Source organism: Lutimaribacter degradans (assembly GCF_023703375.1).
GTDB classification, from domain to species: Bacteria; Pseudomonadota; Alphaproteobacteria; order Rhodobacterales; family Rhodobacteraceae; genus Lutimaribacter; species Lutimaribacter degradans.
This window is the reverse complement of sequence record NZ_JAMQGO010000001.1, coordinates 168,639-224,865: the sequence shown is the minus strand read 5'-3', so window position 1 is coordinate 224,865 and position 56,227 is coordinate 168,639. Positions and strand designations below refer to the sequence as shown.

At 64.8% G+C, this 56,227-nt stretch carries 55 protein-coding genes and 1 tRNA gene (2 of these 56 only partly in view); 17 read left to right on the top strand and 39 right to left on the bottom strand.

Annotated features, from left to right (window positions below; translation table 11 throughout):
* The 5 genes from M8744_RS01120 to M8744_RS01100 form a co-directional block, all read right to left on the bottom strand.
* Positions 1-58 carry the start of an inner membrane-spanning protein YciB gene (locus tag M8744_RS01120; RefSeq protein ID WP_251408101.1) on the bottom strand. It extends 551 nt beyond the left edge of the window, so 58 of the gene's 609 nt are visible here — the first part of the coding sequence; the start codon lies at positions 56-58; the stop codon falls past the left edge of the window.
* 15 nt (positions 59-73) lie between these two features.
* On the bottom strand, positions 74-976 hold the full coding sequence (locus tag M8744_RS01115; protein WP_251408098.1) for an EamA family transporter: 903 nt from the start codon (positions 974-976) through the stop codon (positions 74-76).
* Entirely contained in the window at positions 973-1,404 is a 432-nt protein-coding gene (locus M8744_RS01110; protein WP_251408095.1) for a hypothetical protein, read from the bottom strand. Before M8744_RS01110 ends, M8744_RS01115 begins: the two co-directional genes overlap by 4 nt.
* 165 nt (positions 1,405-1,569) lie before the next feature.
* The gene (ftsY, locus tag M8744_RS01105) at positions 1,570-2,979 is read right to left on the bottom strand and encodes a signal recognition particle-docking protein FtsY (protein ID WP_251408092.1); all 1,410 of its coding nucleotides are present in this window, start codon (positions 2,977-2,979) and stop codon (positions 1,570-1,572) included.
* 59 nt (positions 2,980-3,038) lie between these two features.
* On the bottom strand, positions 3,039-3,647 hold the full coding sequence (locus M8744_RS01100; RefSeq protein WP_251408089.1) for a lysoplasmalogenase family protein: 609 nt from the start codon (positions 3,645-3,647) through the stop codon (positions 3,039-3,041).
* Between the two features lie 131 nt (positions 3,648-3,778).
* Here M8744_RS01100 and M8744_RS01095 point away from each other — a divergent pair, with 131 nt between their 5' ends.
* The 5 genes from M8744_RS01095 to M8744_RS01075 all read left to right on the top strand — a co-directional run bounded on the left by M8744_RS01095 (position 3,779) and on the right by M8744_RS01075 (position 7,242).
* Complete coding sequence (locus M8744_RS01095) at positions 3,779-4,171, top strand: hypothetical protein (RefSeq protein WP_251408086.1); 393 nt, start codon at positions 3,779-3,781, stop codon at positions 4,169-4,171.
* A gap of 199 nt (positions 4,172-4,370) precedes the next feature.
* A complete protein-coding gene (locus tag M8744_RS01090; protein WP_251408083.1) occupies positions 4,371-5,399 on the top strand; it encodes an alkane 1-monooxygenase in 1,029 nt (342 codons plus the stop codon).
* 19 nt (positions 5,400-5,418) lie between these two features.
* The gene (locus tag M8744_RS01085; RefSeq protein WP_251408080.1) at positions 5,419-5,892 is read left to right on the top strand and encodes a thioesterase family protein; all 474 of its coding nucleotides are present in this window, start codon (positions 5,419-5,421) and stop codon (positions 5,890-5,892) included.
* Between the two features lie 246 nt (positions 5,893-6,138).
* On the top strand, positions 6,139-6,528 hold the full coding sequence (locus tag M8744_RS01080) for a DUF4177 domain-containing protein (RefSeq protein WP_251408077.1): 390 nt from the start codon (positions 6,139-6,141) through the stop codon (positions 6,526-6,528).
* 84 nt (positions 6,529-6,612) lie between these two features.
* Positions 6,613-7,242 (top strand): DnaJ domain-containing protein, encoded by a 630-nt coding sequence (locus M8744_RS01075; RefSeq protein ID WP_251408074.1) that lies wholly within the window; start codon positions 6,613-6,615, stop codon positions 7,240-7,242.
* Between the two features lie 186 nt (positions 7,243-7,428).
* On the opposite strand, the gene msrB is transcribed toward M8744_RS01075, so the two are convergent.
* The 4 genes from msrB to M8744_RS01055 all read right to left on the bottom strand — a co-directional run bounded on the left by msrB (position 7,429) and on the right by M8744_RS01055 (position 9,960).
* Entirely contained in the window at positions 7,429-7,890 is a 462-nt protein-coding gene (gene msrB / locus M8744_RS01070) for a peptide-methionine (R)-S-oxide reductase MsrB (protein WP_251408071.1), read from the bottom strand.
* A 153-nt stretch (positions 7,891-8,043) separates the two neighbouring features.
* Entirely contained in the window at positions 8,044-8,613 is a 570-nt protein-coding gene (locus tag M8744_RS01065; protein ID WP_251408069.1) for a fasciclin domain-containing protein, read from the bottom strand.
* A 109-nt stretch (positions 8,614-8,722) separates the two neighbouring features.
* Positions 8,723-9,415: an anti-sigma factor gene (locus tag M8744_RS01060; RefSeq protein WP_251408066.1), complete on the bottom strand. Its 693-nt coding sequence runs from the start codon at positions 9,413-9,415 to the stop codon at positions 8,723-8,725.
* Positions 9,412-9,960, bottom strand: coding sequence for a sigma-70 family RNA polymerase sigma factor (locus M8744_RS01055; RefSeq protein WP_251408064.1), 549 nt, complete (start codon positions 9,958-9,960; stop codon positions 9,412-9,414). The genes M8744_RS01060 and M8744_RS01055 overlap by 4 nt, the downstream gene beginning before the upstream one ends.
* 150 nt (positions 9,961-10,110) lie before the next feature.
* Here M8744_RS01055 and cobS point away from each other — a divergent pair, with 150 nt between their 5' ends.
* From cobS to M8744_RS01035, 4 genes are all read left to right on the top strand, one after another.
* Entirely contained in the window at positions 10,111-11,097 is a 987-nt protein-coding gene (gene cobS / locus M8744_RS01050; protein WP_251408061.1) for a cobaltochelatase subunit CobS, read from the top strand.
* A gap of 123 nt (positions 11,098-11,220) precedes the next feature.
* A complete protein-coding gene (gene cobT / locus M8744_RS01045; RefSeq protein WP_251408058.1) occupies positions 11,221-13,095 on the top strand; it encodes a cobaltochelatase subunit CobT in 1,875 nt (624 codons plus the stop codon).
* A 150-nt stretch (positions 13,096-13,245) separates the two neighbouring features.
* Positions 13,246-15,045, top strand: coding sequence for an aminopeptidase P family protein (locus M8744_RS01040; RefSeq protein WP_251408055.1), 1,800 nt, complete (start codon positions 13,246-13,248; stop codon positions 15,043-15,045).
* A gap of 73 nt (positions 15,046-15,118) precedes the next feature.
* Positions 15,119-15,463 (top strand): DUF427 domain-containing protein, encoded by a 345-nt coding sequence (locus M8744_RS01035; protein ID WP_251408052.1) that lies wholly within the window; start codon positions 15,119-15,121, stop codon positions 15,461-15,463.
* Between the two features lie 7 nt (positions 15,464-15,470).
* Here M8744_RS01035 and folP read toward each other — a convergent pair whose 3' ends face one another.
* The 7 genes from folP to M8744_RS01000 form a co-directional block, all read right to left on the bottom strand.
* Complete coding sequence (gene folP / locus M8744_RS01030; protein ID WP_251408050.1) at positions 15,471-16,487, bottom strand: dihydropteroate synthase; 1,017 nt, start codon at positions 16,485-16,487, stop codon at positions 15,471-15,473.
* Positions 16,488-16,525: 38 nt separating this feature from the next.
* Positions 16,526-17,446, bottom strand: coding sequence for a dihydroneopterin aldolase (locus M8744_RS01025; protein ID WP_251408047.1), 921 nt, complete (start codon positions 17,444-17,446; stop codon positions 16,526-16,528).
* A gap of 109 nt (positions 17,447-17,555) precedes the next feature.
* On the bottom strand, positions 17,556-18,173 hold the full coding sequence (locus tag M8744_RS01020; protein WP_251408044.1) for a cell wall hydrolase: 618 nt from the start codon (positions 18,171-18,173) through the stop codon (positions 17,556-17,558).
* A gap of 146 nt (positions 18,174-18,319) precedes the next feature.
* Complete coding sequence (locus tag M8744_RS01015; RefSeq protein WP_251408041.1) at positions 18,320-20,860, bottom strand: putative PEP-binding protein; 2,541 nt, start codon at positions 20,858-20,860, stop codon at positions 18,320-18,322.
* Positions 20,861-21,043: 183 nt separating this feature from the next.
* The gene (gene glyS / locus M8744_RS01010) at positions 21,044-23,332 is read right to left on the bottom strand and encodes a glycine--tRNA ligase subunit beta (protein ID WP_251408038.1); all 2,289 of its coding nucleotides are present in this window, start codon (positions 23,330-23,332) and stop codon (positions 21,044-21,046) included.
* A 1-nt stretch (position 23,333) separates the two neighbouring features.
* The gene (locus M8744_RS01005; RefSeq protein WP_251408035.1) at positions 23,334-23,858 is read right to left on the bottom strand and encodes a DUF6446 family protein; all 525 of its coding nucleotides are present in this window, start codon (positions 23,856-23,858) and stop codon (positions 23,334-23,336) included.
* Positions 23,858-24,787, bottom strand: a complete 930-nt coding sequence (locus M8744_RS01000) for a glycine--tRNA ligase subunit alpha (RefSeq protein WP_251408032.1) — start codon at positions 24,785-24,787, stop codon at positions 23,858-23,860. Before M8744_RS01000 ends, M8744_RS01005 begins: the two co-directional genes overlap by 1 nt.
* A 165-nt stretch (positions 24,788-24,952) precedes the next feature.
* On the opposite strand from M8744_RS01000, the gene M8744_RS00995 reads away from it, so the two are divergent.
* Positions 24,953-26,701, top strand: coding sequence for a serine protease (locus M8744_RS00995; RefSeq protein WP_251408028.1), 1,749 nt, complete (start codon positions 24,953-24,955; stop codon positions 26,699-26,701).
* Positions 26,702-26,770: 69 nt separating this feature from the next.
* Here the strand turns inward: M8744_RS00995 and M8744_RS00990 are convergent, their stop codons facing one another.
* Positions 26,771-27,439, bottom strand: coding sequence for an FkbM family methyltransferase (locus M8744_RS00990; protein WP_251408025.1), 669 nt, complete (start codon positions 27,437-27,439; stop codon positions 26,771-26,773).
* A 254-nt stretch (positions 27,440-27,693) separates the two neighbouring features.
* Positions 27,694-27,779 (bottom strand) — tRNA-Leu (locus M8744_RS00985).
* 163 nt (positions 27,780-27,942) lie between these two features.
* On the opposite strand from M8744_RS00985, the gene M8744_RS00980 reads away from it, so the two are divergent.
* Both M8744_RS00980 and M8744_RS00975 read left to right on the top strand, forming a co-directional pair.
* The gene (locus M8744_RS00980; RefSeq protein WP_251408023.1) at positions 27,943-28,689 is read left to right on the top strand and encodes a rhomboid family intramembrane serine protease; all 747 of its coding nucleotides are present in this window, start codon (positions 27,943-27,945) and stop codon (positions 28,687-28,689) included.
* Positions 28,686-29,042 (top strand): GFA family protein, encoded by a 357-nt coding sequence (locus tag M8744_RS00975; RefSeq protein ID WP_251408019.1) that lies wholly within the window; start codon positions 28,686-28,688, stop codon positions 29,040-29,042. The genes M8744_RS00980 and M8744_RS00975 overlap by 4 nt, the downstream gene beginning before the upstream one ends.
* 3 nt (positions 29,043-29,045) lie before the next feature.
* Here the strand turns inward: M8744_RS00975 and M8744_RS00970 are convergent, their stop codons facing one another.
* Both M8744_RS00970 and M8744_RS00965 read right to left on the bottom strand, forming a co-directional pair.
* Positions 29,046-29,834, bottom strand: a complete 789-nt coding sequence (locus M8744_RS00970) for an inositol monophosphatase family protein (protein ID WP_251408016.1) — start codon at positions 29,832-29,834, stop codon at positions 29,046-29,048.
* Positions 29,835-29,917: 83 nt separating this feature from the next.
* A complete protein-coding gene (locus M8744_RS00965; RefSeq protein WP_251408013.1) occupies positions 29,918-30,823 on the bottom strand; it encodes a LysR family transcriptional regulator in 906 nt (301 codons plus the stop codon).
* A 92-nt stretch (positions 30,824-30,915) separates the two neighbouring features.
* On the opposite strand from M8744_RS00965, the gene metF reads away from it, so the two are divergent.
* Complete coding sequence (gene metF / locus M8744_RS00960) at positions 30,916-31,785, top strand: methylenetetrahydrofolate reductase [NAD(P)H] (protein ID WP_251408010.1); 870 nt, start codon at positions 30,916-30,918, stop codon at positions 31,783-31,785.
* Between the two features lie 54 nt (positions 31,786-31,839).
* Complete coding sequence (locus M8744_RS00955; RefSeq protein WP_251408007.1) at positions 31,840-32,328, top strand: PaaI family thioesterase; 489 nt, start codon at positions 31,840-31,842, stop codon at positions 32,326-32,328.
* Between the two features lie 51 nt (positions 32,329-32,379).
* On the opposite strand, the gene M8744_RS00950 is transcribed toward M8744_RS00955, so the two are convergent.
* Positions 32,380-33,450 carry a T6SS phospholipase effector Tle1-like catalytic domain-containing protein gene (locus M8744_RS00950; RefSeq protein ID WP_251408004.1) on the bottom strand — a complete coding sequence of 357 codons (1,071 nt, stop codon included), beginning with the start codon at positions 33,448-33,450 and terminating at the stop codon, positions 32,380-32,382.
* Positions 33,428-35,725: a xanthine dehydrogenase family protein molybdopterin-binding subunit gene (locus M8744_RS00945; RefSeq protein WP_251408000.1), complete on the bottom strand. Its 2,298-nt coding sequence runs from the start codon at positions 35,723-35,725 to the stop codon at positions 33,428-33,430. The genes M8744_RS00950 and M8744_RS00945 overlap by 23 nt, the downstream gene beginning before the upstream one ends.
* Before the next feature lie 150 nt (positions 35,726-35,875).
* Here M8744_RS00945 and M8744_RS00940 point away from each other — a divergent pair, with 150 nt between their 5' ends.
* Complete coding sequence (locus M8744_RS00940; RefSeq protein ID WP_251407997.1) at positions 35,876-36,118, top strand: DUF6455 family protein; 243 nt, start codon at positions 35,876-35,878, stop codon at positions 36,116-36,118.
* Here the strand turns inward: M8744_RS00940 and M8744_RS00935 are convergent.
* Positions 36,115-37,233, bottom strand: a complete 1,119-nt coding sequence (locus tag M8744_RS00935) for a type III PLP-dependent enzyme (RefSeq protein WP_251407994.1) — start codon at positions 37,231-37,233, stop codon at positions 36,115-36,117. The genes M8744_RS00940 and M8744_RS00935 overlap by 4 nt on opposite strands.
* 106 nt (positions 37,234-37,339) lie before the next feature.
* On the opposite strand from M8744_RS00935, the gene M8744_RS00930 reads away from it, so the two are divergent.
* Complete coding sequence (locus tag M8744_RS00930; RefSeq protein ID WP_251407991.1) at positions 37,340-37,777, top strand: Lrp/AsnC family transcriptional regulator; 438 nt, start codon at positions 37,340-37,342, stop codon at positions 37,775-37,777.
* 198 nt (positions 37,778-37,975) lie between these two features.
* Here M8744_RS00930 and recN read toward each other — a convergent pair whose 3' ends face one another.
* The 15 genes from recN to M8744_RS00855 form a co-directional block, all read right to left on the bottom strand.
* The gene (gene recN / locus M8744_RS00925) at positions 37,976-39,628 is read right to left on the bottom strand and encodes a DNA repair protein RecN (RefSeq protein WP_251407988.1); all 1,653 of its coding nucleotides are present in this window, start codon (positions 39,626-39,628) and stop codon (positions 37,976-37,978) included.
* A gap of 36 nt (positions 39,629-39,664) precedes the next feature.
* A complete protein-coding gene (locus M8744_RS00920) occupies positions 39,665-40,513 on the bottom strand; it encodes an outer membrane protein assembly factor BamD (protein WP_251407986.1) in 849 nt (282 codons plus the stop codon).
* 126 nt (positions 40,514-40,639) lie between these two features.
* On the bottom strand, positions 40,640-41,560 hold the full coding sequence (gene lpxC / locus M8744_RS00915; protein WP_251407983.1) for a UDP-3-O-acyl-N-acetylglucosamine deacetylase: 921 nt from the start codon (positions 41,558-41,560) through the stop codon (positions 40,640-40,642).
* A 217-nt stretch (positions 41,561-41,777) separates the two neighbouring features.
* On the bottom strand, positions 41,778-43,400 hold the full coding sequence (gene ftsZ / locus M8744_RS00910) for a cell division protein FtsZ (RefSeq protein WP_251407980.1): 1,623 nt from the start codon (positions 43,398-43,400) through the stop codon (positions 41,778-41,780).
* Between the two features lie 351 nt (positions 43,401-43,751).
* Positions 43,752-45,083, bottom strand: a complete 1,332-nt coding sequence (gene ftsA, locus M8744_RS00905; RefSeq protein WP_251407977.1) for a cell division protein FtsA — start codon at positions 45,081-45,083, stop codon at positions 43,752-43,754.
* A 6-nt stretch (positions 45,084-45,089) separates the two neighbouring features.
* The gene (locus M8744_RS00900; RefSeq protein WP_251407972.1) at positions 45,090-45,983 is read right to left on the bottom strand and encodes a cell division protein FtsQ/DivIB; all 894 of its coding nucleotides are present in this window, start codon (positions 45,981-45,983) and stop codon (positions 45,090-45,092) included.
* Entirely contained in the window at positions 45,971-46,849 is an 879-nt protein-coding gene (locus M8744_RS00895; RefSeq protein ID WP_434481343.1) for a D-alanine--D-alanine ligase, read from the bottom strand. The genes M8744_RS00900 and M8744_RS00895 overlap by 13 nt, the downstream gene beginning before the upstream one ends.
* Before the next feature lie 92 nt (positions 46,850-46,941).
* Positions 46,942-47,877: a UDP-N-acetylmuramate dehydrogenase gene (gene murB / locus M8744_RS00890; RefSeq protein ID WP_251407967.1), complete on the bottom strand. Its 936-nt coding sequence runs from the start codon at positions 47,875-47,877 to the stop codon at positions 46,942-46,944.
* Between the two features lie 164 nt (positions 47,878-48,041).
* The gene (locus M8744_RS00885; protein ID WP_251407964.1) at positions 48,042-48,296 is read right to left on the bottom strand and encodes a DUF2484 family protein; all 255 of its coding nucleotides are present in this window, start codon (positions 48,294-48,296) and stop codon (positions 48,042-48,044) included.
* Complete coding sequence (locus M8744_RS00880; RefSeq protein WP_251407961.1) at positions 48,293-48,547, bottom strand: DUF2484 family protein; 255 nt, start codon at positions 48,545-48,547, stop codon at positions 48,293-48,295. Before M8744_RS00880 ends, M8744_RS00885 begins: the two co-directional genes overlap by 4 nt.
* The gene (locus M8744_RS00875) at positions 48,544-49,734 is read right to left on the bottom strand and encodes an APC family permease (RefSeq protein WP_251407958.1); all 1,191 of its coding nucleotides are present in this window, start codon (positions 49,732-49,734) and stop codon (positions 48,544-48,546) included. The genes M8744_RS00880 and M8744_RS00875 overlap by 4 nt, the downstream gene beginning before the upstream one ends.
* Positions 49,735-49,744: 10 nt before the next feature.
* On the bottom strand, positions 49,745-49,972 hold the full coding sequence (locus M8744_RS00870; protein ID WP_251407955.1) for a hypothetical protein: 228 nt from the start codon (positions 49,970-49,972) through the stop codon (positions 49,745-49,747).
* Between the two features lie 4 nt (positions 49,973-49,976).
* Positions 49,977-51,389 carry a UDP-N-acetylmuramate--L-alanine ligase gene (gene murC / locus M8744_RS00865; RefSeq protein WP_251407952.1) on the bottom strand — a complete coding sequence of 471 codons (1,413 nt, stop codon included), beginning with the start codon at positions 51,387-51,389 and terminating at the stop codon, positions 49,977-49,979.
* 109 nt (positions 51,390-51,498) lie between these two features.
* Positions 51,499-52,635 (bottom strand): UDP-N-acetylglucosamine--N-acetylmuramyl-(pentapeptide) pyrophosphoryl-undecaprenol N-acetylglucosamine transferase, encoded by a 1,137-nt coding sequence (locus tag M8744_RS00860; RefSeq protein ID WP_251407949.1) that lies wholly within the window; start codon positions 52,633-52,635, stop codon positions 51,499-51,501.
* Between the two features lie 103 nt (positions 52,636-52,738).
* The gene (locus tag M8744_RS00855) at positions 52,739-53,908 is read right to left on the bottom strand and encodes a peptidoglycan glycosyltransferase FtsW (RefSeq protein ID WP_251407946.1); all 1,170 of its coding nucleotides are present in this window, start codon (positions 53,906-53,908) and stop codon (positions 52,739-52,741) included.
* 198 nt (positions 53,909-54,106) lie between these two features.
* Here M8744_RS00855 and M8744_RS00850 point away from each other — a divergent pair, with 198 nt between their 5' ends.
* Positions 54,107-55,279, top strand: coding sequence for a BaiN/RdsA family NAD(P)/FAD-dependent oxidoreductase (locus M8744_RS00850; protein WP_251407943.1), 1,173 nt, complete (start codon positions 54,107-54,109; stop codon positions 55,277-55,279).
* A 56-nt stretch (positions 55,280-55,335) separates the two neighbouring features.
* On the opposite strand, the gene murD is transcribed toward M8744_RS00850, so the two are convergent.
* Positions 55,336-56,227, bottom strand: the 3' portion of a protein-coding gene (murD, locus tag M8744_RS00845) for a UDP-N-acetylmuramoyl-L-alanine--D-glutamate ligase (RefSeq protein ID WP_251409983.1). The gene runs 509 nt beyond the window's last position; the window shows 892 of its 1,401 coding nt (coding positions 510-1,401); the start codon falls outside the window, past its right edge; the stop codon is at positions 55,336-55,338.

Genomic DNA, 56,227 nt, shown 5'->3' with positions numbered 1-56,227 from the left:
GTATCGGCCCCAGTTCCAGCGCCGATTTGAGCATCGGGTTGATTTCACGCGCAGCCATCTGGCCCCCTTTTGGTCATCCGCCCAGTTCTACTATCACGGCACCCGCCGCAATCAACGTCATCAGCGCAATCCTGCGCGGACCGACGGTTTCCTTCAATACCAGCCAACCGATAAGCGCGGCAAACACCGTCGATGTTTCGCGCAGCACCGCCGCCTCGCCCACCTTGTCCAGCCGCGTGGCCATCATCACCGACCCGAACGACCCGAAGGCGATCAGCGCGCCCGCCACGCCACGCAGGGCCAGCGGCGCCAGGACGGGCCGCACCGCCATTGACCGCAACCGCGTCGCCGCCAGCACCGGCATCACCCAGCCATCTATGAAGAAAAACCAGAATATGAAGGTAAAAGGGTTGGCCGTGGCGCGAATACCATAGGCATCATAGGTGGTGTAAAGCGCCACGAACAGCCCGGTCAGCACCGCCAATACCAGTGCCGGCACCAGCGTGTCGCGCGCATCCACCAGGTAGCGCAGGTTATAGATGGCCAGCCCGTAGATCCCGGCCAGCAGCACGCCCACACCGGCCCATTGCATGGGTGTGAACCGTTCGCCGAACAGGAAATAGGCCCCGATCACTGTGAAAAGCGGCCCGGTGCCGCGCACGACGGGGTAGACCACCGTAAAGGCACCCCGCGAATAGGCCATCGCTTGCAATAGCTTGTAGGCGGTGTGGATAAGGAAGACGCCCACGAAGATGGGCCACATATGTGGCTCGGGCCAGGGCACCACAAACAGCGCAACGGGCGCGGCGATCAAGCCATACGACAGGTCGGTCGCACCGCGGGTGATCCAAGGATCGTGCCGCCCCTTTTGCAAAGCCCCGAACGCGGCATGAAGAAAGGCCGCTGTCAGCGCCAGGATCATGGCCAGCCGATGCCCGGCCTCGGTGCCCTCGATCCCGGCCAGCCACTCGGTCATGCACGCGGCCGTCGTTGACCCAGCGCCGCCATGTGACGCCCCTCGCCCGCCGCGGCGCGCGTGATGTCGATCAGCCGCCCGTCATGGCCACGCACCACCTCTCCGCCTTCGGCGTCGGCGGCGTATTCGGCAATCAGCTCCTGTTCCAGCGTTTCGATGAAGAACGGCTGGCGGAAATCGGGCGAGAATGCCAGGTCGATCACCCGCGGCAGATCGTCGGTATGCGCATCCCAGATAACCCGCCCGAAACCCACGGCGCGGGCGCCCTCAAGCATGACGCATTCGCCCAGCAGATGGCGTTCCTCGGGCCAGCCTTCATCCAGAAGCGGCTCCAGCCGGTCAGCCTCGAGCAAGGCCCAGATGCCTTCGGGCTCGACCGTGATTTCGGTCGTGCGGCGGATTTCCAGAATCGCGGTCGCTGCGGGCAAGGCGGGCCTCCTTTGTGGGGTTCGGTGTGCGCGACTCAGGGTCACGCGAACAGGGGCCAGACAAACACCCGTTGACAGGGCAAGGTCAAGATGGCGTGGGATATTGCGCTGAAGCATGAAAACCGAACCGGCTTTCATCGCGATTTCTTTTTCAAGAAATCGGGCTCAGCGCTCCAGCCCTGTCAGCGCCGCGGCGAACTCCTCGGGGTCGAAAGGGGCCAGGTCGTCGATCTGTTCGCCCACGCCGATGGCGTGGATGGGCAGGCCGAACTTGTCGGCCAGCGCCACCAGCACACCGCCCTTTGCCGTGCCGTCAAGCTTGGTCATCACCAACCCCGAGACATCCGCCAATTCGCGGAAGGTCTGCACCTGGCTCAGCGCGTTCTGGCCGGTCGTGGCATCCAGCACCAAAAGCGTGTTGTGCGGCGCCTCCGGGTCTTTCTTGCGGATGACGCGCACGATCTTGGCCAGTTCCTCCATCAGATCCTTGCGGTTCTGCAAGCGCCCGGCCGTGTCGATCAGCAAAAGGTCGGCGCCCTCGGCCTCGGCCTTTGTCATGGCGTCGAAGGCCAGGCTGGCCGGGTCCGAGCCTTCGGGCGCGGTCAGCACCGGCACACCGGCGCGCTCACCCCAAATCTGAAGCTGTTCGACCGCCGCGGCGCGAAACGTGTCGCCCGCCGCGATCACGACCTGTTTTCCCGCCGCCTTGAACTGGCTGGCCAGCTTGCCGATCGTCGTCGTCTTGCCCGATCCGTTGACCCCCACGACCAACACCACCTGCGGCTTCCTGGGATAAAGCGGCATCGGGCGCGCCACGGGTTCAAGCACGCGGGCGATTTCCTGTGACAGGATTTCCTTGATCTCCTGCGTAGACAGGCGCTTGCCAAAACGCCCCTCGGCCATGTTGGCGGTGACGCGCAGGGCGGTATCCACCCCCATGTCCGAGGCTATAAGCAGCTCTTCGAGCTGTTCCAGCATTTCGTCATCCAGCGCACGCCGCATCACCTCGCGCGGTTGCACGCCGCCGCCCCGGCCCAGAAGGCGGCCAAGAATGCCCGGGCGGGCCGGTGCCGCGCCCGCGTCGGGCAACGTGGCGGGTATGGCGGCCTGCACCCTCTCCTGTACGGCCTCGCCCGGCCTGTCCGAGGGCGGCGGCACCTCTTGCGGGGGCGAGGCCGGCGGGGTTTCAGGCGCGGGCATCGGCGCCTCGGTCGGGGTTGGCTGCGGCGCAACGGGGTCGGGCGCCGGGATCTCGGGGTAGTCCGGCTGCGGCGCTGGGTCAGGTTGTGGCGCCTCTTGCGGGGCCTCACCGGGTTGATCCTGCGGCGGCTCGGGAATTTCCGGGGGCAGGTCGGGCGCGGGCGTCTCGGGCGGTGGCGCGGGGGGCGTTTCCGGCGCGGGGTCGGGCTGAGGTTCCGGGTCGGGCTGCGGCGCGGGCTCCGGCTCGGCGTCGGGCGCGTGGCCCTGCGCTTCGCGCTCGACCGTGCCGCCGTCCGAAACGATGGCATCCAGACCCTCCTCAAGTTTCTTCGAGGATTTGAAAAGACGGTTCTTGAGTTTCCCGAATAGCGACATCTGCGGCAATCCTGTCAGTTTGCCCAGACCTAGACCGTCGGTCGGTCGTTTGAAAGCCCTCAGGGTGCAAAAGCTATCGCCAGCAGCGCCTGTGCCGCAACATACATCCCCCATATCGCGAAAGGCGCCACCCGCGACGGTGCGCCGCCCAGCAGTCCGAACAGCCGCAGCGACAGGACAAGGTCGGAGGCAACAAAGGCCAACGCCCCCGCGATCAACAAGACCTGCCCGGTCAGCGCCGCGACGATTCCCATCGCCACGATCACCCCAACGTAGCCTCGCACCGGCCAACGCAACGCCCCGGTGTATGGCACCAGCCACCACTCGGTGGACACCAGCAGAATCAGCAGCGCCAGCGGGATCGCCAGGGTGGGTTCCAACGGACCCTGGCCCACCATCGCCCCAATATAAAGCAGGTGCCCCAGGGCAAAAGCGCCGATACCCGCCAACAGCGGTCCCTGCCCGGGCCGCGACAGCAGAAAGTCGCCCAGAACGCAGGCAGCCAGGCCCGCCACGAAAATCGTTGGCCATCCCATCACCGCAAGGGCCAGCGCGGGCAGCCCCAGACTGCCGGTCTTGACCAGCGTCTTGGGCCAACTGTCGCCATCCCAACAAAACCGTAGCAGAAAGACCGCCGCCAAAATCCCCCCGGCAAGGATCAAGCCCATTTTCGCCCTCCGTTCCCTGCCCGGAGCGTGACGCCCGGCGCCGCGGGCCGCAAGCGCGACATGACGGCAACAGACCGCGCACACGCGCCCGTGACTGGCGCGGGGGGCGCATTTGCGGCACTCTGCCCGTCATGAGACATCTGCTATTCGCCCTTTTGCTCTGGCCCGCGGTCGCGCAGGCGCAATCGGCCCTGTCGGCACAGGAGTTCGACGCCCTGACACAGGGCAAGACCTTTACCTACGCCGAGAATGGCGAAGCTTACGGTGCCGAGGAATACCTGCCCGACCGCCGCGTGCGCTGGTCGTTTCTCGATGGCAAGTGCAAGGAAGGTCGCTGGTGGGAGGAGAACGGCCAGATCTGTTTCATCTACGAGGACAACCCCATGCCGCAATGCTGGACATTCTTCGACGGCGCGCGCGGCCTGACCGCGCGGTTCGAGAACGATCCGGCCGCCACCGAGCTTTATGCCGTCGATCGCAGCGACGAACCGTTGATGTGCCTCGGCCCCGAGATCGGCGTCTGAGGGCGCCTGATTTATAGGCCGCGTGACGCCGCACGTTATTTCGGGGCCGACCTGACGAGCTGGTGCTATGCCCGACTGGCCTGCGGCCGGTTCCCCCGCGGTCTGCCTTGCAAGGCGACGCGAACACGCGGGGCCGGCAGCTATGGTGCGCCAGCGGGGCCTGCGTTAAGTATGCGACAGGTTTTGAACTTGGACGCATATGATCTTTTTCGACATAGCCACATTGTTGCCTGTCGTGCTGCTTTTCGCGGGCGCCATCCTGGGTGGTGGCTGGGTATGGGGCGCGGTTTTGTGGATAACCGTGCTGACCTGGGCGCTCGACCACCTGGTTCGGCGCGCGGCGGTGGTGCGGGGGGTGACCTCGGAATTTCCCACCGGCACCGGGCTGGCCGTCGGGCTGGGCGTTTTGCATTTCCCCTTGATGGCGGTGGCGGTGTGGGCGGTTGGCGGCGCCTCGGGGCACGATCTGCTGCATCGGCTGGGCTTGCTGGTGGCGTTCGGCCTGTTCTTTGGCCAGGTTGGCCACCCCAACGCGCATGAGTTGATCCACAAATCCACGCGCTGGCAGCAATGGCTTGGGCGCGCGATCTATGTCGTGCTGCTGATGGGGCATCACGCCTCGTCGCATCTGCGGGTGCATCACATCCATGTTGGCACCGCGCGCGATCCGGCCTCGGCGCCCGCCGGGCTGGGGTTCTGGCGTTACGCGATGCGGGCCTGGCCAGGGTCGTTCCTGGCGGGGCTTCACGCGGAAAACGCGCTGCGCGCCCGCGCAGCGACACCACCGCCCGCCTGGTCAAATCCCTACGCAGGGTACCTTGGCGGGGCGGCCCTGTGCCTGGGAGCCGCGGTCTGGATCGGCGGATTGACAGGCATGCTGGCCTATCTGGGTATCGCGGCCTATGCGCAATTGCAGATCCTGTTGTCGGATTACCTGCAGCACTACGGCCTGCGCCGCCGCGTCGACGCAAACGGCCGCCCCGAACCAGTAGGGCCCCGACACAGCTGGAACGGGCCACAGTTCTGGTCATCGGCCATGATGCTGAACGCGCCGCGCCATTCGCACCACCACACGCACCCCGGCGTGGCCTTTCCCGCGCTTGATCTTACCGACCAGATGCCCACCCTGCCGCGCGCCGTGCCGGTAATGGCGGTTGTGGCCCTTGTCCCCCCGCTGTGGAAGCGCATGATGGCGCGACACGTGGCCCGCTGGGCAAACGACAAATGAACAAGGAAGAGGACTCCAGATGCTGTTGAAATCGTCACTGATGACCGTGGTGCCCGAATGGATCGACTATAACGGCCACCTGAACATGGCCTATTACAACGTGCTGTTCGACCGCTGCGCCGACGAGGTCTATCCGATGATGGGGTTTGGCCCCGATTACGCCGAAACCCGCAAGCTGACGACTTACACGGCCGAATTCCATGTCTGCTACGTGCAGGAATTGCACGAAGGGCACAGGGTCTATTCGACGTTCCAGATGATCGATTACGACGAAAAGCGGTTTCATTCCTACCAGGAGCTTTACCACGAAGATGGCTGGCTGGCCGCCACCGCAGAGGCGCTGACCCTGCATGTCGACATGACCGGCCCGCGCGTGGCCGCAATGCCGCCGGACGTGATGGAAAAGGTGAAGGCGCTGTACGACCAGCACAGCACCCTGCCCCGCCCCGATCGCGTGGGCCGTTCGATCGGTATCCGGCGCAAGGCGGGGTGACGCGGACCGCTTCAGACACTGGCCCCGTGATATGGCAAAGGCCAAGGCAGCCCCCCGGTCACAGGGGGCTGCCGCAAGGGGCCGTGCCGCATTCGCGCCCCGCAAAACCGGCGCACAGCGCGGCTTGCCGCGCACCCGACCCGTTCACATAAAACTGAACATGCTGCCCGGCTGAATGCCGATCCGCCCTTTCCCTTGAGCGCGCGGCTTGATAATGTCTCGCGGTCACGCGAACAGGGTATGCCGATGCAGCATGAATACAAGGTCATCCCGGCTCCGAAAAAGGGCATCAAGGCCCCAGGGGTCAAGGGCGTGGAAGCGCGATTCTCGCACGCGATACAACAGGTCATGAATGACCACGCCGCCGAAGGCTGGGAATTCCTGCGCTCCGAAACCCTGCCCAGCGAAGAGCGGCAGGGCCTGACATCAAGCCACACGGTGTTCCGCTCGGTCCTGGTGTTCCGCCGGCCCCGCGCGGGCGATGTCAGCGATTTCAGCCCCGAAGTGCTGGAAGATCACTCGGACATGGGCGAGATGGCGGACCCCGCCGAGTTTGACGGCCAGAACGACACGGATTGGACCGACCCTGAAGAGGTCGCAGCCGAACCGGATGAAACCGAGACGCCCCGCGCCTGAGCGCACAGATTTTCGCCCGTGCCCCTTCCATCCTGCGGGGGACGGTATAGAGTTTAGCACCCTTGAGTCGGATGAGGTAAAGCCATGGTCAAATCAGACCCGTTCGGGTTCGACATGTCGGTCAAATCGGCCAAGAAAAAGAACCCGCGCGGTCGGCGGGGCATGTCAGGCGAATTCGAGACCTCGCAACGCGAGTGCGAGCACCCCGGCTGCCACGAGGCGGGAAAGTTCCGTGCGCCCAAGGCACCCGACGTGCTGGACGATTATTACTGGTTCTGCAGGGACCATGTGCGGGAGTACAATCTCAAGTGGAACTTCTTCGAAGGCACCACCGAGGCCGAGATGAATGCCCAGCGCTCCAAGGACAAGGTATGGGAACGTGATACAAAGCCCTTGGGCGACCCCGAGGCACGGGCGTGGGCGCGGCTTGGCATCGAAGACCCGCACCAGGTTCTGGGCCAGAACGCCACCCGCAACCCGGGCAAGGGCAACACCAACGGCCACACGCGCAAGTTGCCCCCGACCGAGCGCAAGGCCATCGAGATTCTGGAGGCAAAGGATCATTGGTCGAAGGCCGAGGTGCGCAAGGCCTACAAGGCGCTGATCAAGGTGCTGCACCCCGATATGAATGGCGGCGACCGCAGCCAGGAAGAGCAGTTGCAAGAGGTTGTCTGGGCCTGGGACCAGATCAAGGAAAGCCGTCACTTCAAGTAACAACGCGCATGGCAACGCATCCGGACGACGTCGAGACATGCGCCCGGATGCGCGGTCAGCCTGCCGGCAGCCCGCGCCATGCTGGCCCCTGCCTCGCGGCGCCCATAGAGGGGATGCAGGTGGCAGGCGCCTGATGACTCGGCGCGACAGGCAGCTTCGACCACGCAGCAGATCTTTCGTGCAAATTCAGGCGCGTTTGAAAACCAGGCTCACACCGTTCAGACAATGCCGTTTGCCGGTGGGCGGCGGGCCGTCGTTGAAGATATGGCCAAGGTGGCTGCCGCAGCGCCCGCAATGGCATTCGGTACGCGGATAGATCAGCTTGAAATCCCGCTTCGTGCCGATCGCGCCCTCTTGCGCCTGCCAGAAACTGGGCCAGCCCGTGCCGCTGTCATACTTGTGCTCGGACGAATAAAGCGCCAGGTCGCAGCCACGGCAATGGTACATGCCCGGATCATACACCTTGTCCAGCGGCGAAGAGCCCGGCGGCTCCGTCCCTTCGCGGCGCATGACATTGTATTGTTCCGGGGTCAGCATTTCCCGCCATTCGGCATCGCTGCGGATGACCTCGAACCTGTCCTGGGCCGCGCGCGCGGTGCCGGCGAAAGGCAGCAAACTGCCAAGAGCAAGGAAGTGACGGCGATTCATGGGCTGTCTCCTTTTCATATAGTCTAGCTGCGCGGCCCGCGCGGAACAAACGCGGGCCGCGCACATTCATGTGAAAGGGCGCGGCGGCCGGGCTTCAGGAAATGCCACACGGACACTGGTTGACCGCAAGTCAGCCCCGCCAGGTGCAACGCCTTACATCGCCGGCAAAAGCACCGTGTCGATCACATGGATGACCCCGTTGGACTGTTTGACATCGGCGATGGTGACGGTGGCGGTCCGCCCGCGCTCGTCTTCCAGCATGATGGTGTCGCCGGAATAGGTTGCTTGCAGGGTGCAGCCGCCGACGGTCGGCACGGGATGGCTGCCGCCATCATCATCGACCATCCCCTTGATGGCCATCGCCATCGCATCGGCCTGCACGACATGGCAGGTCAGAACCTTCTGAAGCATGGCCTTGTTCTCGGGCTCAAGCAGGGTTTCCACCGTTCCGGCCTTCAGCATGGCAAAGGCGTCATCGGTGGGCGCGAATACGGTGAATGGCCCTTCGCCAGACAACGTGTCGACAAGGCCCGCCGCCTGAACCGCCGCGACCAGCGTTTCATGGTCGGCCGAGTTCACGGCGTTTTCCACGATCGTCTTGTCGGCGAACATGGGCGCGCCGCCAACCATCGGGTTATCGGTTTCAGAATGACTGCCGGCGAGCGCGGCGGTCGTGCCCAGGCAAAGGGCGGCGATGGTCGTCATTGTGCGATTGAGAGTCATGCAAATCTCCTGGTTTCTTCGGTTGCATGCGTCGGGGCCGATCGCCCCGTTGCACCCGAAGTCACGCAGCGCCCGCGCAAGAGTTTCAGCGCGCGCGATCAAGAACCGGTCACGACTCCGTGATGACGCCGGTCGCCAGAACCGCTCCCGTCGGTTGGCCGGTGGGCGATCCGCCGGGCGGCTCATCCGACACCGCCAGCACCGCACCCGGGGCCAACGCCTCGCGCAGCGCGGCAGGAACATCCAGTCGCAGGCTGTCGGCGTCGGGCAGCACGCCCAGCGAAACCGGTGCCGCATCGCCCGCGATCATCCACAGCTCCAGCGCGCGCCCCGGCGCCGCCTGCCCGGACTGGCGCGTCACGGTCAACCTGCCGGATGCAGGCGCGTAGCTGGCGCCGATAACCAAGGCGCCATCCGGCGCCGCGATGTCGGCGCGCAGGCCGGGCAAGTCCCCGACCGGCCCGACCAGCAACAGCACCGCCGCACCCAGAACCGCACCGGCCGCCGCACCGGCCAGCCACCCCAACAGGCGCCGCAGCCCGGCGCCGCCGTGGCGTGGTGCCACCTGGCGCATCACGCGCGCCCGCAGCCGCGCCGGTGGCTCAACCGGGGCGATGGGGTCGGTCATGGCGGCGAAATGCTCGGCCCACCGGGCATAGATTGCACGCAGGGCAGGCTCGTGCACCAGCCGCTCTTCGAAATCGCGCGCCTCAGCCTCGGACAGCAAGCCCAACGCGTATTCCGCGGCCAGCGCATCATCCGCGCCACCCTGGGGCAGTATGTCGGGGCGGTCACTACTCATCGCGTCAGGCACTCTTTCAATTTCAAAAGGCTGCGCCGCAGGCGCGTCCGCATGGTGTTGAGCGGCACATCAAAACGTTCGGCAAGCTCGGCGTAGGTCTCACCTTCCAGATAGGCACGGCGCACGGCATCCGCATGGGTTTGGTCCAATTCATCGAAACAGGCGGCAAGGCGCGCGGCCTCGCCCGCGGCTATGGCGCGGGCCTCGGGGCCGGGTGCGGGGTCGGCCACGGCATCGACCGCGTCGGGTACCGCGCCGCCGCCACTGCCCCGCTGACGGCGCAACCGGTCAATCGCATGGTTGCGCGCGACGGTGATCAGCCAGGTCATCGGGCTAAACCCGTTCACACGGTACCGATGCGCATTGTGCCAGATTTTCAGATATACGTCCTGCAAGGCGTCCTCGGCTGTGTCGCGGTCATTCAATATACGCAGAAGAACGCCGAAAAGTTTCGCCGATGTCGCATCGTAAAGCGCGACAAAGGCCTGCCGGTCGCCAATCGCGATCCGTGCAAGCCATGCCTCGATTGTCGCACGATCCGTCATGCCCGCCCCTTTGGATGCACTATCCGCAGGCGGCCCGTGAAACACAAGCGGTTGCTGCATCGGTCTTGCCCTTGCGTCCCTTCGCTTTATGGTGCAGCACGAGATTTAAAGTCAGGACGGTATCGGACCGCGCGAAGAAGGATAGACGACATGGCGGATGGCAACATGGACATGAACGCGAAACCGACCGAGAATATCTCGGTGCGCGAAGTGTTCGGCATCGATACGGACATGACGGTAAAAGGTTTTGCCGAAAGCAGCGAGCGCGTGCCCGACCTTGACCCGACCTACAAGTTCGACCCCGACACCACGTTGGCGATCCTTGCCGGCTTCAGCCACAATCGTCGCGTGATGATCCAGGGGTATCACGGCACGGGCAAATCCACCCATATCGAACAGGTCGCCGCGCGGCTGAACTGGCCCTGCGTCCGGGTCAACCTTGACAGCCATATCAGCCGGATCGACCTGATCGGCAAGGACGCGATCAAGCTGCGCGATGGCAAGCAGGTGACCGAGTTCCACGAGGGCATCCTGCCCTGGGCGCTGCGTAACCCGACGGCCATCGTTTTCGACGAATACGATGCCGGCCGCGCCGACGTGATGTTCGTGATCCAGCGGGTTCTGGAGCATGACGGCAAGCTGACTTTGCTGGACCAGAACGAGATCATCACCCCCAACCCTTATTTCCGCCTCTTCGCCACGGCCAACACCGTGGGCCTGGGCGACACGACGGGCCTGTATCACGGCACCCAGCAGATCAACCAGGCGCAGATGGACCGCTGGAGCCTGGTCGCCACGCTGAACTACCTGTCGCATGACGCCGAATCCGCGATCGTGCTGGCCAAGAACCCGCATTACAACACCGAGGCCGGCCGCAAGACCGTGGCCCACATGGTCACCGTCGCGGGGCTGACCCGCACCGCGTTCATGAATGGCGACCTGTCCACGGTGATGAGCCCGCGCACGGTAATCAACTGGGCGCAGAACGCCGAGATCTTCCGCAACGTGGGCTATGCCTTCCGGCTGTCCTTCCTGAACAAATGCGACGAGCTGGAACGTCAGACCGTTGCCGAATTCTATCAGCGCTGTTTCGATGAGGAACTGCCCGAAAGCGCGGCCAGCACCGCGATGAAATGATCAGGATGCGAGGCGCGTCAGCGCCTCGCAGGTTTTGCGCGTCCCGTGGGCGCGCGATGCCTCCGGCGGGCGTTTCCCTGGCAAGATGAAGCCCGCTTGGTGCAAAGCCCAAGGTAGGACCAGATGGCCCAGAAAAGCGACAACCCCGCAGATCCGTTCAAGAAGGCGCTGGCCGAGGCCACCAAGGTCATGGCCGATGACAGCGATCTGAATGTCAGCTACTCGGTCGATCCCGCGGGCCTTTCGGGCGACCAGATGCGCCTGCCCCAGATCAGCCGCAGGATGACCCGCGACGAGGTTCTGCTGGCGCGCGGCACGGCGGATGCGCTGGCGTTGCATCGCAAGTACCACGACAGCGCCCTGCACACGAAATATCGCCCGCAGGGTGACATGGCGCGCGACCTGTACGAAGCGATGGAAACCGCGCGATGCGAGGCGATGGGCGCGCGCGACATGCCCGGCACCGCCGGCAATATCGACGCCAAGATCGGGCACGAGGCGCAGCGCCTTGGATATGACCAGGTCACACAGGCCTCGGATGCGCCCCTGGCCACGGCGGCAGGTTACCTGGTGCGGCACCTGGCCACCGGGCGCGACCTGCCGCAAGCCGCGCAAAACGTGATGGACCTTTGGCGCGGCCACATCCAGGACCAGGCCGGCGAGACGCTGGATGACCTGAACGAGATCCTCAATGACCAGACCGCCTTTGCGCGGCTGACGCGCAAGGTGATCGAGGACCTGGGATATGGTGACCAGCTGGGCGATGACCCGGACCAGCCCGATGACCAGCAAGACGAGTCCGAAGACAGCGCCGAGGAAGAGGACCAGCCCGACAGCGCCGGCGACGACGACAACCAGGACGAGGACGCCGAGGCAAGCCCCGAACAAAGCCAGGAAGAACAGCAGGACGACTCACAGGCCCAGGTCAGCATGGACGACCTCGCCGACGAGGAAATGAGCGAGGAAACCGAGCTGCCCGAGGGCGAGGCCCCGCTGGAGCCTCCGACCCCTGCCCCGGTCTCCGAGGCCGATCCGAATTACGCCGTTTTCACCACCGGGTTCGACGAAGAAACCCCGGCAGAAGAGCTGGCAGAGCCAGTCGAGCTGGAGAGGTTGCGCGCCTATCTCGATCAACAGCTAGAGCCGCTCAAGGGCGCGGTGGGCCGGCTCGCAAACAAGCTGCAACGCCGACTTCAGGCACAGCAGAACCGCTCGTGGCTTTTCGATATGGAAGAGGGGATACTGGACGCCGGGCGGCTGGCCCGCGTGGTCGCCAACCCGACCACGCCGCTCAGCTTCAAGGTGGAAAAGGATACCGAGTTCCGCGACACGGTGGTAACGCTGCTGCTCGACAATTCGGGCAGTATGCGGGGCCGCCCGATCTCCATTGCCGCCATATGCGCCGACGTGCTGGCGCGCACGTTGGAACGCTGCGACGTGAAGGTGGAAATCCTCGGCTTTACCACCCGCGCCTGGAAAGGCGGACAAAGCCGCGAGAAATGGCTTGCCGATGGCCGCCCCCAACAGCCCGGGCGCCTCAACGACCTGCGACACATCATCTACAAATCCGCCGATGCGCCCTGGCGCCGGGTCCGCCCGAATCTCGGGCTGATGATGAAAGAGGGGCTGTTGAAGGAAAATATCGATGGCGAGGCCCTGGAATGGGCACACCGTCGCATGGCCAAGCGTCCCGAGGCCCGCAAGATCCTGATGGTGATTTCCGATGGCGCGCCCGTGGATGACAGCACGCTCAGCGTGAACCCCGCCAATTACCTCGAAAAGCACCTGCGCGACGTGATCGAAATGGTCGAGCGGCGCAAGATGGTCGAACTGATCGCCATCGGCATCGGCCACGACGTGACCCGATATTACCAGCACGCGGTCACCATCACCGATGTCGACCAACTGGCCGGCGCCATGACAGAACAGTTGGCCGCGCTTTTCGACAAGGACCCGCGCGCCCGCGCCAAGTTCCTGGGCATCAAGCGCGCAATCTGATCTTCCTCTTGCCGAAAATACCCCGGGGAGCGCGAGGGGCTGGCCCCTCGCTCCCGTCCCCGGTCGCCGGGGGCGGCGCCCTGCCATCCTTGGCCCTTGCGCCCGCGGCCCTTTCCCGGCTCAATGCCCCGCAAACAGACCGGAGGCCCCATGTTCCAAAGCTTTGACACCACCGCCAGTCCCGAATACGGGCCCGCGCGCCTGGCGCAGCTGCGCCAACAGATGCAGGGCGAGGGGCTTGCCGGCTTCCTGGTGCCGCGGGCGGATGCCCACCAGGGCGAATATGTGGCCCCGCATGATGCGCGGCTGGAATGGCTGACAGGGTTTACCGGCTCGGCCGGGTTCTGCATCGCGCTAAGGGATGTGGCGGGCGTCTTCGTCGATGGCCGGTATCGCACCCAGGTGAAACACCAGGTCGATACCGGCGCCTTCACCCCGGTCGACTGGCCCGAAACCCAGCCCGCGCCCTGGCTGCGCCAGCACCTTGACGCGGGGCGCATCGGGTTCGATCCGTGGCTGCACACGCCCGGCGAAATCGCGCGTATCGAAAAGGGGCTTCAAGGGTCGGGTATATCCCTGGCCCCCTGCCCCAACCTTGTCGATCGGATCTGGCCCGATCAGCCCGAGCCGCCCACCGGCAAGATCACTCCCTACCCGCAGACGCTGGCGGGCGAGGCCCATACCGACAAGCTGGCCCGGCTTGGTGCGACGTTGCGCAACCACGGGCAAAGCGCGGCGGTGATTACCTTGCCGGATTCACTGGCATGGCTGCTGAACGTGCGCGGCAGCGACATTCCCCGCAACCCTATCCCGCATGGTTTTGCCATCCTGCATGACAGCGGCCAGGCGACGCTGTTCACCGATGCGGCCAAGGTGGATGAGGCTTTGCGCGCGCATCTGGGCGAGGCGGTGACGCTCCGCCCCGTCGCCGCTTTCGCGCCGGCCCTGCGCTCGCTCGGCGGGCCAGTGCGTGTCGATCATGACAGCGCGCCCATCTGGGTGCTGCACCAGCTTGACGAGGCCGGCGTGCCGCATGAAGCCGGCCAGGATCCATGCATCCTGCCCAAGGCCACCAAGACCCGGGCCGAGATCGCCGCCACGCGAGAGGCGCACCTGCGCGACGCCGCGGCGATGTGCGAATTCCTGTGCTGGTTCGATGCGCAGCCTCCCGGCACCATCACCGAAATCGACGTGGCCACCCAGCTGGAAGGGTTCCGCCGGGCCTCGAACGAGCTGTTGGATATCAGCTTTGACACCATCGCCGGCACCGGGCCGCATGGCGCGATCATGCACTACCGCGTCACGCATGACACCAACGCAACGCTGGAAGACGGCCAGTTGATCGTGCTGGATTCCGGCGGGCAATACCTCGATGGCACCACCGACATCACCCGCACCCTTCCGGTTGGGCATGTGGGCGAGGAGGAAAAGACCTGCTTTACCCGGGTGCTCAAGGGGTTGATCGCGATTTCGCGGCTGCGGTTCCCGCGCGGCCTGGCCGGGCGCGACCTGGATGCCATCGCGCGCTATCCGCTTTGGGTGGCCGGGCAGGATTTCAACCACGGCACCGGGCATGGCGTGGGCGTCTACATGTGCGTGCACGAAGGCCCCCAACGGCTGAGCCGTATGTCCGAGGTTGCGCTGCAACCCGGCATGATCCTGTCGAACGAGCCCGGATACTATCGCGAAGGCGCGTTCGGCATCCGGCTGGAAAACCTTATCGTCGTGCAGGAAGCCCCCGATCTGCCCGGCGCCGACCCCCGCCCGATGCATGATTTCGAAACGCTTACCTTCGTGCCGATCGACCGCCGGCTTGTCATGCCCGCGCTACTCGGCGATGATGAGCGCGACTGGCTGAACGCCTATCATGCCGAATGCCGCGACAAGATCGCGCCTCGCCTGTCCGACGAGGCGCGGCTATGGTTGCAAAAGGCCACGGCACCGATCTGAGCGGTGACACGAAACCGTCACGGGCGGTCGGCACAAGCAAGCAAAAGTAAATGACCAAAGGGGGGACAGCCGAATGGCAAGCGATATCACAATCACACGCGCCGAGGGAACCTGGGTGGTGCGCGCGGGTGGGGCCGTGCTTGGCGAATCCACCGACGCGCTGGAACTGGCCGAGGGCGACATGACCCCGGTGATCTATTTCCCGCGCGAGGACATCGCCATGGCGTTCCTCGACCGCACCGATCAAAAAACCCATTGTCCGGTAAAGGGCGATGCCAGCTATTTCTCGATCGTGACGAAAAGCACCACGCTGGAAAACGCGGCCTGGAGCTATGAAACCCCGCTGGAGGGCGTGGACCGCATCAAGGATCACCTGGCATTTCACACCAGCGAAAAGGTGACAGTCGAACAGCTCTGATCTTCGATCAGCCTGTCATGCGCCCGCGCTGCACTGCCTGCCAAAGCGCCATGGCCGAGGCGGTTTCGGCCACGTCATGCACCCGCAGGATCTGCACCCCCTGCGCCATGCCGGCCAGCGCTACGGCGACCGAGCCGGGCATGCGGTCACGTGGCTCGGGCGCGTTGCCGATCGTGCCGATGAACCGTTTGCGCGACGCACCCAGCAAGACCGGGCAGCCTAGCCCGTGAAACAGGCTGATCCCGTTCAATAGCGCCAGGTTGTGATCGGCGGTCTTCCCGAACCCGATGCCCGGGTCGACGACAATCCGCCCGCGCGGAATGCCAAGGGCGATCAGCGTTTGCACGCGTTCGTGCAGAAAATCGAAAACGTCGAGCAGCACGTTGTCGTAGCGCGGGTTCTTTTGCATCGTCGCCGGGTCGCCCTGCGCATGCATCACGCAGACGGGCAGCGCGTGTTCGGCGGCGAATGGTGCCAGCCAGGGATCGTAAGTAAACCCCGCCACGTCGTTGATCAGGTTTGCCCCTGCCTGCATTGCCGCGCGTGCCACGCCGGCCTTGCGCGTGTCGATGGAGATCGGCGTGGGCGCTTCGGCGCGCAGCGCGGTGATCACCGGGGCGACGCGCGCGATCTCTTCTGCCTCGGGCACGGTTTCTGCGCCGGGCCGGGTCGATTCACCGCCGACGTCGATAATGTCGGCCCCCGCGGCAATCATGGCACGGCCATGCGCGACCGCCGTTTGATGGTCATGAAACAGCCCACCATCGGAAAAACTGTCCGGGGTAGTGTTCAGAATACCCATGAGGCGGGGACGCTCCATCGCCATGCCCGCCACCGGCAACCGCGGCGCGCTCAGGTAAGTGCGCAACGGTTCAGGGATCTCTTCGGCAGGAACAACGCGGGCAAGGCCATCGCGGCGCAGGTGCTCGGCATGGGTAAACCACAACGGCCCGCCCACCAGCGGCAGCGCGCCGCGAGGCCAGGCAGGGCCGGATTGCACAAGGGGGCGGAAATAATCGCTCATGGCGCCCTCGTCGCGCATCGTGGCGCGCGTTGCAAGCCTCAGATCACGCGCACGTCGGTGGCCACGGCGCGCAGCGGCAAATCGGGGGCATCGGGCAGTTCCTCCCCGATCACCAGCAAGTCGGCCGCCTGCATGAAACGCGCGAACCACAAGACAAGGCCCAGCGCGTCACGCGGGCTGGCCGACGGGCCATCAACCGCGTCCAGCACGATCTTTGACGGGGCCCAGACGCTGATCTGGTCGTGGCGCATGGACCAATCCAACTCGGTGCGGGAATTCACCACCACGCAGCGGGCATCGCGCCCAGCCAGCACCCAGGCGTTCTGTTCTATGGCCAAAAGGTCGATCCGGCGCTGCGCCAAAGGATGCGCGGTTTGCGGCGCGGGCACGTCGGCGGGGCCCACGCAGATGATGGTGGGGCGGTGTTCGGCCTCAAGCTGGTCGATCCAGGTGCCCAGGTTGTCCGAGGCGATGGCCGCATTGGACAGGTAGACCACTTGCGGGTGCGGCTTGTCCTCGGCCATGCGGCGGGGCGTCATGTCCTTGCGGGCGCGCACGATTTCCACGCCCAGTGCACCGGGGCCACGGTCCAGCTTTTCGATCCTTACGAAAACCCGCAGCGCCTGCGGCTCAAGCAAGATCCGCTCGGCCACCTTTTCGGCCAAGGTTTCCAGCAGGTTCAATCGTTCATCGGCCAGTTCGTGGGCGATCGCCTCGGTCACCTTGTCATAGGACAGGATGCTGTCGACATCGTCATCCAGTATGTTGGTCGCCGGGATCACCTCGACCACCACGTTGAAACAGATGCGCTGCGTCGTGCCACGCTCGGCCTGGAAGGCACCGATTTCAACCTCTACGATGTGATCGCGCAGGGAAATCCGGTCAACGGGGCCATCCCCGGCAGTGGCTGCGGCCCGTTCCGCCGGGTGGGCAAAGGCCCATTTTATCTCGTTGCTCATGGCGTGGGCGCCCCTGGGTGGTTCCTGTCTCGCGCGCACACTAGCGACGGCAAAGGGGCGCGATGCCCCGTGCGCGGCACCGCGCCGCCCGTTTGCGTCAAGATGCCTGTCAGTTTTGCACCAGTTCGCGCGGATGGCGATAGAACAGGTGCACGCCGTAGCGGGCCGTGCGCGAAAACTTGCGTGCCCAGCGCGGGTTGACCGCGGTCGTGTGATAATGCGTGGCACCTTGCGTCAGAACGCGCGGCGCGCCGTTGACCATCAGCTTGGCCACCTTGGCCACGCGATCGAATGCCGACGGTTCGTGAATCACCTCTTCGCGCCCATCGCAGGTATAGGTGAACTGGCAGGCATATTTACGCCCCGTGCCCTGGTGCACCACCCCACATACACTGTCGGGGTAATTGGCGCTGTCGACGCGGTTCATGATTACCTCGGCCACGGCGAATTGGCCCTTCACGGTTTCACCCCGCGCCTCGAAATACAGCGCCTCGGCCAGGCACTGCCATTGCGCGTCGCCCTTGGCGCGCGGCAAGCCATCGAGCCACTGTTCGCTGTAGGTGATCCCGCCCGCGCTTGATGGCCGGCTCAGCAGGGCGTCCAGCCGATCCGCAGGCAGCTTGGCAAGGGCCCGTTTTTCCATGCGGATGATTTGCCCCAACGAGGGTTCCGCCGCCGCGCCCATTGCCATCGTCATAACAAGTACACTCAGAATTGCGCGCAACATGGTCATCTCCTGTGGAGCAGATGTCGAAATCACGCCTTTTATGACAATTTACGACATATAGTCCACCCCGGGGCGGCCAGTACTGCCTTGCACCTGGTGCATGGCTCAGGGCTGCAGCCCATGTGTTGCGTCTGGCCTGGCGGGCGCTACCCGATCTTGTCCCGAACGGCCAACTGAGCGGCGGCAAGACGCGCAACCGGCACCCGGAAGGGCGAGCACGACACGTAGTCGAACCCGGCCGCGCGGCAAAAGGCGATTGATTCGGGATTGCCGCCATGTTCACCGCAGATCGACAGCACCACGTCGCTGCGCGCCGCGCGGCCGCGCTCGGCCGCGATCTGCAACAACTCGCCCACGCCATCCTGGTCGAGCGTGTGAAACGGGTCTTCTGCAAAGACGCCCTGCTGCACGTAGGTCGACATGAACCGCCCCGCATCATCGCGCGACAGGCCATAGGTCATCTGGGTCAGGTCATTCGTGCCGAACGACAAGAAGGCGGTATGCGGTGCGATCTCGGCGGCGCGCAGCGCCGCACGCGGGGTTTCCACCATCACCCCCAGGCGATAAGTGAAATCTTGGCCAGTTTCATTGCGCACGGCGGCCGCCACGGCATCGACGCGGGTTTTCACGATTTCGACCTCGCGCTTGGCACTGACCAGCGGGATCATAATCTCGGGCACCACAGGCGCCCCTTCGCGGCTGGCGGCAATCGTGGCCTCGAATATCGCACGGGCCTGCATGTCATATATCTCGGGCACGGTAATGCCCAGTCGCACCCCGCGCATCCCCAGCATGGGGTTGTATTCGCCCAACGCCTCGACCCGGCGGGTCACGTCCGAAAGCGGCAGATCAAGCGCCTCGGCCAGTTCGCGATGCCCCGCCCGATCAGACGGCAGGAATTCGTGCAAGGGCGGGTCGAACAGGCGAATGCAGACGGGCTGGCCCTGCATGATGCGAAACAGCTCGATGAAATCGGCCCGCTGCATCGGCAGCAGGCGCTCCAGGGCGGCCGCGCGGTCGGGCGAGGTATCGGCAAAGATCATCTCGCGCATCACGGTCAGCCGGTCGGCCTCGAAGAACATGTGCTCGGTCCGGCACAGCCCGATGCCCTGCGCCTTGAAATTGCGCGCGGTCTGGGCATCGGCGGGAGTATCGGCATTGGCGCGCACGCCGATGTCGCGCACATCGTCGGCCCATGTCATCAAGGTCAACAGCGCGTCATCCTCGGCCGCCTCGATCATCGCGGGTTCTCCGGCCAGAACCTGGCCATTGGTGCCGTCCACCGTGACGATGTCGCCCTGACGCAACTCGCGCCCGTCGGGCGCTACCAGCGTCTTGCCGCGCAGTTGGAACTTGAAATCGCTCACCCCAACAACGCAAGGCAGGCCCATGCCGCGCCCGATCACCGCGGCGTGACTGGTCATGCCGCCCCGTTCTGTCAGAACCGCCACCGCCGCGTGCATGCCGCGAATATCCTCGGGGCTGGTCTCGCGCCGGACCAGCACACAGGGCTCACCGCGCGCGGCGCTGGCCTGCGCCTCGGCGGCTGAAAACATGATCCGGCCCGAGGCCGCGCCGGGGCTGGCCGCGATACCCGAGGCAAGCACATCCCGCTCGGCGGTCGGGTCGACCTGCCTGTGCAACAGCTCGTTCAGCGCGCGGGGTTCTACCCGCAACAGCGCCTCTTCACGCGTGATTATGCCATCCTCGGCCAGTTGCACCGCGATACGCACGCCGGCCCGGGCGTTGCGCGTCACGCGCACGCCATCCAGGATATGCACCACCCCGTTCTCTATGGTGAACTCGGCCTGCATTTCTTCACGCAGCCGCTCGCGCATCAACGCCGTCATCCGCTTGAGCGCGGCAAAGGCATCCGGGGCCAGGTCTTCAAGGCTGGGCCCTCGGTCGTCACGTTCAAGAAACAGCGCTTCTTCGCGCCGCTCCAGCGCATCGCGGCCCTGGCTCTGGCGCAGGTAGCGCCCGATGATGCGCGGCGCGCCGGTGGTGCTGTCGACCAGCTGGATCACCCCCGAGCCGCATTCGCCGCGCCCCAACCCCAGCGCCATTTCCTGCACCACGAGCCCCAGTCCCGCCTCGGCCGGCGCCCCCTTGGCCTGGCGCAACAGGCGCGCGGTCGTGCCTTCCCACGCCCGCGCCATCGAGCGCAGAACCTCGGCCAGTTGCACCGCAGGATCTTGCGGGAACTCTTCCTCGGTTTCATCCTCGTAGGCCGACAGAACCTGGCTCAGCCCCTCGGCCCCGTCCTCGACAACATGTTCGAATTCATCCGGGTCAAGCCGTGCCACGTGGATCGCATAAGACTGCACGAACCGCTTGTAGATCGCCGCTGCCGCGTCCTGGCCGATACGGTCCGACATCTCGACATATTGCGCATCGTTCATGCCGATATTCAGAACCGCGCCCGGCCCGCCCCAGTCGGGGTCTTCCGACGACGGGCGCACACAGACCAGCGGCGCCGGCCCGAAAGGCGCCAGCAGCTCGGCCATGTCCGGCATGTCACCCTGCGCGATACGATGCACCGCGTCGAACGACAGCGCCACCGTCTTGGGCACCGGCATTTCCAGCCGCACCAACCGCTGAAGGCATTTCGCCCGGCCACCATGCGTGGTGGTCGCCACCGGGGCGGTGGCCGTGATCAGGGTGATGTCGGATTGGTCCTGCTGCACTGCGGCATCCTTTCGGCTTGCGCGAAGAATACGCCGCCTCGGGCACAACGCAAGTGCGCATTACGCCGCCCGGCCAACGGGGCCACAAGCGCCCGGCTTCCTCTTGCCCCAAATACCCCGGGGGGAGTCCGCGCCAGCGGACGGGGGGCAGCGCCCCCCCGGCACCGGCACAGGCCCGCGCGGCTACCCTTCGATGCGGGTCAGGTCCGCCACGGCCAGGCAGATGGCGCGAATGCGTGACAGAAGGTTCAAACGGTTGCGCCGCACCACCTGGTTCTCGGCATTGACCTGCACCGCCTCGAAAAACGCGTCGATAGGCGCGCGCATATCGGCCATAGCTGCCATCGCCGTGGCGTAGTCCTCGGCTGCCATCGCGGGGCCGATTTTCGCATCGGCCGCATCGAGCGCAGCAAACAGTGCCTTCTCCTCGGGCGTTTCGGCAAATTTCACGTCCGCGCCAAAGGCGTATTCCACCCCGTCTTTTTCCTCGGCCTGGGTCAGGATATTGTTGGCCCGCTTGAAGCCCTGAAGCAGGTTGTCCCCATCGTCGGTCTTGAGGAAATCGGCCAGCGCCTCGGCGCGTTTCACCAGAAGGGTGAGGTCGTCATTGAGCTCCATGGCAAGGCAGGCGTCGATCACGTCATGGCGGATGCCCTCGTCGCGCAGATGGACCTTGAGGCGGTCGTGGAGGAAGGCGAGGACGGATTCCGTAACATGAAGAATATCCAGATTGAGTTTCTCCAAACTCCTTTCAAATATTGCTCCGTGATCGTTGTCGGATTCTCGCAATGTATTCTCACCTTGCAAGAATTTCTCGGTTAGCTCTCGGCGTACTTTCGGGTCACGGATGCCGTCGCGCAATCTGTCAAAAGCCAGCAATCGGTAAAATGGATTGCTAGTATCGTTGGCCTTGCCATCAGCAACAAATTGATGGGTTGCGTGCTCGCGGGTTTCCATTTCGAGAATTGTCTCAATTTGAAACCGTAACCCATTCCCCAACACCAACCGGATCACCCCCAGTGCCGCCCGCCTGAGCGCATAGGGGTCTTTGCTGCCGGTGGGCTTTTCATCAATGGCCCAGAACCCTGTCAGCGTGTCGATCTTGTCGGCAAGCGCCACGGCGACCGAGACCGGCGCGGAGGGCACGGCGTCGCCCGGCCCCAGCGGCTTGTAATGTTCTTCGCAAGCCTCGGGCACGCCGTCGTCATGGCCCGCCGCCTGCGCATAGTAGCGGCCCATCAGGCCCTGCAATTCGGGGAACTCGCCGACCATTTCGGATTGCAGATCGGCCTTGGCGACGCGCGCAGCCTCGGCGGCGAGGTCGGGTTTGGCGCCGACCATGGGGGCGATCTCGCGGGCCAGCGCCTCGATGCGCTTGATGCGGTCGGCCTGGCTCCCCAGCTTGTTGTGAAAAGTCACGTCCGAGAGCCCGGCGGCCATGCCCTCAAGCCCCTTTTCACGGATGGTGCGCAGGTCATTTTCCCAGAAGAACTTTGCGTCCGACAGACGCGCGGCCAGCACCTTTTGGTTGCCCGCCAGGATCGTGGCCCCGTGGTCGGCGGTTTCGCGGTTGGCAACGGTTATGAACTTCTCGATCCGGCCGGTCTTGGGGTTGCGCACCGAGAAGAACTTCTGGTGTTCCTTCATTGAGGTTTGCAACACCTCGGGCGGCAGGTCCAGGAACTCGGCGTTGATCGCGCCCATAAGCACCACGGGCCATTCCACCAGCCCGGCGACTTCGGCCAGCAGGCCACGGTCTTCGACCACCTGCAACCCCTGCGCAAAGGCAAGGTTGGTCGCTTCCTGCCAGATGTGGTCGGCCCGCTCGGTGGCATCCAGAACCACCCGGTCGCGCTTCAACCGCGCGGCGTAATCGTCGAAACCAGTAACCGCGAAACGCCCCGATCCCATGAAGCGGTGCCCCTCGGTCGTGTTGCCGGCCTTGATACCGTCGATTTCCAACGGAACGACACTGGCCTCACCCGCATCGTCGGTCAGGATGCACAAGATGGAATGCAAAGGCCGCACCCAACGCAATTGGCCAGCCCCCCAGAGCATCGCCTTTGGCCAGGGAAAGCCGCGGATCGCACTCTCCAGCACCTCGGCGACGATCTTGGCCGCGGGGCGGCCGGGCCGCGTGATCGTGGCGAAATAGACCTGCCCCTTCTTCTCGTCGCGGATTTCCAACTGGTCCTTACTCACCCCGGCCCCGCGCAAAAACCCCTCGATCGCCTTCTCGGGCGCATCGACACGCGGGCCCTTGCGCTCTTCGCGGATGGTGGGGCTTTCGGCCAACACGCCGTCAACGGCCAATGCCAGGCGGCGCGGCGTGGAAAAGGCGGCCGCGCCCGCATAGGTCAAACCGGCCTCGACCAGCCCGTCGGTGACCAGCTTTTTCAGATCATCGGCCGCACGCGCCTGCATGCGTGCCGGGATTTCCTCGGAGAAGAGTTCGATCAGAAGGTTGGGCATATCAATTGCTTTCGGGGGGTTCGGGGCAGTTTTCGGGCACGGGCTGGCCGTCGAATACGACCTCGCCGCAATGGTTGATCTGGTGCCAGACGAAACCGCGGCCATCCGGCAAAACGGCTACGATCCGGTCGATACCGTATTCGATATTCTCGGTTCCCATGAAAGCCAGCGCCCGACCATCGCGCAGCGCGGCGCCGATTTCATCCGCGTCGAAACAATCGAACCAGCCCGGCGCCTCCAAAGGCACGGCACGGTCGTAGGGCTGGTAGGTTTCGGTCAACAGGCCCGGGCTCATCTGGGTGGTGAAACAGGCGCGATAGCGGATCGGGCTGCTATCGGCGTCGATGGCCTTGAAATCCTCGTACAGGATCGGCTCGGGCCGGCCGGTGGCCATGACCGTCACCTGCACGTCATCCGTGCCCGTTACCGGAACCGGCTCGTAGAACGCATAGACCTGCAGGTAATAAATGCCGATACCGGCCGCCAATGCACAGACCACGATCAGGCCCCCAAGAAACTTGCCCATCAGCCGGCATACCCCCCGGCTTCGGTGCGCACGAAGGCGTCGGCGCACATCTTGGCCAAGCTTCGCACCCGCCCGATATAGCTTTGCCGCTCGGTGACCGAGATCACGCCGCGCGCATCCAGCAGGTTGAAGATATGGCTGGCCTTGATGCACTGGTCATAGGCCGGATGGGCCATGACGATGCGATGCCCGGTCTTGGGGTCGGTGTCGTCACAGGCCAGGATCGCGGCACATTCGGCCTCGGCCTCCTCGAAATGGCGCAACAGCACCTGCGTATCGGCCACGTCGAAGTTCCACCGCGAATATTCCTGCTCGGTCTGGCGGAACACGTCCCCGTATTTCAGCGCGATCGGCGCGTCAGGGTCATTGAAGGGCATGTCCATCACGTGATCGATGCCAAGCACGTACATCGCCAGCCGTTCGAGCCCATAGGTCAGTTCGCCCGAAACGGGGTGGCAGTCATGCCCGCCGACCTGCTGGAAATAGGTGAACTGGCTCACCTCCATGCCGTCGCACCAGACCTCCCAACCCAGGCCCCAGGCGCCCAGCGTGGGGCTTTCCCAGTCATCCTCGACAAAGCGGATGTCATGCAGGGCCATGTCGATGCCGATCGCTTCGAGGCTGCCCAGGTAAAGCTCTTGAAGGTCGGGCGGGCTGGGTTTGATCAGCACCTGGAACTGGTAATAATGCTGTAATCGGTTGGGGTTTTCGCCATAGCGCCCATCGGTAGGGCGGCGCGAGGGCTGCACATAGGCCGCAGCCCAGGGCTGCGTGCCCAGGCTGCGCAACGTGGTGGCCGGATGGAACGTGCCCGCGCCCACCTCCATGTCATAGGGTTGCAGCACGGCACAGCCCTTGGCGGCCCAGTAGGTCTGAAGCCGCAGGATGATGTCCTGGAAACTGCGCGGTTTGTCGTGTTGCTGAGCCATTCTCGCCTTCGCCTGACTGCCGGGTGAAATCGCGCGTTCTGCTTACGTGGCAGGCGCGGCGGGGTCAATTGCACGGGGTTGCATAATTTAACGTGCGCCGCGCGCCGGATTTGATAGAAAAGCCCAAAGGGCCGGACCGGCCCAACCGGAGGGACAGGGCAGAAAATGCAACGACTTTTCACGACACTTGTTTTCATCTTTGTCGCAATGCGCGCCGCCGTGGCGCAGGACGACGTGGTCTGGGTCCAGATCGAGGCACGCCCAAGCCTGGCCGAGGCGCAAGACCGCGCCCGTGCCTATGCCGCCGAACTGCCCGACGTGAACGGGTTTTCGCTGGGCGGAGGGTGGTATGGCATCGTGCTGGGCCCTTACACGCGTGGCGATGCCCAACAGGTGTTGCGCGTCTACCGTGCCGAAGGGTCGATCCCGAATGACAGTTTCATCGCGTTCAGCCGCAATCTCGGCCAGCAATTCTGGCCCATCGGGGCCAACGCCCTGAACCGGCCGGTCGCGGCCGACCCCGCAGCCCCCCGGCCCGAGGTGCAAGCAGAGACTGCCGATCCTGATCCCGCGCCACAAATCACGCCCGCCGAGGAAACCCCGCGCGAGGCCCGCGCCTCCGAGGCACTGTTGTCTCGCGCCGAACGCGAAGAGCTGCAGGTGGCGCTGAAATGGGCCGGGTTTTACACCGCCGCGATCGACGGCGCCTTTGGCCGGGGCACCCGCGCCTCGATGGCGCAATGGCAGCAAGCCAACAATTTCGAGGCGACAGGTGTTTTGACCACGCAGCAGCGCGCGGTGTTGATGCAACAATACAACGCCGTTCTTGACGGGCTGGGCCTGCGCGAGGTGCGCGATGACGAGGCCGGAATCGAAATCGCCCTGCCGACCGAGGTGGTGACATTCGAAGAATACGAATACCCCTTTGCCCATTACACCGCCTCGGGCGACCTGCCGGCGACCGTGCTGCTGATCAGCCAGAAGGGCGACCGTGACAGCCTTTACGGTCTTTACGACATCATGCAAACGCTGGAGATCGTGCCACCCGATGGCCCTCGCAACCGCGAGGGCGACAGTTTCGTGCTGATCGGCGAGGCCGCCGATTTCATAAGCCATACCGAGGCGCGCTTGGAGCGCGGCGAAATCAAGGGCTTTACCCTGGTCTGGCCCGCCGGCGACGAAGAACGCCGCACCCGCCTTCTGGGCGAGATGCAAAAAAGCCTGACCCGTTTCACCGGCACCCTGGCGCCCGACCAGATCGGCGATGAACAAAGCGTCGACCTGGTGGCGGGCCTGGAAGTCCGCAAGCCCAAGCGCGCGCGTTCGGGCTTTTTCATCGACCGGGAGGGCAGCGTGGTTACCGCAGCCGAGGCCGTGGACGGCTGCGCGCGGATCACGCTGGACGACGGGTCCGAGGCCGACATCCTGTCATCCGATCCCGATCTGGGCGTGGCCGTGCTGGCGCCACAGGGCGGGCTGGCGCCCCTGGGCGTTGCGACCTTCCAGGATGCTACGCCGCGCCTGCAATCCGAGGTCGCCGTTGCGGGCTATTCCTATGGCGGGTTGCTGGGCGCACCCACTGTCACCTTCGGAACGCTGGCCGATTTGCGCGGGCTGCAAGGTGAAGAAACTCGCCAGCGCCTGACGCTGAGCACCCTGCCCGGCGATACCGGCGGCCCTGTCGTTGATGCGGGCGGCGCTGTGCTGGGTGTGCTGCTGCCGCGCGACGATGCGGGCGGCGGGCGCGCCCTGCCCGACGATGTCAATTTTGCCGCCAATGGCCGCGCGATCCGCGGCCTGCTTGACCAATTGGGCCTGCCGGTGACGACGACTGACACGCTCGCCCCGATCGCGCCCGAGAGCCTGACCACCAAGGCAGGCCAGATGACCGTACTGGTCAACTGCTGGGACTGACGCGCAGCAAAAGCCCGCTTTCTTGCCACAAGAAAGCGGGCCGAAATCCTTCTCCAAGGATTTCGGGGCTCAGATCCAGTCGAGGTTGATCTTGGTGATCGGGTATTTCGCACCCACATCCTCGCGCAGCTTGGCAAAGCGCGGGCGCAATTCCTTGAACTTCTTCTCATGGGTTTCCACCACGGTCAGGGTGATGTTCTCGAACATGTCATCGGCGAACATCTTTTCCATGAGTTCCAGTTCGGCCCCTTCGATGTCCATCTTCAGGAACTTGATCTTGCCATGCTCTTGCAGCGTGGCCTTCACGAATTCGGGAAAGTCGATCAGCTCGACATCCACGGTGTCGCCCTCGGCGGTTGAACGGCCACCTTCCAGGATCGTCGACTTCACCGAGTTCTTGGCCGGGTCGTCGGCGAAACCCTCGGCGCGTTGCAGCTTGACGATGCCCTGCCCGGTGCCCACGGCCACGTTGTGCAGAGTGACATTGTCATAATGTCCCACCCGCGCAGATAGCTGCCCGAACGCGTAGGGGTCGGGCTCGAACGCGTGCACCGTGGCGCCCGATTGGGCCAAGGGCTCGCACACCGCCCCGACATTCGCCCCGCAATCCAGCACCACGTCGCCGGGTTCAAGCATCGACACGATGCCCTGCATCATCCCCTCGGATCGCGCATTCTTGATCTTGCGCTGCATTTTCCAGCGCGCGCGGCGCTGCTCTTTCTTCTGGTCGTCCAACATGGTCACTGGTTCCTCTGACCGGGGTCTGCTTGTCCTGCCCACGTTACCGCATCGGGCGAAAAGCCGTCTACACAAGCGCGCGGCTTTGGCGCTTTGCGGATATTTTTTTATCTCAGTGACGACGGAACACCACAGTCCTGGAACGGTATTCGGGATTGTCGATGCCATCGTTCACGTCGGCAGCCTCGCCCTTGCCCGGCAATTCCCGCGCAGGCAACGTCAACAATCGGCGGGAAGGGTTTCCCGATGCGGCCTGGTACGGGCGGCCGGACTCGAACCGGCACGGGCTTTCGCCCCAGGGATTTTAAGTCCCATGTGTCTACCATTCCACCACGCCCGCGGGGAGTCAGACCGGAGCCGAGTGTTAGCGCGGGCGCGCCTGGGCAGCAAGAGGATCGGGCGCAATCCGGGCGTTTGGCGCGCGCTGGCAGCACAGGCGGCAATAGCCTGCCGCCTTGAAGCCAAGGCTTGACCCCGACCGGATATAGGCCAATGTCGCATCCATGTTCCCGATCCGCGATCACAACCCGTCGAGCCGAACGCCCTACGTCACCTACGCGCTGATGGCGGTGAATATCGCGGTGTTTCTGCTGTATTGGCCGACAATGACCGACACCCGGACGGTCATGCAGTTTTTCGATACCTGGGCGATGCGCCCGGTCACGATCAGCGCGGGCATGGACTGGCACACTGTCGTCACATCGATGTTCCTGCATGGCGGCTGGATGCATATCATCGGCAACATGCTGTTTCTCTGGATCTTCGGCGACAACATGGAAGATGAGATGGGGCATTTTTCGTTCTTCACGTTCTACATGGCCTGCGGCATCGGCGCGGCGCTGGCCCATGTGGCGGCCGCCCCCTTTTCGCAGGTGCCAACGGTGGGCGCGTCCGGCGCCATTGCCGGTGTGATGGGCGGCTACCTTCTTTTGTTTCCCAGGGCGCGGGTCGATGTGCTGGTGATCTTCATCATCTTTTTCCGCATCTTCCCCGTTCCGGCCTGGGCCATGCTGGGGCTGTGGTTCGGCTTGCAGGTGTTTAATGGTGTGGGCGCTGACCTGAACGGTGGCGGCGTGGCCTACTGGGCCCATGCGGGCGGCTTCGTGATAGGGTTGGCGCTGACGTTGCCGCTGTTCTTGCGGCGCGGCGGATCATCTTACTGGGCACGCACGCGCGGCCTACCGCCTCACCCTGAAGCGAAATACACCCTGCAACGCAGCAACATCCCAACCGTGCGGAGACGGCGATGAAAGCCACTTGCCATTGCGGCGCGATCGAATTGCAAATTACTCCCGGCCAGCCGCTGGACCGGGCCAGCCGCTGCGATTGCAGCTTTTGCCGCCGCCGACAGGCCGCGGCGGTCATGGTGCCGCTTGAAGACTTGGAGGTGGTGAAAGGTGCGGACACGCTGACGCTGTACCAATGGGGCACGAAAACCGCGCGCCACTATTTCTGTTCGGTTTGCGGAATCTACACCCACCACCAGCGCCGGTCGGACCCGACGCAATATGGCGTCAACCTCGGCTGTATCGACGGGGTCAATCCGCGCGATCATGAACCTTTGCGCTGGACGGACGGCGTGAACCACGTCTCCGACAGATAGCGGTCAGGCGTCGCGGATCACCTTGGCGAACTGGGTGAACACCTCGCCATTGGCCACGATAAGGTTGCCGCCCAGCGGGTCTTGCCCGTCGCGCAGCCCATCGGCCAGGCCGCCCGCCTCGGTCACCAGCAAGATGCCGGCGGCAACATCCCAGATGTTCAGTTCACGCTCCCAATAGCCGTCATAGCGGCCGGCGGCCACGTAAGCCAGGTCCAGCGCGGCCGAGCCGAAGCGGCGCACGCCTGCACATTCGGGCATCAAACGCGCAAGATCCTGCAGCGTGGCGGGCAGCGTGCGCTTGGCGGCAAAGGGAATCCCCGTGGCAAAGACCGACTCGATCATCTTCTTGCGCCCCGAGACGCGCAGGCGCTTGTTGTCGTTCAGCCACGCGCCCTGCCCCTTCTCGGCATAGAACATCTCGTCCTTGGCGGCGTCATAGACGACACCGGCAACGATCTGGCCCTTGTGCTCCAGCGCGATGGAAATCGCCCAATGCGGCAGGCCATGCAGGAAATTCGTGGTGCCATCCAGCGGATCGACGATCCAGCGGCGGGTGGGGTCGGTGCCTTCGATACCGCCGCCCTCTTCGGCCAGCCAACCGTAATTGGGGCGCGCGCCCAGCAATTCCTCTTTCAGGATGGCCTCGGCCGCGATATCGGCCTTGGACACGAAATCGCCGGCGCCCTTCATCGACACCTGCAGGTTTTCCACTTCGCGGAAATCCTTGACCAGCGACCGCCCCGCCTTGCGCGCGGCCTTGATCATCACGTTCAGATTTGCGCTGCCCTGCATACCAATCGCTCCTGTCTGTCAGACCGCGCCTATACGCGCCAAGCGCGCCGATGCCAAGATGCGATTTCGGCAATTCAAGCTGTTCAGGCGGCCTGCATCCGCTGGGCCTCGGCGCCCGCAAGGCGGATGAGATCTTGCATATACGGTTTTTCAAGGTCTTCGGTGCGGGTCGCAGCGTAAAGCCGTCGGGTGATGCCCAGTGCGGTCAGCGGCCGGGTCACGTAATCGCTGGAATATTTCACCTCGCGCACCACCCAGTCGGGCAACACGGTAACCCCGCGATTGCTGGCCACCAGCAGCAGTATCACCGCCGTCAACTCGGCCTGCCGGATGGCGGCCGGCTCGACCTTGGCGGGTGTCAGTAGCTGGCTGAACACGTCCAGACGTGAGCGTTCCACCGGGTAGGTGATCAATGTCTGGCCGCGGAAATCGTCGGCCTCGACATAAGGTTTGGCCGCCAGCGGATGCTGACTGGAAGCGACGAAAACCGGATTATAGTCGAAAAGGGGTGTAAAGGTGACCCCCGGCAGATCTTCAGGGTCCGAGGATACGACCAGGTCCACTTCTTCCTTCATCAATGCGGGCAGCGCATCAAAGGCAAGCCCCGGGCGAATATCCACATCGACATCAGCCCAGCTTTTGCGAAACTCTTCCAGCACCGGGAACAGCCATTCGAAACAGGCATGACATTCGATGGCAATGTGCATCCGGCCCGCGTGGCCCTCGCGCAGCCCTGCGAATTCGGCCTGTAAAGCCGCGACTTCGGGCAGGATCTTCTCTGCCGCGCGCAACAGCCGCAACCCGGCTGCCGACAGCTTCAGCGGCTTCGAGCGGCGCACGAACAGCTCGACGCCGGCCTGCTCCTCGATCCCCTTGATCTGGTGGCTCAGCGCCGATTGGGTGATGTTCAGCTGTTCGGCCGCCTTGGCCAGCCCACCAGCCTCGTGAATGGCCTTGATCGTCCGAAGATGACGGAATTCGATATGCACCTATCAATCGCCTCATGTAGATGTTCAATATTATGAAGTTGTCTCACAATGCATCACGTGGGACAAGGCGTGAAACCAAAAGGACAGTTCCCATGCGCACGCCCGACGTATCTTTTGAATTCTTTCCGCCACAGAACCTCGAGGCGTCGTTCCGCCTGTGGGACACGATCAACGTGCTCGCCCCGCTTGAGCCGCGGTTCGTTTCGGTCACCTATGGTGCGGGCGGCACCACGCGCGACCTGACGCGCGACGCCGTGGCGACCCTGCACAAGACCAGCGGGCTGACCGTGGCCGCGCACCTGACCTGCGTCAATGCCAGCCGTGAGGAAACGCTTGAAATTGCCAACGGGTTCGCCGAGGCGGGCGTGCGCGAAATCGTCGCCCTGCGTGGCGATCCGCCCAAGGGCAGCGACGGGTTTCAACCGCATCCCGATGGTTTCGCGAACTCGATCGAACTGATCGAGGCATTGGCGGACACCGGGAAATTTACCATCCGCGTGGGTGCTTATCCCGAGAAACACCCGGAATCGCCCGACGCGACGGCGGATGTCGAATGGCTCAAGCGCAAGCTGGATGCCGGTGCCGACGAGGCCCTGACCCAGTTCTTTTTCGACACCGAGACCTTTTTCCGTTTCCGCGACGCCTGCCAAAAAGCAGGGATTGACGGCGACCGCCTGACACCGGGCGTGCTGCCAATCGAGAACTGGAAGGGTGTGCGCAAATTCGCGTTGAAATGCGGCACCTCGGTTCCGGCATGGCTGGACGATGCGTTTGACAAGGCGATACGCGATGACCGCACCGACCTGCTGGCCACGGCGCTTTGCACCGAGCAGTGCAGCGAACTGATCGAGGGCGGCGTGAAACGGCTGCATTTCTACACACTCAACCGCCCTGAACTGACACGCGATGTTTGCCACGCGCTAGGCGTGACGCCGAAGGTGCAACTGGAAAACGTGGCGTAACTCTTGCCCCCGAAATGCGCCGGGGTAGGCTCGGCGCAACAACGGGGACATGACATGACTGACCGCCACTACGCCACATCGCCCGAAGAGCTTCCCAGCCTGGCTGAAACCGTCAGCAGATCAGGGCTTGAAACGATGCAGATGGTGCTGGACGGCCGCGTGCCCGGCCCGCCCATCGCACAGGCGTTGAATTACTGGATCACCGAGGTTGAAGAGGGTCGCGTTGCCTTTGAGGGTGTGCCCGAATTCCAGTACACCAACCCAATGGGCACCGTTCATGGCGGCTGGTATGGCACGCTGCTGGACAGTTGCATGGCCTGCGCCGTGATGACCCGCGTGCCCCGGGGGCATTTCTACACGACGCTGGAATACAAGGTAAATATCCTGCGACCGATCAAGCTGGGCCAGCAGGTGCGCGCCACCGGGTGGTGCCAACATGCGGGCCGCTCGACCGGCATCGCCAACGGCGAGATCCGCGGCGTCGAGGATGACAAGCTTTACGCCACCGGCTCGACCACCTGCATCATCATGAAGGCGGGCTGAGCGGGAAGCGCCCCCGCCAATTGCGGGCACAGGCCCGCGTTTGCAACGATATCAGGGTTGAACCGGGTCGCCCGAGGGCGCCGCCAGGCCGGGCGTGGCATGGGCCACGGTTTCATGCAACCGCTCGCTGCGGTCTGCCCCCACAACGCGCTTGCGACGCAGCAGGAACAGCTTGCCCACGCCACGCCACGTTCCGATCGAGGGCGCGGCGGGGTCGCAGGGAAACCGGGCCCGCCAGCCATCGGGCAGCGGCAGGCCGCATATCTCGGCGCGTTCCAGCATCCACACCAGCGAAACATTTGCCAGGGGCCGGGCAGGCTCGAACCCGCCCAGGTGCCCGCCCACATCGCCATGCGTGCCCCGGAACCAGACCTGCTCGATATGCGGGGCCGCATCGGAGCCGGACGTTTCCCACAGCACCGGGGTATAGACGCTGCGGGTTTCATCCAGCGCCAGCGCGTGAAACCCGTGTTGCACCGACGGGCCCAACGCGTGGCTGTGAAACGCGTTCCTTTCCGGCGACCATTGCCAAAGGAACGGCAGGCGCAGCCCCAGCGCTTTGACAGTGTCCCATATCCCGACCATCTCGATCTCAACTCGGGCATGACAATGCGTGTCGCGGAAAACGCGCGCCACCTCGCTGCCGGGTGCAGACTGGTAATGACGATAGGCGATCTGCACATTGCGTTCGGTCGCGCATTCGGCCCGCAACAAGCCCACGCTGTCGATCACGCCCGCCAGGCTGCGCACCGCATAGGCCCCGCGCGAATACCCCATCAGGAAAATCCGGTCGCCCGGCCGGTATCGGCTGGCCAGGTAGCCATAGGCCCGTCGGATCTGCCGGTTGATGCCACGCCCCAGCATCACATCGGTGGTGCTGCGCCAGTCGCACCACTGCAAGCCCGGCTCGTAATAGACATTGACCGGCGCACCGATCGCGCCCAGCAGGCGGCATGTCAGCCCGGCATTGCTTTCGCAGCCCGGTTCGAGCGAGCTCATCGTGCCATCCAGGATAATCACATGGATCAGCCCGCCATTGCGCCGCATGGGGGCCGAGCGCCGGACCTCCTGGCCCGGCCAGACCCAGTTGAAGATCCGTCTATGCAGCTGTCTCCACGGCATCGTTCAGCATGTTCCACACCCGGTGCGGGGTAAAGGGCATGTCGGCGCGGCGCACCCCGCGCGTCCACAGCGCATCCATGACCGCGTTCGCGGTGGCGGCCATCGCGCCCACGGTGCCGGCCTCGCCGCAGCCCTTCATGCCCATGATGTTCGCAGTCGAAGGCACCGGCTCGGTTTCGAAGGTAATCATGGGTAGATCATCGGCCCGCGGCATCGCGTAGTCCATGAACGTTGCCGTGAGCAGTTGGCCATCGGCGTCGTACACCACGCTTTCCGTCAGCGCCTGGCCCACTCCTTGCGCCACCCCGCCATGCACCTGGCCCTCGGCCAGCATCGGGTTGATCAGGTTGCCGAAATCGTCGACCACCGAATAGCGGTCCAACGTCACGACACCGGTGTCGGGGTCCACCTCGACCTCGGCGATATGGGCGCCGTTGGGGAAACTGCGCGCCTCCAGCGTGGCGCGTGCCTGGTGCATCAGCAGATCGTCACGGCCATCGGCGCGCGCCATCTGTGCCGCCTCCATCATCGTGGGCGTCAGGTTCGAGCCGGGCGCGCGGAATGTCTCGTCGTCAAAGCTGACCTCGCTTTCCTCTACGCCCATCTTCTCGGCCAGGTAGGGTGTGAAAGCCGCGATCATCGCATCGACCGTGGCCAGCGTGGCATTGTTCTGCACCGTGACAGAACGCGAGCCCCCCGTTCCACCGCCCTTTTCGATCCTGTCGCTATCGCCCTGGATCACGGTGATTGCTTCGAACGGGATGCCGGTCTGATCGCTCAGGAACTTGGCATAGACGGTTTCGTGTCCCTGCCCGTTCGATTGCGTGCCGACATAGATTAACACCGTTCCATCCTCGTTGAACTCGACCTTGGCGCCCTCGGACGGGTCGCCCAGAATGCTTTCGATATAATAACACAGCCCCATCCCGCGCAGCCTGCCCTCCGCCTCCGAGGCGGCGCGGCGCGCGGCAAAGCCATCCACATCGGCGGTGCGCGCCGCGTGGTCCAGCACGCGGGGAAAGTCACCCACGTCATAGGTTTCGCCCGTCAACGTATCGTAGGGGAATTGCGCGGGCTGGATGAAACAGCGGCGGCGCAGCTCCCACGGGCTGATATCCAACTCACGCGCGGCCATGTCCATGGCGCGTTCGAGCACGTAAATCGCCTCGGGGCGGCCGGCGCCGCGATAGGCATCTACCTGGGTGGTGTTGGTGTAATAGCCCTCGACATGCAGATAGGTTTTCTGGATGTCGTAAACCCCGGTCAGCACGCGGCTGAACAACTGCGTCTGGATGGGTTGGCCGAACTGGCTGTTATAGGCGCCAAGGTTGCATTTCGTATCAACGCGGTAGGCCAAGAGTTTCAGGTTCTCGTCGAACCCCAGCGCCACCTCGTGCACCAGGTCGCGCCCGGCATTGTCGCTCAGCATCGCCTCGGTGCGTTCGGACATCCAGCGCACGGGGCGGCCCAGCTTCATCGCCGCGTGGGCGCACAGGAAATACTCGGGATACGTCATGGCCTTCATGCCGAACCCGCCGCCCACGTCGGGGTTGGTGACGCGCACGTTTTCCTCGTCAAGCCCCAGGATCTTGGCCAGTTGTCCCTTGGGGCCCCACACGCCCTGCCCGTTCACCGACAGGTGCAGGCGCGTGCCATCCCATTCAGCAAAACAACCGCGCGGCTCCATGGAGTTGACGATGACACGGTTGTCCTCGACCTCCATGCGGACCACGTGGGCGGCATTTCTCAACAGGTCGTCACAGCCCTCTTCGTCACCCGTGCCCCAGTCGAAGGCGCGGTTGTCGGGCGCCTCGTCATGCAGCGCGGCCCCTCCCCGGGCCAGGTCCAGCTTGGCCGGCAGATCGTCGATATCCAGCACGATGGCTTCGGCCGCATCGCGGGCCTCGGCCATGCTTTCGGCGATAACCATGGCCACCGGCTCGCCCACGAAACGCACCTTGCCTTCGGCCAAGAGCGGCCGACGCGGGGCCGCACCCTTGGTGCCGTCGCGGTTGTCAACCACCGTGGCCACCATGCCAGAGGTAATTTCCGCCGCACGCAGATCCTCGGCCGTCAGCACGAGCTGGACGCCCGGCATTTCGCGCGCCTCGGCCACGTCAAGCTCGGTGATCGTGCCATGCGCCTGCGAGGCACGCAAAACCAGCGCATGGAGTGCGTTCTGCGGCGCGATATCGTCAACATACTGCCCCCGTCCGGTGAGAAAGCGCACATCCTCGACCCGCTTGACCGGCTGGCTTTTACCGAATTTTTCCATGTTCGTCCCCTCGCGCAACTGTGTTTGGGCGAGACTAGCCTATAGCGCCACACTGTCCAGTGGATGCTTGATGCAAATCAAGGCGGGCATGGCACCTTTCGTGTCTAATGAACAGTGTAAACCAATCGGATGCGTCGAAAGGATGCCACGATGTTCAACAAGCTGGAACTTCATGCAGACCTGGTGAACGGCATGGCCAACAAGGCTGATGTCGACCTGGGCAATGAAATCATGTCGGGCAAGCTCAGCCCCTCGGCCCTGCGCGGCGCGGTCTTGCTGTGCACCCATTGCACCCATGTGGGCGAATGCCAAGGCCACCTGCGTGACGGGGCACAGGGTGACGTGCCCGGCTTCTGCCTGAACAAGCAGATGTTCGAGGCGCTCAAACCCTAGGCGACCGTCACCACCTGAGACGGGCCATACCCGTTGAACCGTGTGGCCAATGCCAGCGAATAGGCGCCCATGCCGGAAAACAGGACGAAATCGCCCTCTTCGGTATCGGCGGGCAGCGCCAAGGGGTCGGGCAGCCTGTCCAGGCTGTCGCATGTGGGCCCGAAGGCCACCACAGGCTGCACGCGCCCGTTGCGCGCGGCGCCGTCGGGCGCGATGACCCTGACACGATCGCCCGGGCCTATGTCACGCCATTCGGCCAGCGCACCGTAGACCCCGTCATTCAGAACCATCCGCCCCGGCCCGCGACGCGCCTTGATGCGCGTGGCCAGGGTATAGGCCTCGGCGACCATGGCCCGTCCCGGCTCGCAAACCAGCGCGGGGGCGTCTTGTCCAAAGGCGCGTGCGGTCTCCGTCGCGATGCGGGCGAAAATGGCCTCGAGGTCGGGCGGCGCCCCGTTACGATGCGCGGCAAAACCGCCGCCCACGTTCAACCGTTCCAGCCGCACGCCAGCGCGCGCGGCAATGCCAGCACACGCGCCGATATAGCGGGCCCAGGCCGCGGGATCGGCGCATTGCGTGCCCGGATGAAAGGTCATCGCCGGGCGCGCGCCCAGTTCGGCCACGCGCCGCAGCAGAGTTTCGGCCAGTTCGGGGCATGCGCCGAATTTCTCGCCGAAATCATAGGCCGCGCCGGGCACGGGCAAGGCCAGGCGGACAGAAATTTCTCGGCCCGCGATGCCGGTCAGCTTGTCCATCTCTTCAAGCGAATCCACCGAGCACGATGCCACGCCCATATCCCACGCCACCGCCACCTCGGCGGGGCTGCGCACGGGGTTGTTGTAATGCAAGACGGCATCCGGACACACCGCGCGCACGGCGGCCATTTCGGCGGGTGAGGCGACGTCGAACGCGCCCAGCCCGGCGGAACAAAGGTTTTCAAGCACCTCGTCGCGCGGATTGGCCTTGACGGCATAGGTCACCAACCCGGGAAACCCGCTCTGGAACCGCCGCGCGGTGTCGCGCAAAATACGCGGCGCAAAGAACATCACCGGCGCGTCGGGCTGGTGACGCCGCAACCAGGTTTCGGGGTCGGGGAAAGGGGTCAAGTCCTGCATCGCGCGCCTCGTTGCCATTTGTTTCAGCAAGTGTGCGGGGCGAGCACGTCGGAATCATGCGTCACAACGCTGGAATTGCCATGATTATTCGGCATAATGCCAGCTAATGACACAGATTGACGAAACCGACCGCGCGATCCTGGCCCTTCTCGGCGAAAACGCCCGCACGCCTGTCACCACGATGGCAAAGCGCCTGGGCCTGGCACGTACCACGGTGCAGGCCCGGTTGGACCGAATGGAAACGCAAGGCGTGATCCAGGGCTATCGCGTGCAAATGGGCCAAGGCGCGCCAACGCGGCTGCGCGCCACGGCCCTGTTGCAGATTGAGCCACGCAGCGGCCCCGCTGTTCTGGCGCGGCTCAAATCCCTGCCTCAAGTGGAATGTGTGCACACCACCAGCGGTCGCTTTGACCTGATCGTGCAACTGAGCGCCGACAGCACCGAGGTGCTGGACGACACGCTGGACCGCATCGGCGAGGCGCGCGGCGTGCGCAGTTCGGAATCGCTGATACATCTCAGCACGAAACTCGACCGTGCGCCGTAGCGCGGACAGCGACACTCCATGCCCCTGCAAGCCACTGTTACAGCGCGGAATGTCGAAGCCACGGCCTGGATCACGTGGTCGCAAGGCTCGCTTGCACCCGCTTGTCCACGGCTCGACGCCGGGGGCGATACGCGTTTCCGCGCTTGCCGCGTTCTCCCCGAGAACGCGGCAAAAATCATTCCTTGAAGGATCTTCGCCCTAGCCCGCAAGCAATGCCCGCGCTGCGGCGCGGGCCTCGTCGGTGACGGTATCGCCCGATACCATGCGGGCGATCTCGTCGATGCGCGCTGTTTCGGCCAGGGGCACCACGGTCGAAAGCGTCATATCGTCCACGACATGTTTTTCCACCCGCCAATGATGCGCACCAAGGGCCGCAACCTGTGGCGAATGGGTGACCACCAGAACCTGCCCACCATCGGCCAGCGCCGACAGCCTGCGCCCCACCGCGTCGGCCGTGGCGCCCCCCACGCCGCGGTCGATCTCGTCGAAAATCATCGTCACGCCTCTGTCCTCTGCCGTAAGGCAGACCTTGAGCGCCAGCATGAACCGGCTGAGTTCACCGCCAGACGCGATCTTGCCCAGAGGCCCCGCCGGGGCGCCGGGGTTGGTGGCCACGGTAAAGGTCACGTTGTCACGCCCGTCGGGCCCGGGGTCGGCCGCCGTGATCTGGGTGGCAAAGACCGCACGCTCCATTTTCAGCGGGGCCAATTCGGTTGTCACAGCCCGGTCTAGGCGCGCGGCCGCATCGGTGCGGGCATCTGTCAGGGCCTGCGCGGCCGCGTCGTAAGCCGTTTCGGCCTTGGCCACGCCAGCTTGAAGCGCGGCCAGGTCGGCGTCACCCTGGTCAAGCCTAGACAGCCGGTCGCGCAGCCCCGCTGCAAACTCGGCCAGGTCATCGGGCAACACATCGTGTTTGCGGGCCAGGCCGCGAATGGCGAAAAGCCGCTCTTCGGTCTCTTCCAAGTCATGCGGATTGAAGGCCAGTTGTTCCAGCGCCGTCTCAAGGCCAGCCACGGCATCGGCGACGTCGCCCAAGGCCCGCCCTACCGCGTCGAGGGGCGCATCAAGCGTGCCCTCGGCCTGTCCGGCCGCCCCTTCCATCCAGCGCAGCGCGTCTCCCATGGCACCCTCGGCGCCCTCCAGCCCCAGCACGGCATGGGCGCGAGCGATATCTTCGCGGATCTTCGCGGCCCCCTGCATCAGGCGGCGGCGGCGATCAAGCTCGGCCTCTTCGCCAGGTTCAGGCGCCAGCTTGTCAAGCTCGTCCACCGCGTGGCGCAGGTATTCCTCCTCCGCGCGCACCTCGTCCAGCGCGGCACGGGCCGTTGCTTCGGCCTTGCGGGCCTCGCGCAGGGTGCGCCACGCCGCACGGGTTTCGGCCAACAACGCGCCCAGGTCGCCGTAGCTATCCAGAAGCGCCCTGTGCCCACGCGCATCCAGCAGGCCGCGATCATCATGCTGCCCGTGCAGTTCGACCAGCGTATCGGACAAGCGCCGCAACACCTCGCCGGAACAGCGCCGGTCGTTGACCCAGGCAGTCTTACGCCCGTCGCGGGTGTTCACACGACGCAGGATCAGGCTGTTTTCCTCGGCAGGAATCCCGGCCTCGTCCAACACGGCCCGGGCCGGGTGGTCTGGGGACAGGTCGAACTCGGCCACCACCTCGCCCTGCTGGGCGCCTTGGCGAACCAGCTCGGCGCGGCCACGCCAGCCCAGAACGAAGCCAAGCGAATCCAGCAGGATCGACTTGCCCGCCCCGGTTTCGCCGGTCAGCACGTTCAAACCGGGCCGGAACGCAAGGTTCAGCCGGTCGATGATCAGAATGTCGCGTATTTCAAGTGCGCGCAGCATGCGAGTGTCGTCGGCCGGGCAGGCGCCCGGCCCCCTTCAAAGCCACTTGCCCTGGATCATCTGGCGATAGACCTGCGCCAGCCACCCGTCACCTGCGGCCTCCAGTTCCAGCCCGCGCCCTGTCAACAGCTTGTAGCTGTCTTCATACCATTCGGTTCCCCGGAAATTGTAGCCAAGGATCGCACCCGCCGTCTGCGCCTCGTTCGTCAGGCCCAGGCTCAGATACGCCTCGACCAGGCGGTGCAAGGCTTCAGGGGTATGGCTGGTGGTCTGGAAATCCTCGACCACCACGCGGAAGCGGTTGATGGCGGCGCCGTAATGATCGCGCTTGAGGTAGTACCGCCCGATCTCCATCTCCTTGGCGGCCAGGTGATCAAAGGCAAGGTCGAATTTCAACACAGCCGAGCGGGCATATTCGCTTTCAGGGTAGCGTTCGATAACCGTCCGCAGCGCCTGCAGGGCCTGGAAGGTCAGCCCCTGGTCGCGCCCGACATCGTCGATCTGGTCATAATAGCTGAGCGCCAGAAGATATTGCGCATAGGCCGCATCATCGTCGGTGGGGTAGAAATCAATGTAACGCTGCGCGGCCGACCGGCTGTTCTCGTAATCCTTGTCGCGGTGATAGGCAAAGGCCTGCATGATAAGCGACCGCTTGGCCCAGTCTGAATAAGGGTAAAGCCGCTCGACCTCGGAAAAATAGAATGCCGCGTCGCCTCCGCGCCGCCGCTCCAGCTCGTATTCGCCGCGCTCGAAGATCTGCTGCGCCGTGTAGTTCTCGACGGGCACTTCGCCCCTCGAAACCCTATTGGCATCGCCGCATCCCGCCAGAACGGCCAAGGACAGAACAATGCCTAAACCTCGTGCTGCCGGTTTGACGCCTGTCATGCTCGATCTCTTCCTTCCAAGGACCCGTGCCGCCGGGCGAACCCGGCGCTTGAGGACGGTCCTAGCACAGAAAATTTCGGTGCAAAACGCTTTAGACGCAAATTCTGCAACCGGGCCAAGCCGGGGTCAGGCAACGTGGCGCATTTCGCCAGGATGCACACCCGCGCCGGGCAGCCGCGCCGACATGGCTGCATCGCATGTAACCCAGCGCCAAGACAGCGGGCGGTCGAACAGGGCGCGCAGCAAATCGTTGGTCAACGCGTGACCTGCCCGGTGCCCGGTATAGGCGGCAAAAAGTGGCGCACCGGCCAGTGACAGGTCGCCCAGGGCATCCAGCATCTTGTGGCGCACCGCCTCGTCGCGGTGGCGCAGGCCACCGGGGCTGAGCACGCGGTCGCCATCGACGACAACGGCGTTTTCAAAGGTGCCGCCAAGCGCAAGACCATTGGCGCGCATCGTATCGACATCGGCTTTGCGGCAGAATGTGCGGCTGTCGCACAGTTCGCGCACGAAGCTGCCGTTGGACATGTTCAGCACCTTGTGCTGGCGGCCAATGGCAGGATCGGTGAAATCAATGTGAAAGTCGATGGTCAACGTGGCGGCAGGGTCTAGCCGTGCCCACGCGTCGCCCCGACGCACCTCGATCCGCTCGAGAACCTCGATCGCGCGTACCGGGCTTGCCTGCTGCGACACACCACATGCCAGGATCTTGGACACGAAATGGGATGCGCTTCCATCGAGGATAGGCACTTCGGGTCCGTCGATGTCGATCAGTGCGTTATGCACGCCGCAACCGGCCAGCGCGGCCATGATGTGTTCGACCGTGGAAACCGTCACGCCCTGGGCATTTTCCAGAAGTGTGCAGAGCGGCGACTGGTTTACCGCATCCCAACGCGCCGGAACGCGATTGTCCGCCAAGGGCAGATCGGTGCGACGGAACACGATTCCATGATCCACCGGCGCCGGGCGCACGATCATGCGGGCAGGCTTGCCCGAATGCAGGCCAACCCCGGAAAAGATCACGGCTGTGTTCAATGTTGCTTGCACGATACCCTCGATTCAACGCGGCCTTGGAGCCGCCTTGTTGGGTAACTATGGTCTGGGCGCCTTGGGCTCAACTCAATCTTTGTAACGGTCTGAAACATGACGACCATGGATCGGCGGGGTTTCGCCCCTGCCCCGAAAAAACCCGTTTAACCCACTATGTTTAAAAATAAAAAAGCCGCCCCAGCGGGCGGCTTTTCCTTGCAATCGTGACGTGGCGTCAGTTCGCCTGGCGGCGCAGGAACGCCGGAATCTCGATCCGTTCCTGGTCGGGATCGGGCTCGGACCGGTGCTGCGGCTGGGCCTCGGCCTGCTGGCTGCGCACCGGCGGCTGTTGGCGTTGGGCTTGCTGCGGCTGGCCTTCGCCATGACCCGTCATGCGATTGATCAGCGAATTGATGCCGAAACGCGGCTTGTCGGCCTCGGTCGCGCGCGGTTGCTGTTCCTGCTCGTCGGGCTGCTGTTGCGGCTGCGTACGCCCGGCTGCCGCGCGAAGACGCGCCAGTGCCTCGGGCGAGGGCGTGCCCGGTGCAGGCGCCTTGGGCGCGACAAAGCTTTCGGTTTCATCTTCGTACTCGTCCATCGCACGCGACTGGAACTCGGCCACTTGCGGGCGATAGGCCGGCGGCGGCAGATCGTCCTGCGCTGCGGGGGCAGCCGGCTCATCTTCGAAGATGTCTTCCATCTGTTCTTCGGCGGCGGCGCGTTGCGCATCCAGCCCTTCGAACAAGGTCGGTTCGGGGATGGTGGACTGCGCGGCAACCTGCGGCGCCTCTTCCACGGGTGCGGGTTCCGGCTGCGCCTCTTCGGCGCTCACGGTCGGCTTCAACGGCGCAGCCATCGAACGGCGCGGCACGGGCATCTCGTGGCTCATGTCGCTTGCATCGATGCCGGTGGCAACCACGGACACGCGCATGTTGCCCTGCAGATCGGTATCCAGCGTGCTGCCCACGATAATGTTCGCATCCGGGTCCACCTCTTCGCGGATGCGGTTGGCAGCCTCGTCAAGTTCGAACAGCGTCAGGTCGTGCCCGCCGGTGATGTTGATCAGAACGCCCTTGGCGCCCTTAAGGCTGATCTCGTCCAGCAGCGGGTTCGCTATGGCCTTTTCGGCGGCCTGGATCGCGCGATCTTCGCCCTCGGCCTCGCCGGTGCCCATCATGGCCTTGCCCATCTCGTCCATCACGGCGCGCACGTCGGCAAAGTCGAGGTTGATCAGGCCCGGACGGACCATCAGGTCGGTCACGCCCTTCACGCCTTGGTAGAGCACATCGTCGGCCATCGAGAAAGCCTCGGTGAAGGTCGTCTTCTCGTTGGCCAGCCGGAACAGGTTCTGGTTGGGAATGATGATCAGCGTATCGACCACCTTTTGCAGCGCCTCGACGCCATCCTCGGCCTGTTTCATCCGCTTGGCGCCTTCGAACTGGAAAGGCTTGGTCACCACGCCGACGGTCAGAACGCCCAACTCCCGCGCGGCCTGCGCGATGATCGGGGCGGCGCCGGTGCCGGTGCCGCCGCCCATGCCGGCGGTGATGAAGCACATATGCGCGCCGGCCAGGTGGTCGACGATCTGCTCGATGCTTTCCTCGGCCGCGGCGGCGCCGATTGTCGCCTTGGCGCCTGCCCCCAGACCCTCGGTCACCTTGACCCCCATCTGGATACGATTTTCCGCCTGGCTTTGTTGCAGCGCCTGCGCGTCGGTATTGGCCACAACGAAGTCACAGCCTGTCAGCTGCTTTTCGATCATGTTGTTGACCGCGTTACCACCGGCCCCACCCACACCGAAAACGGTGATGCGGGGTTTCAGCTCGTCATGTCCGGGCACCGAAAGGTTCAATGTCATGGTTTATCCGCCTGTGATTTTGGCCCGCCTGACCGGGCATTTTTCTGCGCTTTTCCCCTCCAGTCTTACCGATAGACCCAGGCATCGTCACGAAAAAAACGCAATTTCCCTACAAAATATGGTCTGATTTCAGGGTCTGTTTGCGAGATTTCGCCGAAATGCCCAGATTTTGCGGAACTGGCCTGCGCGACACATATCGCAACAATGCGCGCCCAGAATCACACTGCGCGAACGACCCGTTTCATCACCCATGTGGAAAGCCTGCTCGACCCTCCGATTTCAGCACGTTGCCGCTGTGGACAACTTGTGGATAAGTTAACACGCGACGCCCGATGCGTCACGGGGAAATCCTCACCAATTATCCTTGAACCATTTCACCGCGCGACGCAGGCTGCGCGCCGGGTAGCGATCGACCGGCAGATCGAAATCCCACCATTCGTCTTGCGGGTTGGCGGCAAAAAGGCACAGCCCCACCGCGCTGGCAAAGGCCGGGCCCGTGGCGGCCTGCGGCAGGCCATGCACACGCAAGGGTCGGCCCAGGCGCACCTGTTGGCCCAGGATGCGGCTGGCCAAACCGTCAAGGCCGGGAATCTGGCTTGCGCCACCCGTCAGCACGATCTGCTGGCTTGGCAGGTGTTCGAACCCGGCCGCATCGAGCCGCGCGCGCACCTCTTCCAAAATCTCTTCGACGCGCGGTCGCATGATCCCGATCAGCTCGGCACGGCTGACCGAACGGCGGTCATGCTCCCAGTCGCCGGTTTCGCCGCGTATCTCGATCATCTCGCTATCGTCGCGTCCGGTGGCGACGACGCCGCCGTAAAACGTCTTGATCCGTTCGGCCACGGGCGGGGGCACCGACAAACCCAACGAGATATCGCTGGTCACATGATCGCCGCCCATGCGCACCGTGTCGGCGTAGATCATGTGCTTCTTCATGAAGATGGATACGCCGGTGGCCCCGCCGCCCATGTCGATGCAGGCCGCACCCAGTTCCTGTTCGTCCTCGACCAGCGCCGAGATGCCCGAGACATAGGCCGAACTGGCAATACCCGCCAGCTCCAGGTCGCAGCGCTTGACGCAATGCGCAAGGTTCTGGATCGCGGTATCCTCGACCGTCAGCATGTGCATGTCACAGGCCAGGCGCTGGCCCATCTGGCCGCGCGGATCGCCCAGCCCCGAACGGTGGTCGAGCGCGAAATTCACCGGCTGCGCGTGCAGTACCTCGCGCCCCTCGCCAAAATCGGGCACGTCACAGGCCGAAAGCACGCGGCTGACATCCTGCTCGGTCACCACATGTCCCTGCAACTCAAGCTCTCCGGCGACGCCATAGCTGCGTGGCTGCGCGCCCGAGAAACTGGCAATCACGTGATCGACACGCATGTTGGCCATCTTCTGTGCCGCCTGCAGCGCGGTGCGGATCGCACGTTCAGTTTCCTGCATCGCGTGGATCTCGCCGAACTTGACCCCGCGCGACCGGGTGGTGGCCGCGCCGATCACGCGAAAGCCCGCCTGCCCCGCCATCGGGCCTATACCCTCGACATCCAGCCGCTCCGCCCCGTCGAAGCGCAGCACGAGACAGGCAATCTTTGAACTGCCCACATCCAGGATCGCCACAACGCCGCGCTGCATTGCCGCCTTGCGCATGTTGCGCATCGCCCGCTGGGTTTCATAGAGTTCGATCATTTCTTGTTATTCTCCCAAACTCACCTTCTGCACCTTCCGCCACTGCTCAATGGCCGAAGGCTTCATGCGCACGGTGGGCCGGCCCGTCAGCCGCATGTCCACCGCCGCCACATCGCGTTCCAGCAATTCCTGCGCATGATCCAACGCGATCACGCGTTCCAGGGCCTGCACCGGCTTGTCCTCGGGCAACAGGATGCGTTGATCACGGTCCAGCACCACGTCCCAGCGCCGCTCGCCCATGCGCACCAGCCCCCGCAGCCGCGGCGCAAGCGGCCCGGTCGCGCGGATCACGCGCAATGCCTCGGCCACGTGCTCGGCCGCGCCATCGCCCGCGATCACCGGAAGTTCCGGATGATCGGCGCGCGCCGTCGCGACACCGAGCACGGCGCCCGTTTCATCCACCAGTTCCAGCCCGTCGCGGCTGCGCCACAGCGCGGCCGGCACGCGTTCTGTCACGTCGATCTGCAAAACGCCGCCGTTACGGATACGCACAGCGGCATCCTTGACCGCCGGCAGTTCGCGAACCGTGGCGAGGATGGAAGCAAGCTCCAGATCGAAGGACGAAACCGGGAAATCCAGCGGCAGGATTTCGCGAATATCCTCGTCGACGCCGGCGCTGGCCCCGTCGACCGCCATCACGTTGACCATGAATTCGGGCCGCGTTTCGATCTCGGTACGGATATCGGCGATGGCCATGCTCAACTGGTCGCGCCGCGCCTCGTCGGACAGCCATAAGCTCGCGATGGCGAATGTCAGCGCCATCGGAACACCAAGGCGCAAGAACAGCCGAAATTCCGGCGTCAACATCAGCCGCTGCATCCGGTAACGCAGGCGCGAGGGCGCCGGGTCCGGGCGCGCCGTGGCCGTGGCTTCGGGCTTGCGGCGGATCAACGATTGCATGACGCGTCCTCCACCATCCAGGCACAGAACTCGGCGAATGAAAGCCCTGCTACCTGCGCCTGTTCGGGGCTGAGCGAGGTCGCCGTCATCCCCGGCTGCGTGTTGGTTTCCAGCAGGATCAACCCGGTCAGCCCGCGCGTCTCGTCCCAGCGGAAATCGGTTCGGCTGACACCGCGGCACCCCAGCGCGCGATGGGCACGCAGCGCGTATTCATGGCAGGCCTGGGCGATCTCGTCGGGGATATCGGCGGGCACCACGTGGCGCGACCCGCCGGCGGCGTACTTGGCGTGGTAGTCATACCACCCCTCGGTGATGATGTCCGTGACCCCCAGGGCGCGGTCGCCCATCACGGTCGTTGTCAGCTCACGCCCCGGTGCATAGGTTTCCACCATCACCGTGTCGGGCATCGTGTCGTCCAACTGCGGCGGCGTGTTGGCGTCGGCCGCAACGATGTAGATCCCAACGGAAGAGCCCTCGTTATTCGGCTTGACCACGTAGGGCGGAGCCATCACGTGGCGCGCGCGCACCTCGTCACGGGCGGCCAGGCAGCTTTCGACCACCGGCAAGCCAGCGGTCTGGAAAACCTGTTTCGATTTCTGCTTGTCCATTGCCAGGGCCGAGGCGAGCACACCCGAATGGGTATAGGCCAGGCCCATCCATTCCAGCATCCCCTGAACGCAGCCATCTTCGCCCCAGCGACCGTGGAGCGCATTGAACACGACATCGGGGGCAATATCGCGCAGACGCTCGGGCAGATCGCTGCCGGCATCGACCTCGATCACCTGGTATCCTGCATCCCGCAGTGCGGCGGCGCATGCGCGCCCGGATGACAGCGACACCTCGCGCTCGGCCGAGGGGCCACCCATCAACACCGCAACCTTGGGGCTTGTCCTGCTCGACTTCGCCACCGTCCGTGCCTCTGATACACGGGCCGTTCACCGGCCCCTTTGAATTCTTGTTATTGTCTGCCTGGCGGGGTCGGTTCACCGACCCTCATGATTTCCCACTCTAGCGTGATCCCACTGGAATCGTAAACCCTTTTCCGCACGTCCTCGCCCAGGCCCTCCAGATCGGCAGCCGTCGCATCGCCGGTGTTGATCAGGAAATTCGAGTGCTTCTCGCTCATCTGCGCACCGCCGCGCCGGGCGCCGCGCATGCCCGCGTCGTCGATCACCTTCCACGCCTTCAGATCATGCGTGTCATCGGCGCGCCCGGTGCTGGAAAACCCGGCGGGGTTGCGAAAGGTGCTGCCGGCGCTGCGGTCACGGGTGGGCTGCGTGGCATCGCGCTTGACCAGTTGATCGGCCATGCGTGCCGCCAGCGCCTCGGGGTCGCCCTCGCGCGCTTGGAACGTGGCATCGACCAGCACCCACCCGTCGGGCAGGTCGGTCTCGCGATAGCGGAAGTTCAGGTCTTCGGGCGTCAGGGTCACCAACTCGCCCGCGCGGGTAACGGCGCGCGCATTGACCAGCACATCGGCGGTATAGCTTCCATAACAGCCCGCGTTCATCCGCACCGCGCCGCCGATGCTGCCGGGAATGGTGCGCAGGAATGTCAGGTCGAGCCCCGCCGCCGCCGCGCGCTTGGCCACATGCGCATCAAGCGCCGCAACACCGGCGGTAACGCGGGTGCCGTCGATCTCGATCCCGTTGAACCCGCGCCCCAGCCGGATGACAACGGCCCGTATGCCGCCGTCGCGCACGATCAGGTTACTGCCCACACCCATCGGGAAAACGGGGATCGCCGGGTCGAGCGCGGCCAAGAAGTCCTGCAGGTCTTGCAGGTCGGCGGGTTGAAACAGGTAATCGGCAGGCCCGCCGACCCGCAGCCATGTCAGGTCGTTCAAGGGGCGTTGCGGCGTCAACCTGCCGCGCGGTGAGGGCATCTTGCTCATACGGGCGGGTTAAGGCGCGACCGCGCAAAGCGCAAGAGGGGCAGGTTGTGCCGGGCTGAAGCCCGGCCTACCCCAAACACCTGATACGGGCAGAAGGCTGCGCTTCAACCCGGTGCATCAACCCGAGCAACTGACCCGGGCAACAGGCCGGGCTTCAGCCTGGCTTACCGCCCCGATCCCAACCGCCGCCTCGACCACCGCGCCAGGTAAATCACCGGCGAGCGCAGAATGCTCATCGCGGCCAACAGCACCAACAGGCCGATCCCGACGCCATGTCTTGTCATGATCCAGCCCAGCAAGGGCAACCCAAGCGCGATCAGCACATAGGCCCGTGTCCAGTGATTGTCGCGCGACGGGATCATCGCCAGGATATTGGCCACCACAAGCCACAGGCAGGCCAGGGCAAGCGGCGCGCTCATTCCGGCAGCTTCGGGTGCGTGCCACGGACGCGGCGCCAAAGGTAGCGTAACGGGTTGCGCATCATCGAGGCAACCGCCGCCAAGGCCGCCACGCCAGCCAGCCACCCGTGCACGGCACCCAGCCAGATCATCAACACCGGCGCCGCCACCAGCAGCAGCACGCCGGGCACGTATTGCCGGCGTATCGGCAACATCGCCGTCGCCGTCGCAGCAAAAACCCAAAGGATCGCCAGGATCACCGGCGTGCTCACAAGAACCCTCCCAAGGTGGCCAGGAACGCCGCCAGCGCCAAGATCAGTCCCACCACCGGCACTGCCATCGGCACGCGGAACACCGCCTGCGGCGTGCGCCGCTTCAGCCCGATCAAGGCGGCATTCACCAGCACGAAAACCGCCAGCAGGATGGTCGATGTCACCTCGGCCAGTATCGCCACGGGCAGGCCAAGCGCGCCGATCACCACCAACGCGCCTACCAGCAGGGTAGCCAGCGCCGGGGTGCCGAACCGCGGATGGGCATGGTGGAACAGGCCCAGCGGGCCGCCATCCTTGCCAAGCCCGAACAGCACCCGCGACGCCATTACGATCTGCGCCAGCACACCGTTCAGCGCCGCCGCCACCGCGATTGCCGACAGGAACGAAGCCGGCCCGCCCATGCGCGTCTGCCAGACCAGCGCCAGCGGCTGCTCGGAGCCGGCAAGCTGTGCCAGCGGCACCGCGCGCACCGCCGCCCAACTGACCGCGCCATAGATCAGGCTGGTGATGACCAGCGCCAGCAAGATGGCGCGCGGCAACGTGTAGGTGGGGCGGCGCACCTCTTCGGCCATGTTCACGATATCCTCGAAGCCGATAAAGGCGAAAAAGGCCAGTACCGCACCGGCCGCCACGCCCGACCAGACCAGCCCGCCACCGCCCGACACCCAGTCGGGGCTGGGCGCGGCCGTGCCCCCCGCCCAGATGACCAGCGCCAAGCCTGCCAGCTCGATCACGGTAAAGACGGCAGCCACCGCCAGGCTTTCAAGCGCGCCCAGCACGGCCACGGCGATCAGCGCCAGCCCCATCACGACGATGGTCAGTTCGGCCGGCAGCGCGGTGATCGCGGTCAGGTAGCCCGCGCCGCCCCGCAACACGGCCGCCGCCGAAATGGTGCCGGCCGCCACGATGGCCAGGCCCACCACCACCGCCAGCACTCGGCTGTTCAACCCCTGCTGCACATAGGCCGCCTCGCCCGCCGCTTCGGGCAGGCGGGTTGACAGCTCGGCGTAGCTCAGCGCCGAGGGCGCGGCGATCAGCCCAGCCCCCAGAAAGGCCAGCGGCGCCCATATGCCTGCCTGCCCGGCGACCGCGCCCACCAGGACGTAGATGCCAGCCCCCACCATGACACCCACGCCGTACGCGGCAAGCAGCCCAAGGCCGATCCGTCGTTTCAGATGTTCGGCCATCGCACATCCCCTAGATGAAAAACCGCCAGATCATGGCCCGCAGGGGCACGGCCACGGCCAGACCGCCCCCCAATGCCGCAAGCGCGCCGGTCGCCTGCGCCGGGTCAGATTGATAGCGCAACGCCAGCAAGGCAATAGCGGCCAGCGAAAAGACCCAGACCGCGCGCCTGATCACGCGCGTGACAGCCACCAGCGAAATCAGGACGACGACTCCCACGATGGCCCAGGCCAGGGTCACCGCCCTACCCCGTCTTGCCCGTCAGCCGTTCGGGCAAGGCGTTGGCCCAGGCCGAAATCGTCCCTGCCCCGAGGCACACCACCATATCCCCCGGACCTGCCTCTTCGCGGACCAGGCGCTCCAGGTCGTCCTCGTCACGGATGGCACAGGCGTGCCGGTGGCCGTGGCGGATCAGCCCGGCAACCAGGTCATCACGGCTGGCGCCAGGAACGGGGTCTTCGCCGGCGGCATAGACATCGGCGATGGCCACGACATCGGCATCGTTGAAACAGCCGCAGAAATCTTCAAACAGGCTCGACAGGCGTGAATAGCGGTGCGGTTGGTGCACCGCGATCACCCGGCCCTGGCAGGCCTGGCGCGCGGCGCGCAGCACTGCGGCGATTTCCACGGGGTGATGGCCGTAATCGTCGATAATGGTCACGCCATTCACCTCGCCCACGCGGGTAAAGCGGCGATTGACGCCGCCGAACCCCGCCAGCGCGGTGCGGATCGCGTCGCGTTTCATGCCCAGGTGCCGCGCCACGGCCACCGCGGCCAAGGCGTTCAATACGTTGTGATCACCGGGCATCGGCAGGGTGCAGCCCTCGATCACCGTGCCCTCGGCCTGCAACAGGATGTCGAAATGCGCCTTGCCGTCCTTGTACGCCAGGTTGGCGGCGCGAATATCGGCCTGCGCGTTGAAACCATAGGTCACCACCCGGCGATCGGTGACCCGGCCCACCAATGCTTGCACCTCCGCATGATCGGTGCAGCACACGGCCAACCCGTAAAAGGGGATGTTGCCTACGAAATCCTGGAATCCCTGCCGCAGCGCGTCGAAATCGCCCCAGTGCTCCAGGTGCTCGGGGTCGATATTGGTGACGATGGCGATGGTGGCGGGCAGGCGGTTGAACGTGCCGTCACTCTCGTCGGCCTCGACCACCATCCACTCGCCCTGCCCCATCCGCGCGTTCGAGCCATAGGCGTGAATGATGCCGCCATTGATGACCGTGGGATCGATGCCGCCCTTGACCAGCAATTCGGCCACCAGCGTGGTGGTGGTAGTCTTGCCGTGGGTGCCCGCCACGGCGATGTTCGATTTCAGGCGCATCAGCTCGGCCAGCATCTCGGCCCGGCGCACGACGGGCAGGCCGCGCGCGCGGGCCTCGTCCAGCTCGGCGTTGCCCGGCTTGATGGCCGACGAGATCACGACAACCTCGGCACCCTGCAGGTTCTCGGCCCGCTGGCCGACATGGACGCGTGCGCCAAGGGTTTCCAGCCGGTCGGTGATCTGGCTGGATTTCAGATCGCTGCCCTGCACGTCGTAGCCATGGTTCAGCAGCACCTCGGCAATGCCCGACATGCCGATACCGCCAATGCCGACGAAATGGATGGGCCCCACATCGGTGGGAAGCTTGGTTGCCGCTGCCGCGCTCATGTGTCTTGTCCTTCGTCTGTCTGCTGCCCCGCCGCTGGCGGAGCCCGTTGTTGTTGGTGCAATCCCGGGCTGTTCCTTGCGCCACGGGCCTTTGTCCGTAGGCCAGGCTTCAGCCCGCCGCCCGCTCGGGTCCGGGCGCGCCGGCGCCGCGATCGACGCCCGCCAAATGTTCAACCAACCTTACAAGTTCCTCGGTCGCGTCCGGCTTGCCCACCGACAGCGCCGCGCGGGCCATCTGCTCGGCGCCCCGGGGCTGACCCAACACCAGCCCAATCTGTTCTGCCACCGCCTCGACCGTCATATGGCTTTCGGGAATCACGATCGCGCCTCCCGCCTCTTTCAGGCCGCGCGCATTGGCGGTCTGATGGTCGGCCGTGGCAGCCGCATAGGGGATCAGGATCGCGGGTCGGCCAATCACGCTGATATCGGCCACCGACGAGGCGCCCGAACGGCTGATCACCAACTGTGCCTCGGTCATGCGGCGGGGCACATCGTGGAAGAACGGCTGCACATCGGCATCTATGCCGTTCTCGTCGTAGAACGCGGCAACCCGCGCGCCATCCTCGTCGCGGGCCTGGTGGCTGACACGAACATGGCGCAGCAGCTCGGTCGGCAGGGCCGCAATGGCGGGGGGGACCACGTCAGACAGGATGCGCGCGCCCTGGCTGCCACCGATCACAAGGATGGACATCGGGTAATCGCCGGGTGGAATGTAGCCGGCCCCCGCCCGCTCGGCCACGGCACCGCGAACCGGGTTGCCGGTGTGGACGCCCTCGACCCCCGCCGGCAGATCGGTCGGCCAGGTGCCACAGGCTACGGCATCGACACGCTTGGCAAACAGGCGATTGACCCGGCCCAGCACACCGTTCTGTTCGTGGATCATGCGTGGCCGGCGCAGAACAAATGCCGCCGACAATGCCGGGATCGACGGGTAGCCACCAAAGCCCACCACGACATCCGGCTTGTCGCGCATCATGCCAAGCACCGCCGCGATCACCCCCCCGGCGATGCGAAAGGGTACTGCCAGCCTGGCCAGCGCACCGCCACGGGCAAAAGTGGCGCTGCTGATCTGCTCGATCTTGACCGAGTGCGGAAAGCCGCCCGTGTAGCGCGCGCCGCGCGCATCGGTCGACAGTTTCACCCGCCAGCCCCGGCGCAGCATCACCTCGGCCAGGGCCTGCGCGGGAAACATGTGCCCGCCCGTGCCCCCGGCCGCGATCACCAGCAATGGTTGGCGCTCTGTCATGACTTCTACTCCGTTCCGCCTGCCGCGCCGGATAGCCCGCGCGCCACGTCACCGCAATCCCGGCACAGCAGCGATCGGCGGGGAACCGCGTGGCGCCTTGGCGCTACCGGCCGCGGCCGCCGCGCAGGATATCACCGATCTCACCCTGGGGACGTGTGCGGGTAAAGGCCAGCAGCATGCCCACCGCGATACCCCCCGCGATCAGCGACGAGCCGCCATAGCTGACGAAGGGCAACGTCATGCCCTTGGCCGGCAACAGGCGCACGGCAACACCCATATTGATCATCGCCTGCACGCCGAACATCGCCGCCAGCCCCGTGCCCGCCAGGCGAATGAACGGGTCGCGCTCATGCATCAGCCGCAAGAGCGAGCGCACCACCACGCCCATGTAAAGCGAGATGATCACCAGCACCAGGATCAGGCCGTATTCCTCGGCCGCGACGGCGATGATGAAATCGGTGTGGGCATCGGGCAGCGACCATTTCACCTGACCCTCGCCCACGCCGACGCCGAAAAAACCGCCCTCGCGAATGGCGTTGGTGGCATAGCCAAGCTGCGTGGTCGGGTCGACATCGGGCGACAGGAAGCCATCGATGCGGCGCGCGAAATGTTCCGAACTGTTGTAGGCCAGCGTGCCCACGAAAACGACGCCGGCGGCCATCACCAGCAAAAGCAGCATCGGCGCCCCGGCCACGAACCACATCACGCCCCAGCCGAACAGGACAAGGGCCGCCTGTCCGAAATCGGGCTGTCCGACCAGCATCGCCACGATCACCAGCGTCATGCCAAAGGACCACAACCGCCCCGGCGGCCCGTGGATGTCCTGTGCCGCCGCCATCATCCAGGCCGCGGCGACGACGAAACCGGGCTTTAGAAACTCCGACGGTTGCAGCGCGGCAAAGCCCAGCGAATACCAGCGCACCGCCCCCTTGCCGAAATCGGTGCCGAAAAACGGCAACAGCGCCATCCCGACAAAGGCCACGACAAAGCCCAGCACGGCCAGCCGGCGCACCAGAGTCGGGCTCATCATGCTGGTGATAAGCATCGCGGCCAGGGCCAGGCCGCCGAAAAACGCCTGCCGTTCGACATAGTGAAAGGCATCGAAGCCGTTCTTGGCCGCCAGCGGCGGCGACGCCGCCAAAGCCAGCAACATGCCGATCCCGAACAGGATCAGGATGCAGGACATTGTCCATTTGTCCACGGTTCTCCACCACTTGGGAAGAACCGGCTCGCCATCCCGCACCGGGACCGCGCCGTAGACCATTTCAGTCATGGAACCACCGCTCACTGCCTCATGAACCGCCCCTTTGCGGGGTCGTTGATTTTCAGTCTAGCGATAAAGACCCGCCCTGACCAGAGCTTTGCGGACATGCCTCAGGCTCGAAAGCCTGCGATCTGTAGGTGGAAAGGACAGCAGCGGCCGCCACGCGCGCCCTTGCAAAAGCAGCGCCTATCGGGCACCTCGCGCCGCATGCAGGTGAATACGCTCATCCTTGGTGCCGGCGCGGCCGGGCTGATGTGCGCGGCCCATTCGGGGCCGGGCACGATGGTGATCGACCACGCCAAGGCCCCGGGCGAAAAAATTCGTATCTCGGGCGGCGGTCGGTGCAATTTCACGAACCTTCACACCGATCCGTCGGCCTTTCTTGGCCGCAATCCGCATTTCCACAAATCGGCGCTGGCCCGCTACACCCAGTGGGATTTCATCGCGCTTGTCGAACGGCACGGCATCGCCTGGCACGAAAAGACGCTGGGCCAACTCTTTTGCGACGACAGCGCCAAGCAGATCATCCGCATGTTGCTGGACGAGGCCGCCGGGGCCGATCTTTGGCTGCAAAGCAGCCTGGTCGCGCTGACCCATGACGGCACACGCTTTACCGCCACGATAGACCGGCAGGGCCAGCGCCACGATGTCACCGCCCGCAACCTGGTGGTGGCGACTGGCGGCAAGTCGATCCCCAAGATGGGCGCCACCGGCCTGGCCCATGACATCGCGCGGCAATTCGGCCACAAGGTCACCGAGACCCGCCCGGCGCTGGTGCCCTTCACCTTTTCCGATGGGCCCTTTCGACCGCTTTCCGGCACGGCCTGCCCCGTCCGGGCAACCGCCAACGGCATCAGTTTCGAGGAGGCGGCGCTGTTCACGCATCGCGGCCTTTCCGGCCCGGCGATCTTGCAGATCAGTTCCTACTGGCGCGAGGGAGACGAGATCGCGCTGAACCTCGACCCTGACGGTACGATGCTGGACAGCCTGCGCACGGGGCGCGCCCGCCACGGCCGGCGCAACATGACCACGGCGCTGGCGCAGCATCTTCCGGCGCGCCTCGTCGATCACCTGGCGCCGGTGCTGGGCGTGTCGGGCAACCTGGCCGATCAATCCGACGCACGGCTGGCACAGATCGTCGGCACTCTGTCGGACTGGCGGCTGAAACCCACCGCGACCGAGGGCTACCGCACCGCCGAGGTCACGCTGGGCGGGGTCGAAACTGATGGCCTGTCGTCAAAAACCATGATATCGCACACGGTTCCCGGGCTCTACTTCATCGGCGAGGCGGTCGATGTGACCGGCTGGCTGGGCGGCTACAATTTTCAATGGGCCTGGTCATCGGGCTGGGCCGCCGGCACCGCAATCGCAGCGGCCTGACCCGGTTTCAAGGACAACTCGCAAAGCGCCCGCGGGTTGGCGACATTGGCGCGCCTTTACGCCTCCAGCGCGGCCTTCACCCGGCTGGTGAAATCATCGCCGCGCTGTTCGAAATTGTCATACTGGTCGAAACTGGCCGCGGCCGGCGCCAATAGCACCACCTCACCCGGTTGCGCCTCGGCCAGGGCCGCTGTCACGGCGCGCTCCATCGTGGTGCAGGTTTCGCTTTCGACCCCCGGCAATTGCATCGCGAATCCCGCTGCCTCGCGCCCGATCACATAGGCTTTGACCACGTGCGGCAGGCCAGGTTGCAACCCGGCAAGCCCGCCTTCCTTTTCCAGCCCGCCACAGATCCAGCGTATGCGGTCGAAGGCCAGCAATGCCTTCAGGGCGCTGTCGACATTCGTGGCCTTCGAGTCGTTGACGTAAAGTACCCCCTCGGACTCCGCGATCACCTGGCTGCGATGCGGCAGGCCCGGATAACTGTGCAGCCCCTGCTCGATCACCTTGGGCGCCATGCCCATGGCGCGGCATGCAGCATAGGCGGCGCAGGCATTCTGGTGGTTATGCGCCCCCGGCAGCCCCAGGATCTGCCGCAGGTCGATGGCCGCCATCTGCCGCCCCTTGCGCCATTCGGTCAGGAACCCCTTGCGCGCAAAGACCTGCCAGCCCGGCCCCGTCAGCTTTTGCGCCGCGCTGACGCGGATCACACGGTCGTCGCCCGCCCCCATGGCCATCTGGTTGGCCAGGTATCGCCCCTCGTCCTCATCGACGCCAATCACCGCGCGATCCGGCCCGCCCTCGGCAAAAAGCCGGCGCTTGGCGGCGAAATACCCCCCCATGCCGCCATGCCGATCCAGGTGGTCGGGTGTGAGGTTGGTGAACAGGGCGATATCCGGCGTCAGCGCGCGGGCCAGCTCGGTTTGGTAGCTGGACAGTTCAAGCACC

Excerpts from the sequence above, each read along its gene's own strand:
- M8744_RS01100 (WP_251408089.1), bottom strand. The coding sequence starts at position 3,647 with ATGGGCTTGATCCTTGCCGGGGGGATTTTGGCGGCGGTCTTTCTGCTA.
- metF (WP_251408010.1), top strand. The coding sequence starts at position 30,916 with ATGCGCACGCCCGACGTATCTTTTGAATTCTTTCCGCCACAGAACCTC.
- M8744_RS01075 (WP_251408074.1), top strand. The coding sequence starts at position 6,613 with ATGGTCAAATCAGACCCGTTCGGGTTCGACATGTCGGTCAAATCGGCC.
- ftsA (WP_251407977.1), bottom strand. The coding sequence starts at position 45,083 with ATGATCGAACTCTATGAAACCCAGCGGGCGATGCGCAACATGCGCAAG.
- M8744_RS00980 (WP_251408023.1), top strand. The coding sequence starts at position 27,943 with ATGTTCCCGATCCGCGATCACAACCCGTCGAGCCGAACGCCCTACGTC.
- M8744_RS01080 (WP_251408077.1), top strand. The coding sequence starts at position 6,139 with ATGCAGCATGAATACAAGGTCATCCCGGCTCCGAAAAAGGGCATCAAG.
- M8744_RS00940 (WP_251407997.1), top strand. The coding sequence starts at position 35,876 with ATGTTCAACAAGCTGGAACTTCATGCAGACCTGGTGAACGGCATGGCC.
- glyS (WP_251408038.1), bottom strand. The coding sequence starts at position 23,332 with ATGCCCAACCTTCTGATCGAACTCTTCTCCGAGGAAATCCCGGCACGC.
- folP (WP_251408050.1), bottom strand. The coding sequence starts at position 16,487 with ATGAGCGATTATTTCCGCCCCCTTGTGCAATCCGGCCCTGCCTGGCCT.
- murB (WP_251407967.1), bottom strand. The coding sequence starts at position 47,877 with ATGAGCAAGATGCCCTCACCGCGCGGCAGGTTGACGCCGCAACGCCCC.
- M8744_RS00995 (WP_251408028.1), top strand. The coding sequence starts at position 24,953 with ATGCAACGACTTTTCACGACACTTGTTTTCATCTTTGTCGCAATGCGC.
- M8744_RS00990 (WP_251408025.1), bottom strand. The coding sequence starts at position 27,439 with ATGTTGGACGACCAGAAGAAAGAGCAGCGCCGCGCGCGCTGGAAAATG.
- ftsY (WP_251408092.1), bottom strand. The coding sequence starts at position 2,979 with ATGTCGCTATTCGGGAAACTCAAGAACCGTCTTTTCAAATCCTCGAAG.
- M8744_RS01005 (WP_251408035.1), bottom strand. The coding sequence starts at position 23,858 with ATGGGCAAGTTTCTTGGGGGCCTGATCGTGGTCTGTGCATTGGCGGCC.
- M8744_RS01035 (WP_251408052.1), top strand. The coding sequence starts at position 15,119 with ATGGCAAGCGATATCACAATCACACGCGCCGAGGGAACCTGGGTGGTG.
- M8744_RS00935 (WP_251407994.1), bottom strand. The coding sequence starts at position 37,233 with ATGCAGGACTTGACCCCTTTCCCCGACCCCGAAACCTGGTTGCGGCGT.
- M8744_RS00970 (WP_251408016.1), bottom strand. The coding sequence starts at position 29,834 with ATGCAGGGCAGCGCAAATCTGAACGTGATGATCAAGGCCGCGCGCAAG.
- M8744_RS00930 (WP_251407991.1), top strand. The coding sequence starts at position 37,340 with ATGACACAGATTGACGAAACCGACCGCGCGATCCTGGCCCTTCTCGGC.
- M8744_RS01055 (WP_251408064.1), bottom strand. The coding sequence starts at position 9,960 with ATGACGGATCGTGCGACAATCGAGGCATGGCTTGCACGGATCGCGATT.
- M8744_RS01085 (WP_251408080.1), top strand. The coding sequence starts at position 5,419 with ATGCTGTTGAAATCGTCACTGATGACCGTGGTGCCCGAATGGATCGAC.
- M8744_RS00875 (WP_251407958.1), bottom strand. The coding sequence starts at position 49,734 with ATGGCCGAACATCTGAAACGACGGATCGGCCTTGGGCTGCTTGCCGCG.
- M8744_RS01065 (WP_251408069.1), bottom strand. The coding sequence starts at position 8,613 with ATGACTCTCAATCGCACAATGACGACCATCGCCGCCCTTTGCCTGGGC.
- M8744_RS00860 (WP_251407949.1), bottom strand. The coding sequence starts at position 52,635 with ATGACAGAGCGCCAACCATTGCTGGTGATCGCGGCCGGGGGCACGGGC.
- M8744_RS01025 (WP_251408047.1), bottom strand. The coding sequence starts at position 17,446 with ATGAGCAACGAGATAAAATGGGCCTTTGCCCACCCGGCGGAACGGGCC.
- M8744_RS00945 (WP_251408000.1), bottom strand. The coding sequence starts at position 35,725 with ATGGAAAAATTCGGTAAAAGCCAGCCGGTCAAGCGGGTCGAGGATGTG.
- M8744_RS00950 (WP_251408004.1), bottom strand. The coding sequence starts at position 33,450 with ATGCCGTGGAGACAGCTGCATAGACGGATCTTCAACTGGGTCTGGCCG.
- M8744_RS00850 (WP_251407943.1), top strand. The coding sequence starts at position 54,107 with ATGCAGGTGAATACGCTCATCCTTGGTGCCGGCGCGGCCGGGCTGATG.
- M8744_RS00955 (WP_251408007.1), top strand. The coding sequence starts at position 31,840 with ATGACTGACCGCCACTACGCCACATCGCCCGAAGAGCTTCCCAGCCTG.
- M8744_RS00885 (WP_251407964.1), bottom strand. The coding sequence starts at position 48,296 with ATGAGCGCGCCGCTTGCCCTGGCCTGCCTGTGGCTTGTGGTGGCCAAT.
- M8744_RS00975 (WP_251408019.1), top strand. The coding sequence starts at position 28,686 with ATGAAAGCCACTTGCCATTGCGGCGCGATCGAATTGCAAATTACTCCC.
- M8744_RS01020 (WP_251408044.1), bottom strand. The coding sequence starts at position 18,173 with ATGTTGCGCGCAATTCTGAGTGTACTTGTTATGACGATGGCAATGGGC.
- M8744_RS00855 (WP_251407946.1), bottom strand. The coding sequence starts at position 53,908 with ATGACTGAAATGGTCTACGGCGCGGTCCCGGTGCGGGATGGCGAGCCG.
- murC (WP_251407952.1), bottom strand. The coding sequence starts at position 51,389 with ATGAGCGCGGCAGCGGCAACCAAGCTTCCCACCGATGTGGGGCCCATC.
- M8744_RS01000 (WP_251408032.1), bottom strand. The coding sequence starts at position 24,787 with ATGGCTCAGCAACACGACAAACCGCGCAGTTTCCAGGACATCATCCTG.
- M8744_RS00920 (WP_251407986.1), bottom strand. The coding sequence starts at position 40,513 with ATGACAGGCGTCAAACCGGCAGCACGAGGTTTAGGCATTGTTCTGTCC.
- ftsZ (WP_251407980.1), bottom strand. The coding sequence starts at position 43,400 with ATGACATTGAACCTTTCGGTGCCCGGACATGACGAGCTGAAACCCCGC.
- M8744_RS01115 (WP_251408098.1), bottom strand. The coding sequence starts at position 976 with ATGACCGAGTGGCTGGCCGGGATCGAGGGCACCGAGGCCGGGCATCGG.
- M8744_RS00900 (WP_251407972.1), bottom strand. The coding sequence starts at position 45,983 with ATGCAATCGTTGATCCGCCGCAAGCCCGAAGCCACGGCCACGGCGCGC.
- msrB (WP_251408071.1), bottom strand. The coding sequence starts at position 7,890 with ATGAATCGCCGTCACTTCCTTGCTCTTGGCAGTTTGCTGCCTTTCGCC.
- M8744_RS01040 (WP_251408055.1), top strand. The coding sequence starts at position 13,246 with ATGTTCCAAAGCTTTGACACCACCGCCAGTCCCGAATACGGGCCCGCG.
- M8744_RS01095 (WP_251408086.1), top strand. The coding sequence starts at position 3,779 with ATGAGACATCTGCTATTCGCCCTTTTGCTCTGGCCCGCGGTCGCGCAG.
- M8744_RS01060 (WP_251408066.1), bottom strand. The coding sequence starts at position 9,415 with ATGAGTAGTGACCGCCCCGACATACTGCCCCAGGGTGGCGCGGATGAT.
- recN (WP_251407988.1), bottom strand. The coding sequence starts at position 39,628 with ATGCTGCGCGCACTTGAAATACGCGACATTCTGATCATCGACCGGCTG.
- M8744_RS01090 (WP_251408083.1), top strand. The coding sequence starts at position 4,371 with ATGATCTTTTTCGACATAGCCACATTGTTGCCTGTCGTGCTGCTTTTC.
- M8744_RS00895 (WP_434481343.1), bottom strand. The coding sequence starts at position 46,849 with ATGGGTGGCCCCTCGGCCGAGCGCGAGGTGTCGCTGTCATCCGGGCGC.
- cobT (WP_251408058.1), top strand. The coding sequence starts at position 11,221 with ATGGCCCAGAAAAGCGACAACCCCGCAGATCCGTTCAAGAAGGCGCTG.
- cobS (WP_251408061.1), top strand. The coding sequence starts at position 10,111 with ATGGCGGATGGCAACATGGACATGAACGCGAAACCGACCGAGAATATC.